52 protein-coding genes are annotated in these 56,149 nt (G+C 66.5%); 21 read left to right on the top strand and 31 right to left on the bottom strand.

Features of this window, described 5'->3' with window-relative positions; all coding sequences use genetic code 11:
* Positions 1-75 precede the first annotated feature (75 nt).
* The 6 genes from tsaD (at position 76) to Q0Q02_RS05670 (ending at position 6,166) form a co-directional block, all read left to right on the top strand.
* Positions 76-1,131: a tRNA (adenosine(37)-N6)-threonylcarbamoyltransferase complex transferase subunit TsaD gene (gene tsaD / locus Q0Q02_RS05695; RefSeq protein WP_293807621.1), complete on the top strand. Its 1,056-nt coding sequence runs from the start codon at positions 76-78 to the stop codon at positions 1,129-1,131.
* Positions 1,128-2,123 carry an NAD(P)H-dependent glycerol-3-phosphate dehydrogenase gene (locus tag Q0Q02_RS05690; RefSeq protein ID WP_293807619.1) on the top strand — a complete coding sequence of 332 codons (996 nt, stop codon included), beginning with the start codon at positions 1,128-1,130 and terminating at the stop codon, positions 2,121-2,123. The genes tsaD and Q0Q02_RS05690 overlap by 4 nt, the downstream gene beginning before the upstream one ends.
* An 11-nt stretch (positions 2,124-2,134) precedes the next feature.
* Positions 2,135-2,461 (top strand): hypothetical protein, encoded by a 327-nt coding sequence (locus Q0Q02_RS05685; protein ID WP_293807618.1) that lies wholly within the window; start codon positions 2,135-2,137, stop codon positions 2,459-2,461.
* Positions 2,461-2,868 (top strand): EVE domain-containing protein, encoded by a 408-nt coding sequence (locus Q0Q02_RS05680; protein ID WP_293807616.1) that lies wholly within the window; start codon positions 2,461-2,463, stop codon positions 2,866-2,868. The genes Q0Q02_RS05685 and Q0Q02_RS05680 overlap by 1 nt, the downstream gene beginning before the upstream one ends.
* Positions 2,869-3,274: 406 nt before the next feature.
* Complete coding sequence (gene acs / locus Q0Q02_RS05675; protein ID WP_293807615.1) at positions 3,275-5,227, top strand: acetate--CoA ligase; 1,953 nt, start codon at positions 3,275-3,277, stop codon at positions 5,225-5,227.
* A 210-nt stretch (positions 5,228-5,437) separates the two neighbouring features.
* Entirely contained in the window at positions 5,438-6,166 is a 729-nt protein-coding gene (locus tag Q0Q02_RS05670) for an AprI/Inh family metalloprotease inhibitor (RefSeq protein WP_293807613.1), read from the top strand.
* A 145-nt stretch (positions 6,167-6,311) separates the two neighbouring features.
* Here Q0Q02_RS05670 and Q0Q02_RS05665 read toward each other — a convergent pair whose 3' ends face one another.
* Complete coding sequence (locus tag Q0Q02_RS05665) at positions 6,312-6,884, bottom strand: GNAT family N-acetyltransferase (protein ID WP_293807611.1); 573 nt, start codon at positions 6,882-6,884, stop codon at positions 6,312-6,314.
* A 409-nt stretch (positions 6,885-7,293) separates the two neighbouring features.
* Here Q0Q02_RS05665 and Q0Q02_RS05660 point away from each other — a divergent pair, with 409 nt between their 5' ends.
* Positions 7,294-7,932: a cold-shock protein gene (locus tag Q0Q02_RS05660; protein WP_293807609.1), complete on the top strand. Its 639-nt coding sequence runs from the start codon at positions 7,294-7,296 to the stop codon at positions 7,930-7,932.
* Positions 7,933-8,114: 182 nt separating this feature from the next.
* On the opposite strand, the gene bfr is transcribed toward Q0Q02_RS05660, so the two are convergent.
* The 5 genes from bfr to Q0Q02_RS05635 all read right to left on the bottom strand — a co-directional run bounded on the left by bfr (position 8,115) and on the right by Q0Q02_RS05635 (position 12,766).
* Positions 8,115-8,609: a bacterioferritin gene (gene bfr, locus Q0Q02_RS05655; protein ID WP_293807608.1), complete on the bottom strand. Its 495-nt coding sequence runs from the start codon at positions 8,607-8,609 to the stop codon at positions 8,115-8,117.
* 119 nt (positions 8,610-8,728) lie between these two features.
* Entirely contained in the window at positions 8,729-9,016 is a 288-nt protein-coding gene (locus Q0Q02_RS05650) for a (2Fe-2S)-binding protein (RefSeq protein ID WP_293807606.1), read from the bottom strand.
* Complete coding sequence (gene irrA, locus Q0Q02_RS05645) at positions 9,013-9,546, bottom strand: iron response transcriptional regulator IrrA (RefSeq protein WP_293807604.1); 534 nt, start codon at positions 9,544-9,546, stop codon at positions 9,013-9,015. Before irrA ends, Q0Q02_RS05650 begins: the two co-directional genes overlap by 4 nt.
* Before the next feature lie 242 nt (positions 9,547-9,788).
* Positions 9,789-11,378: a DHA2 family efflux MFS transporter permease subunit gene (locus Q0Q02_RS05640; protein ID WP_293807602.1), complete on the bottom strand. Its 1,590-nt coding sequence runs from the start codon at positions 11,376-11,378 to the stop codon at positions 9,789-9,791.
* A 188-nt stretch (positions 11,379-11,566) separates the two neighbouring features.
* The gene (locus tag Q0Q02_RS05635) at positions 11,567-12,766 is read right to left on the bottom strand and encodes an HlyD family secretion protein (protein WP_293807601.1); all 1,200 of its coding nucleotides are present in this window, start codon (positions 12,764-12,766) and stop codon (positions 11,567-11,569) included.
* Between the two features lie 148 nt (positions 12,767-12,914).
* Between Q0Q02_RS05635 and Q0Q02_RS05630 the strand changes: the two genes are divergently transcribed.
* Positions 12,915-13,598 carry a TetR/AcrR family transcriptional regulator gene (locus tag Q0Q02_RS05630; RefSeq protein ID WP_293807600.1) on the top strand — a complete coding sequence of 228 codons (684 nt, stop codon included), beginning with the start codon at positions 12,915-12,917 and terminating at the stop codon, positions 13,596-13,598.
* A 10-nt stretch (positions 13,599-13,608) separates the two neighbouring features.
* Here the strand turns inward: Q0Q02_RS05630 and Q0Q02_RS05625 are convergent, their stop codons facing one another.
* From Q0Q02_RS05625 to Q0Q02_RS05615, 3 genes are all read right to left on the bottom strand, one after another.
* A complete protein-coding gene (locus Q0Q02_RS05625; RefSeq protein WP_293807599.1) occupies positions 13,609-14,109 on the bottom strand; it encodes a histidine kinase in 501 nt (166 codons plus the stop codon).
* A 121-nt stretch (positions 14,110-14,230) separates the two neighbouring features.
* Complete coding sequence (locus tag Q0Q02_RS05620; RefSeq protein ID WP_293807598.1) at positions 14,231-15,163, bottom strand: DMT family transporter; 933 nt, start codon at positions 15,161-15,163, stop codon at positions 14,231-14,233.
* Positions 15,164-15,309: 146 nt separating this feature from the next.
* Entirely contained in the window at positions 15,310-16,344 is a 1,035-nt protein-coding gene (locus tag Q0Q02_RS05615) for an aspartate-semialdehyde dehydrogenase (protein WP_293807597.1), read from the bottom strand.
* A 455-nt stretch (positions 16,345-16,799) separates the two neighbouring features.
* Here Q0Q02_RS05615 and Q0Q02_RS05610 point away from each other — a divergent pair, with 455 nt between their 5' ends.
* Together Q0Q02_RS05610 and Q0Q02_RS05605 are read left to right on the top strand one after the other, a co-directional pair.
* On the top strand, positions 16,800-17,909 hold the full coding sequence (locus Q0Q02_RS05610; protein WP_293807596.1) for a hypothetical protein: 1,110 nt from the start codon (positions 16,800-16,802) through the stop codon (positions 17,907-17,909).
* Between the two features lie 102 nt (positions 17,910-18,011).
* Positions 18,012-18,317, top strand: a complete 306-nt coding sequence (locus tag Q0Q02_RS05605; protein WP_293807595.1) for a hypothetical protein — start codon at positions 18,012-18,014, stop codon at positions 18,315-18,317.
* A gap of 207 nt (positions 18,318-18,524) precedes the next feature.
* Here Q0Q02_RS05605 and Q0Q02_RS05600 read toward each other — a convergent pair whose 3' ends face one another.
* Complete coding sequence (locus tag Q0Q02_RS05600; protein ID WP_293807594.1) at positions 18,525-20,924, bottom strand: transketolase; 2,400 nt, start codon at positions 20,922-20,924, stop codon at positions 18,525-18,527.
* Between the two features lie 417 nt (positions 20,925-21,341).
* Here Q0Q02_RS05600 and Q0Q02_RS05595 point away from each other — a divergent pair, with 417 nt between their 5' ends.
* Positions 21,342-22,763 (top strand): amidohydrolase, encoded by a 1,422-nt coding sequence (locus Q0Q02_RS05595; protein WP_293807592.1) that lies wholly within the window; start codon positions 21,342-21,344, stop codon positions 22,761-22,763.
* Between the two features lie 128 nt (positions 22,764-22,891).
* Here the strand turns inward: Q0Q02_RS05595 and Q0Q02_RS05590 are convergent, their stop codons facing one another.
* Entirely contained in the window at positions 22,892-23,170 is a 279-nt protein-coding gene (locus Q0Q02_RS05590) for a hypothetical protein (RefSeq protein WP_293807591.1), read from the bottom strand.
* 233 nt (positions 23,171-23,403) lie between these two features.
* Between Q0Q02_RS05590 and Q0Q02_RS05585 the strand changes: the two genes are divergently transcribed.
* The gene (locus Q0Q02_RS05585) at positions 23,404-24,513 is read left to right on the top strand and encodes an aminotransferase class I/II-fold pyridoxal phosphate-dependent enzyme (protein WP_293807589.1); all 1,110 of its coding nucleotides are present in this window, start codon (positions 23,404-23,406) and stop codon (positions 24,511-24,513) included.
* A 122-nt stretch (positions 24,514-24,635) separates the two neighbouring features.
* On the opposite strand, the gene Q0Q02_RS05580 is transcribed toward Q0Q02_RS05585, so the two are convergent.
* Genes Q0Q02_RS05580 through Q0Q02_RS05570 form a run of 3 tightly spaced genes read right to left on the bottom strand, consistent with a single transcriptional unit; the run spans position 24,636 to position 27,325 of the window.
* Positions 24,636-25,589 (bottom strand): ornithine cyclodeaminase family protein, encoded by a 954-nt coding sequence (locus Q0Q02_RS05580; RefSeq protein ID WP_293807587.1) that lies wholly within the window; start codon positions 25,587-25,589, stop codon positions 24,636-24,638.
* The gene (locus Q0Q02_RS05575; protein WP_293807586.1) at positions 25,582-26,199 is read right to left on the bottom strand and encodes a PAS domain-containing protein; all 618 of its coding nucleotides are present in this window, start codon (positions 26,197-26,199) and stop codon (positions 25,582-25,584) included. Before Q0Q02_RS05575 ends, Q0Q02_RS05580 begins: the two co-directional genes overlap by 8 nt.
* A gap of 10 nt (positions 26,200-26,209) precedes the next feature.
* Entirely contained in the window at positions 26,210-27,325 is a 1,116-nt protein-coding gene (locus Q0Q02_RS05570) for an aminotransferase class I/II-fold pyridoxal phosphate-dependent enzyme (RefSeq protein WP_293807585.1), read from the bottom strand.
* A gap of 150 nt (positions 27,326-27,475) precedes the next feature.
* Between Q0Q02_RS05570 and argH the strand changes: the two genes are divergently transcribed.
* The 3 genes from argH (at position 27,476) to Q0Q02_RS05555 (ending at position 33,454) form a co-directional block, all read left to right on the top strand.
* The gene (gene argH, locus Q0Q02_RS05565) at positions 27,476-28,882 is read left to right on the top strand and encodes an argininosuccinate lyase (protein WP_293807584.1); all 1,407 of its coding nucleotides are present in this window, start codon (positions 27,476-27,478) and stop codon (positions 28,880-28,882) included.
* Positions 28,883-29,202: 320 nt separating this feature from the next.
* The gene (locus tag Q0Q02_RS05560) at positions 29,203-32,211 is read left to right on the top strand and encodes an aminotransferase class III-fold pyridoxal phosphate-dependent enzyme (protein WP_293807583.1); all 3,009 of its coding nucleotides are present in this window, start codon (positions 29,203-29,205) and stop codon (positions 32,209-32,211) included.
* Between the two features lie 232 nt (positions 32,212-32,443).
* Complete coding sequence (locus Q0Q02_RS05555) at positions 32,444-33,454, top strand: LysR family transcriptional regulator (protein ID WP_293807582.1); 1,011 nt, start codon at positions 32,444-32,446, stop codon at positions 33,452-33,454.
* A gap of 7 nt (positions 33,455-33,461) precedes the next feature.
* Here the strand turns inward: Q0Q02_RS05555 and Q0Q02_RS05550 are convergent, their stop codons facing one another.
* The 9 genes from Q0Q02_RS05550 to pip form a co-directional block, all read right to left on the bottom strand.
* Entirely contained in the window at positions 33,462-34,472 is a 1,011-nt protein-coding gene (locus Q0Q02_RS05550) for a serine hydrolase (RefSeq protein WP_293807581.1), read from the bottom strand.
* Positions 34,473-34,515: 43 nt separating this feature from the next.
* On the bottom strand, positions 34,516-35,310 hold the full coding sequence (locus tag Q0Q02_RS05545; RefSeq protein ID WP_293807580.1) for an ABC transporter ATP-binding protein: 795 nt from the start codon (positions 35,308-35,310) through the stop codon (positions 34,516-34,518).
* Entirely contained in the window at positions 35,307-36,173 is an 867-nt protein-coding gene (locus Q0Q02_RS05540) for an ABC transporter ATP-binding protein (protein ID WP_293807579.1), read from the bottom strand. The genes Q0Q02_RS05545 and Q0Q02_RS05540 overlap by 4 nt, the downstream gene beginning before the upstream one ends.
* Complete coding sequence (locus tag Q0Q02_RS05535) at positions 36,166-37,092, bottom strand: ABC transporter permease (RefSeq protein WP_293807578.1); 927 nt, start codon at positions 37,090-37,092, stop codon at positions 36,166-36,168. Before Q0Q02_RS05535 ends, Q0Q02_RS05540 begins: the two co-directional genes overlap by 8 nt.
* A 9-nt stretch (positions 37,093-37,101) precedes the next feature.
* Entirely contained in the window at positions 37,102-38,169 is a 1,068-nt protein-coding gene (locus Q0Q02_RS05530; RefSeq protein ID WP_293807577.1) for an ABC transporter permease, read from the bottom strand.
* 10 nt (positions 38,170-38,179) lie between these two features.
* Complete coding sequence (locus Q0Q02_RS05525; protein ID WP_293807576.1) at positions 38,180-39,817, bottom strand: ABC transporter substrate-binding protein; 1,638 nt, start codon at positions 39,815-39,817, stop codon at positions 38,180-38,182.
* A gap of 65 nt (positions 39,818-39,882) precedes the next feature.
* Positions 39,883-41,310, bottom strand: coding sequence for a M20 family metallopeptidase (locus tag Q0Q02_RS05520; RefSeq protein ID WP_293807575.1), 1,428 nt, complete (start codon positions 41,308-41,310; stop codon positions 39,883-39,885).
* A 15-nt stretch (positions 41,311-41,325) separates the two neighbouring features.
* A complete protein-coding gene (locus Q0Q02_RS05515; protein WP_293807574.1) occupies positions 41,326-43,140 on the bottom strand; it encodes a S9 family peptidase in 1,815 nt (604 codons plus the stop codon).
* 10 nt (positions 43,141-43,150) lie between these two features.
* Entirely contained in the window at positions 43,151-44,128 is a 978-nt protein-coding gene (pip, locus tag Q0Q02_RS05510) for a prolyl aminopeptidase (protein ID WP_293807573.1), read from the bottom strand.
* Positions 44,129-44,369: 241 nt separating this feature from the next.
* Between pip and Q0Q02_RS05505 the strand changes: the two genes are divergently transcribed.
* A complete protein-coding gene (locus Q0Q02_RS05505) occupies positions 44,370-45,413 on the top strand; it encodes a transporter substrate-binding domain-containing protein (protein WP_293807572.1) in 1,044 nt (347 codons plus the stop codon).
* 310 nt (positions 45,414-45,723) lie between these two features.
* Positions 45,724-46,242, top strand: coding sequence for a hypothetical protein (locus Q0Q02_RS05500; RefSeq protein WP_293807571.1), 519 nt, complete (start codon positions 45,724-45,726; stop codon positions 46,240-46,242).
* Here the strand turns inward: Q0Q02_RS05500 and Q0Q02_RS05495 are convergent.
* From Q0Q02_RS05495 to Q0Q02_RS05485, 3 genes are all read right to left on the bottom strand, one after another.
* Positions 46,218-46,904: a GntR family transcriptional regulator gene (locus Q0Q02_RS05495; protein ID WP_293807570.1), complete on the bottom strand. Its 687-nt coding sequence runs from the start codon at positions 46,902-46,904 to the stop codon at positions 46,218-46,220. The two genes, Q0Q02_RS05500 and Q0Q02_RS05495, sit on opposite strands and share 25 nt — an antisense overlap.
* A 75-nt stretch (positions 46,905-46,979) precedes the next feature.
* A complete protein-coding gene (locus Q0Q02_RS05490; RefSeq protein WP_293807569.1) occupies positions 46,980-48,077 on the bottom strand; it encodes an amino acid ABC transporter permease in 1,098 nt (365 codons plus the stop codon).
* Between the two features lies 1 nt (position 48,078).
* Entirely contained in the window at positions 48,079-49,341 is a 1,263-nt protein-coding gene (locus Q0Q02_RS05485) for an ABC transporter permease subunit (RefSeq protein WP_293807568.1), read from the bottom strand.
* Positions 49,342-49,483: 142 nt separating this feature from the next.
* On the opposite strand from Q0Q02_RS05485, the gene Q0Q02_RS05480 reads away from it, so the two are divergent.
* The gene (locus tag Q0Q02_RS05480; RefSeq protein WP_293807567.1) at positions 49,484-50,023 is read left to right on the top strand and encodes a protein-tyrosine phosphatase family protein; all 540 of its coding nucleotides are present in this window, start codon (positions 49,484-49,486) and stop codon (positions 50,021-50,023) included.
* A gap of 13 nt (positions 50,024-50,036) precedes the next feature.
* Here Q0Q02_RS05480 and Q0Q02_RS05475 read toward each other — a convergent pair whose 3' ends face one another.
* From Q0Q02_RS05475 to Q0Q02_RS05465, 3 genes are all read right to left on the bottom strand, one after another.
* Entirely contained in the window at positions 50,037-50,357 is a 321-nt protein-coding gene (locus Q0Q02_RS05475) for a cupredoxin domain-containing protein (RefSeq protein WP_293807566.1), read from the bottom strand.
* Positions 50,358-50,367: 10 nt separating this feature from the next.
* Positions 50,368-50,892 carry a DUF4142 domain-containing protein gene (locus Q0Q02_RS05470; protein ID WP_293807565.1) on the bottom strand — a complete coding sequence of 175 codons (525 nt, stop codon included), beginning with the start codon at positions 50,890-50,892 and terminating at the stop codon, positions 50,368-50,370.
* 94 nt (positions 50,893-50,986) lie between these two features.
* Positions 50,987-51,685 (bottom strand): RNA polymerase sigma factor, encoded by a 699-nt coding sequence (locus Q0Q02_RS05465; protein WP_293807564.1) that lies wholly within the window; start codon positions 51,683-51,685, stop codon positions 50,987-50,989.
* A 209-nt stretch (positions 51,686-51,894) separates the two neighbouring features.
* Here Q0Q02_RS05465 and Q0Q02_RS05460 point away from each other — a divergent pair, with 209 nt between their 5' ends.
* Entirely contained in the window at positions 51,895-53,070 is a 1,176-nt protein-coding gene (locus Q0Q02_RS05460; RefSeq protein ID WP_293807563.1) for an amidase, read from the top strand.
* Positions 53,067-53,471 (top strand): oxalurate catabolism protein HpxZ, encoded by a 405-nt coding sequence (gene hpxZ, locus Q0Q02_RS05455; RefSeq protein WP_293807562.1) that lies wholly within the window; start codon positions 53,067-53,069, stop codon positions 53,469-53,471. Before Q0Q02_RS05460 ends, hpxZ begins: the two co-directional genes overlap by 4 nt.
* A gap of 15 nt (positions 53,472-53,486) precedes the next feature.
* On the opposite strand, the gene Q0Q02_RS05450 is transcribed toward hpxZ, so the two are convergent.
* Together Q0Q02_RS05450 and Q0Q02_RS05445 are read right to left on the bottom strand one after the other, a co-directional pair.
* Positions 53,487-53,786, bottom strand: coding sequence for an alkylphosphonate utilization protein (locus Q0Q02_RS05450; protein ID WP_265056346.1), 300 nt, complete (start codon positions 53,784-53,786; stop codon positions 53,487-53,489).
* 269 nt (positions 53,787-54,055) lie between these two features.
* On the bottom strand, positions 54,056-55,405 hold the full coding sequence (locus Q0Q02_RS05445; protein WP_293807561.1) for an aspartate aminotransferase family protein: 1,350 nt from the start codon (positions 55,403-55,405) through the stop codon (positions 54,056-54,058).
* A 140-nt stretch (positions 55,406-55,545) separates the two neighbouring features.
* Here Q0Q02_RS05445 and Q0Q02_RS05440 point away from each other — a divergent pair, with 140 nt between their 5' ends.
* Entirely contained in the window at positions 55,546-56,094 is a 549-nt protein-coding gene (locus tag Q0Q02_RS05440; protein WP_293807560.1) for a cupin domain-containing protein, read from the top strand.
* Positions 56,095-56,149 lie beyond the last annotated feature (55 nt).

The following is a 56,149-nucleotide window of genomic DNA, read 5'->3' as shown; positions in this document are numbered from 1 at the left end:
GGAATTGCCGGCGAGGAACTGCCGGACACAGGCCTTCATCCCGTTCTTCCGTTCCACGAGGTTAATCGAGCGATCATGCGTGTCCTTGGGATCGAGACGACCTGCGACGAAACGGCGGCCTCGATCGTCTCCGTCGAGCGCTCCGGCGAGAGCAAGATCCTGTCGAACGAGGTGCTGAGCCAGATCGCCGCACATGCCGCCTATGGCGGCGTCGTGCCAGAGATCGCGGCGCGTGCCCATGTCGAGGCGATCGACCGCATCATCGCCCGCGCCTTCGCCAATGCCGATCTGAAGCCCGGCGATATCGATGCCGTCGCGGCGGCAGCCGGCCCCGGCCTCGTCGGCGGCGTCATGGTCGGCCTCACCGCCGGCAAGGCGATCGCGCTCGCCACCGGCAAGCCCTTCATCGCGATCAACCACCTCGAGGCGCATGCGCTGACCGCCCGCCTGACCGACGACCTCGCCTTCCCCTATCTTCTGCTGCTCGTCTCCGGCGGGCATACGCAATTGCTCGCCGTGCGCGGCGTCGGCGACTATCTCAAGCTCGGCAGCACGATCGACGATGCGGTCGGCGAGGCCTTCGACAAGATCGCCAAGATGCTGGCCCTGCCCTATCCCGGCGGCCCCTCGGTCGAGCGCGAGGCCGCGAAAGGCGATCCCGAGCGCTTCGATTTTCCGCGCCCACTGCAGGGAAGGCCAAGCCCGGATTTTTCGCTCTCCGGCCTCAAGACCGCCGTGCGCCTCGTTGCCGAGCGGATCGCGCCGCTTTCGGACAATGACGTCGCCGATCTCTGCGCCTCCTTCCAGGCCGCGATCGTCGACGTGATGGTCGACCGCACCCGTGCGGGCTTACGCGCCTGCCGTGAGGCCGGCATCACGCCCACGACCCTGGTCGTTGCCGGCGGCGTCGCCGCCAACCAGGCGATCCGCAGCGGGCTCAACCGCCTCGCGACCGAAGCCGGCCTGCCGATGGTCGCGCCGCCGCTGGCGCTCTGTGGCGACAATGGCGCGATGATCGCCTGGGCCGGGCTGGAGCGGCTCAGGCTCGGCCTCGTCGACGACATGAGCGCCGTTGCTCGCCCGCGCTGGCCGCTGGACACGCTCTCGGTCACGCCCTCGACTGCCGCATGAGCCGGCCCGCCGCCTATCGCAGCGTAGGCGTCGTCGGCGCCGGCGCCTACGGAACCGCGCTGGCGCTGGCCGCCGCTCGCGCCGGACGCGATGTGCAGCTCTGGGCGCGCGATGCCCAGACCATCGCGGCCATCGAACAGACGCGACGGGCGCCGCGCCTCCCCGGCATCCACCTGCCCGAAAGCATCCGCGCGACAAGCTCGCTTGGCGCCCTCGCCGATTGCGATACCCTGATCATCGCCGTGCCGACGCAGGCGTTGCGGTCAGCCTGCCGAAATCTGGCCGAAGCCCTGCCGCCGCGCGTGCCGGTCATCTCGGCCGCCAAGGGCATCGAGCAGGCAAGCGGCCGCTTCGTGACCGAGATCATCGAGCAGGCCTGGCCGGGCGCCACCGCCGCGATCCTCTCCGGCCCGAGCTTCGCCGACGATATCGGGCGCGGGCTGCCGACGGCGGTGACACTCGCAGCCGGCGATCCCGACCTGGCGCAGGCACTGGCCGAAGCCCTGAGCTCGCCCGCCTTCCGCATCTATCACTCCGCCGATACGCGCGGCGTCGAGATCGGCGGCGCCGCCAAGAACGTGCTCGCCATCGCGGCCGGCATCACGGTCGGGCTCGGGCTTGGCGAGAGCGCCCGCGCTGCGCTGGTGGCGCGCGGCTTCGCCGAATTGCGCCGCTTCGGCGAGGCCTATGGCGCCGATCCGGAAACGCTGATGGGTCTTTCGGGCCTCGGAGACGTGGTGCTGAGTTGCGCCTCGCCGCAATCGCGCAATTTCGCCTATGGACTGGCGTTGGGCGAGGGCAAGAGCCCGGCCGAGGCGGCCGGCGGCAAACTGGCCGAGGGAGCCTTCACCGCCCCGGTCCTCGCAGAAATGGCGCGGGCGAAGGCGGTCGAGACCCCGATCGCTGCGGCCGTGGCCGCGATCATCGCAGGTCATATCGGCGTGCGCGATGCGGTCGCGGCCCTGCTGGCGCGGCCGATCCGGGCGGAGTGAGGGAGGAGAGCATGGCGGGAGACTGGTCCGACCTGACGAAACGCGTCGCGCGCGGCCTTGCCGAGGTCAAGAAGACGACGGGCTCCGAGCTCGTCGCCGAGAGCGGCCCGGTGCCGCTGGCCGGCCGCATCGCGAGCCCGGTGATCCAGCATCGCAAGCGCCGGGCCGAGGGCACGCACCGCTTCGTGCTGATCCTGCCCTTCGGCGAGGGCGAGGTCCGCGTCGAGCTCGATCCCAAGGATTACGCCGCGCTGACCCGCGAGATGGTGCGGTTCTGGAACGAACAGGGCGAGGCGGCCTCGCAGCCGCCGGTGCCGCTCAAGGAGGACGAGGCCTGATGGCTCACTGGCTGATCAAATCCGAACCCTCGGTCTGGTCCTGGGACGACCAGGTCAAGGCCGGCGCGAAGGGCACGCATTGGGACGGGGTGAAGAACCACACCGCCAAGCTCAACCTGATGGCGATGAAGCAGGGCGACCAGGTCTTCTTCTACCATTCGAACGAGGGGCTGGAGGTCGTCGGCATCGTCGAGGTCATCAAGGAAGCCTATAACTGGATTCCGGGCGAGCCCTGGGTCCTCGTCGATTTCAAGGCGGTGAAGCCCCTGCCGAAGCCGGTCACGCTCGTCGCCGTCAAGGCCGAACCGAAGCTTGCCAAGATGTCGCTGGTCACCTCCTTCCGCCTCTCGGTCCAGCCGGTGAGCGACGAGGAATGGAACATCGTCTGCAAGATGGGCGGGCTTTAGAGCCTGCTGATGTCCAGCGGAGCGAAAACAAGGTGTCATCCCGGACAGGCTGCACAGCAGCGCCGATCCGGGATCCATCGTAGAGTTCCTGAGCCTTTCGATGGATCCCGGGTCAAGCCCGGGATGGCGCTGCGGTTCCGAGAATAATCAGCACGGTCTAGCCTCCGATCGGCAAAAAGCCGGTCCAAAAGTCGATTCGACCATCGGATGAGACGGTTCGAAGGCATTTCGGCCCGCTTTCATGCGTTTACGGCCTGCGCCTGCCACGAAAGTGCGATGCACAATGGCTTGCCGCGCGGCGCGCGCATCCTATGATGCGTCGAAATCGAAGAAGCGACGTCCGCCGTGCCTACCCACGAGGCGGACCAGCGCAACACAGACGGTCCAAGTCTGGGGAGACGCCCGAATGTCCGAGATCATCTACGACGTCCCGACCTCCTGGTCGAAGAAGGCCTGGGCGACCGACGCCAAGTACAAGAAGATGTACGCGGCCTCGATCAAGGATCCCGACAAGTTCTGGGGCGAGCAGGGCCAGCGCATCGACTGGTTCAAGCCCTACACCAAGGTCAGGAACGTCAGCTACAAGCCGGGCAAGGTCTCGATCAAATGGTTCGAGGACGGCACCACCAACGTCGCCCATAACTGCATCGACCGGCATCTCGCCACCCGTGCCAAACAGACGGCGATCATCTGGGAAGGCGACGACCCGTCGGAATCGAAGAAGATCACCTACGGCCAACTCTATACCGAGGTCTGCAAGTTCGCGAACGTCCTCAAGGCCAATGGCGTCAAGAAGGGTGACCGCGTCACCATCTACCTCCCGATGATTCCGGAAGCGGCCTATGCGATGCTCGCCTGCGCCCGCATCGGCGCGATCCATTCCGTGGTCTTCGGCGGCTTCTCGCCGGATTCGCTGGCGAGCCGCATCGAGGATTCCGATTCGAAGATCGTGATTACCGCCGATGAAGGCCTGCGCGGCGGCCGCGCCGTCCCGCTGAAGAAGAATGTCGATACCGCCGACGACAAGGTGAAGGGCGGCATCGCGACCGTCATTGTCGTCAAGCGCACCGGCGGCAATATCACGATGAAGGAAGGCCGCGACCGCTGGTACCATGACGAGGCGGCCAAGGTCTCCGGCCACTGCCCGCCGGCCGAGATGAAGGCGGAGGATCCGCTCTTCCTGCTCTACACCTCGGGCTCGACCGGCAAGCCGAAGGGCGTGCTGCACACCTCCGCCGGCTATCTCGTCTATGCCGCGATCACCCATCAATATGTCTTCGACTACCATGACGGCGACATCTACTGGTGCACGGCCGATGTCGGCTGGGTGACCGGCCACAGCTACATCCTCTACGGGCCGCTCGCCAACGGCGCGACCACGCTGATGTTCGAGGGCATCCCGACCTACCCGACGATCTCGCGCTTCTGGGAGGTCATCGACAAGCACAAGGTCAACACCTTCTACACCGCGCCGACCGCGATCCGCTCGCTGATGGGCGCCGGCGAGGAGCCGGTGAAGAAGACCAAGCGCAAGTCGCTGCGCCTGCTCGGCTCGGTCGGCGAGCCGATCAATCCGGAAGCCTGGGAGTGGTATCACCGCGTCGTCGGCGAGCGCCGCTGCCCGATCGTCGATACCTGGTGGCAGACCGAGACCGGCGGCATCCTGATCACGCCGCTGCCCGGCGCGACCCAGCTCAAGCCGGGTTCGGCGACGCGCCCCTTCTTCGGCGTCAAGCCGGAGATCGTCGATGCCGAGGGCAAGGTCCTGGAAGGCGCCTGCGAAGGCAATCTCGTCATCGCCGAGAGCTGGCCCGGCCAGATGCGCACGGTCTATGGCGACCACAAGCGCTTCGAGGAAACCTATTTCGCGACCTATCCGAACAAGTATTTCACCGGCGACGGCTGTCGCCGCGACGCCGACGGCTATTACTGGATCACCGGCCGCGTCGATGACGTCATCAACGTCTCCGGCCACCGCATGGGCACGGCCGAGGTCGAATCGGCGCTGGTCGCGCACCCCTCGGTCTCGGAAGCCGCGGTCGTCGGCTACCCCCACGACATCAAGGGCCAGGGCATCTATGCCTATGTCACGCTGATGTCCGGCGAAGAGCCCAGCGACACGCTGCGCAAGGAACTCGTCACTTATGTCCGCAACGAGATCGGCCCGATCGCCTCGCCGGACCTGATCCAGTTTGCGCCCGGCCTGCCCAAGACCCGCTCCGGCAAGATCATGCGCCGCATCCTGCGCAAGATCGCCGAGGACGAGTACGGCGCGCTCGGCGATACCTCGACGCTGGCCGATCCCGCCGTCGTGGACGACCTCGTCGCCAACCGCCAGAACAAGCGCAAGGCGGGCTGACACGCTCCCTTCGGGATGAAACCGAAAATGGCCTGCTCGCATCAGCGCGCGGGCCATTTTCATGGGATTGAGCGCCAGAGGTGGGAACCGAAGCCGATATCGAGGGTTCGCAACGCCGCAGGCCTGCGCTAGACCATGCTCATGCCGCGTTCATCGCGTTTCCTGATAATGACGCAACGTTCGGCTGACCGAGATCGGAACCCGCGCCTGATGACGACGACGATCAAGACCGCATCGACCGCCGCTTTCACCCGCGCGGCCGCCCTGCTTCCTTTGCTGGCGTTGACGGCTTGCGCCGGCTCGCAGCGGTTCAGCGGGCCGACGATGAACCAGCCCTCCTACAGCCAGCCCCTGCCCTCCGCGCCGCCGATCAGCTCCGCCCCGATCACTTCGGAGCCCCTGCCCCCGCCCGGCGGCTATCCCGCTGCTCCCCCCCAAGCCGGCGGTTATCCCGTCGCGGGCGGCCCGCAGACCGGCGGCGCCTTGCCCCCGCCCCAGGACCCGTTCTTCGACCCGAATGCCGGCGCCGCGCCGCAAGGCCAGCCGCAAGCCCTACCTCCAACCGGCCAGCCGGCACAGGACCCCGGCCTGCGCGGCAGCAGCAATCAGGTCGCCGGCCTCGGCTCAGCCCCCACGGCGGCCCCGCGCCCTTCCGCCAGCCGCGACGGTATGGTCGGTGGCTGGACCGCGCGTGAAGCGACCGGCGGCTCATGCCGCGTGCAACTCTCGAGCACGCCGACGCTCGATCTCTACCGCGCCTCCTCGTCCGGTTGCACGAACAAGGAATTGCAGAAGATCTCGGCCTGGGATTTCCGCGATGGCGAGGTCTATCTCTACCAGCAGGGCGGCACGGTCGCGGCCCGGCTGCGCAGCTCCGGCTCGGGCGCGCTCGACGGCGCCGTCACGAAGTCCGGCGCCTCGCTCTCGCTGAATCGATAGACACGCAACTGGCTGCGTCATGGTCGGGCTTGCCCCGACCACCCATGCCTTCTTGATCGAAGGCGGGGTTCAAGACGTGGATGCTCGCCACAAGGGCGAGCATGACGGTTGTTGGGTCAGCGCCGCGGTCGTGAATTCGCGGGCCTCACCCCCCGAGGCTCCGGGCGAGCAACGTGCTCGGCCAGAAGCTTTTCTGGATAGCCAGCGCCATCGTCGCGAAGCCCCTGGCGTTGTCGAGCGCCTCGTCGAGGATCGTGAAGGGCGTCGGCGCGCCGGTCGCGATCACGCCCTCGACATCCGCATAGCCGCTGACGAGATCGGCCTCGAACTTGGCCGCGAGCCGGCGCATCGCCGCATTCTCCGGCAGGCAGGTCAGATAGAGCGTGCGGACCCCGCGATTGCGCGCCGCCGTGATCAGGCGGCTGAACAATTGCGAGCCGACGCCACGGCGCCGCCATGGCGCCTCGACGCTGAAAGCCGCCTCGCCGGTCAGCGCGATGATGTCGTCGAGGCCGCGCAACTCGGCCGCACCGCGCACCACGCCATCGACCACGAAGGCATAGACCAACCCGCCGACGCCGAAGGTCGTCCTGGCATAGTTCTCCAGAAACGCGTCATTCACCGCCGTGCCGAAGCGCTGGTGGCGGGTGACCGAGTCGAGCCTGAGCAGATGCTCTCTGAAAAGATCGCGCTCCGTCGGCCACAGCCGCCGGATCACGCCATCGCCGGCCCTTTTGCCGGATTGTCGCGAACGCACCAAATCATCATCTCCTGAACTGCGCATGTGAGGCGCTAACCGACCAGGAGGCGTTGTCTTCCCTAACTCGGAACTCACATCATACCGATAACCGCCGATTGCAAGAGCGCGACCTGCGGCATTTTCGCCGATCATGCGGAGAATTTAGGCAGAAAATAGCCGAACACATGCGTATGACGCATAACGAAGGCCAAGAATGACCTTGGGGACGGCAGCGAAAAACCACTATTGCACCGTAAATTAGCATGCAATAATTTCGCATTGACCCCGATGACGGCGCGCCCGGCATGAGCTAAGTTGCGTGCTCCCGGTCACTCATATTTGAAGATCCATGTTCGATCGACGCAAGCCTCCCGCTGCCCAGCCTTTCGTGACGCACGAAAACATCGAAGCCAAGGTCAAGTGGTTCGACCCCGAGAAGGGGTTCGGTTTCGCATCGCCCTCCGACGGTTCGGGCGATGTCTTCCTGCATGTCTCGGCCATCGGGCCGCTCGACCAGCAGGACTTGCTGCCCGGCGCCACGATCGTCGCCGATCTCGGCGAAGGCCGCCGCGGCCTCCAGGTCGTCGCGGTCCATGAGATCGACGCCTCCACGGCGACGCAGACCGCGCCGGCTCCCCGCGCCTTCTCGCCCCGCCCTCCGCGCGATGATTTCGGCGGCGGCGGCTATGGCGATCGGGATCGCGGCGGCTACGGTGGCGATCGCGGTGGCTATGGCGGTGGTGATCGCGGCGGCTTCGGCGGCGGTGATCGCGGCCCGCGTGGCGGCGGCTTCCAGGATCGCAACAGCGGCCCGGTGGAAGGTCCCTATGATGGCGCCGTGAAGTTCTTCAACTCGGATCGCGGCTTCGGCTTCATCGCGCCGGACAAGGGTGGCCCGGACGTGTTCCTGCACGTCTCGTCGCTCGGCCGCAGCGGCCTGCAGCCGCCGATGGACGGGCAGCGCGTGCGCTTCTCGATCCGCACCGGCCGCAAGGGCCCGGAAGCCGCTGACGTCAGCTTCATCTGATCTGGTTCTGCTTCGCCGAAAATAGCAAAGGCCCGCCAACTGGCGGGCCTTTTCTTTTGGAGACATGTCCCAGTCGTCATTGCGAGGAGCGAAGCGAAGCAATCCAGGGGGCCATAGAGCTCTGCCGCCCCTGGATTGCTTCGCTACGCTCGCAATGACGATTCAGGTTGAAGTGCCTCGGCTCAATGCTCGTGGTCGTCGCCTTCCAGGCCGCCGATATGCTTCTGGGTGTAAAGCTCAATGCCGATGCGGCTGATGAGGTCGAGCTGGGTCTCCAGGAAGTCGATATGGCCTTCCTCATCCTTCATCAGGGCTTTGAACAGGTCTTCCGAGGGGTAGTCGCCGACCTCGCGGCAATACTTCGCCGCTTCCTGATAGAGAGAGCGGGCTTCGATCTCGGCCTTGAGATCGCACTCGATCACTTCCTTGACGGTCTCGCCGATGCGCAGCTGGTCGAGGGTCTGCAGGTTCGGAAAGCCCTCGAGGAAGAGGATGCGGTCGACGAAGCGGTCGGCATGGACCATCTCCTCGATCGATTCCTTCTTCCAGGTCTTGGCCATCTCCTTCAGGCCCCAGTTGTCCAGCATGCGGTAATGCAGCCAGTACTGGTTGATGGCGGTGAGCTCCGAGCGCAGCCCCTTGTTGAGATACTCGATGACCTTCTTATCGCCCTTCATCGGGTTCACTCCGCAATCCACATTAGAATGATACTAATGTAGTCGGGCGCTTTCCGGAAGTGAAGAGGTAAACCGCGGTCTCGGCGCTTTTGCCCGAACCGCGCGCGAGGCGCCTGACCTCAAGCCGCGACGCTCTCCTCGGCGAGCTCGATCCCGTCGAGCATGCGGCCAACCGAGACATGCACCGCGCATTCGATCTCGCGGCTGGCGCAGCTGCCGCATTGCGTCGCACAGACCGCGCGGGCTTCGGCCAGGAGCGCCCGGACCTCGCGCGCGCAACGGCCGCAATCCGGGCTGCAGCCCAGGCAGTCATAGACCTCGCCGGCCGTCCGGGGCCCGCTGCCATCGGCAGCGACAGTTCCCTTGATCTGGCCGCAAGACAGAACGTTACAGGAGCAGACGATCACGCGTGGTGGCCCACCACCCGCTTCGTCTCGATCTCCTCGCCATCGGCGCTGCGCAGGCGGACGATGACCTCGACCGAGGCGATCATCATGCCTTCCGGCGCATCCGGCAGGCCGGCAACCTGGATCATCGAGCCCGGGATGTCGGTGACGGTCTCATCGTCCTCGTTGTAGAAATGATGATGCTCCGACACGTTGGTATCGAAGAAGGTCTTCGGACCCGAGACGGAAACCTGGCGCAGCAGGCCGGCCTCGGAGAACTGGCGCAGCGTGTTGTAGACGGTCGCGAGCGAAAGCGGCTCGCGCGCCCGCAGCGCTTCCTCGTAGAGCATCTCGGCGCTGACATGGCGATCGCCCTTGGCGAAGAGCAGCCAGCCCAGCGCCATGCGCTGGCGCGTCGGGCGCAAGCCCGCCGTCCGCAGCCGCGCCTTCACGGCACTGATCGGGCAGCTGGACGGGTTTTTCTGCGGCCACGGGATATGATCGCCCGCCACTGGCTTGTGATCCTGATCCTTGCTCGCCAGAACGCTCATCGTAACGCCTTCCACACGCCGAACCTCGGCAGCGTAGTTTAGAAAACATCTAAACTACTGATATTGTTACCATATTTGGCCAACCGACGCTCGAATGTCAATCTTCGTGCCTGCGACATCGGGCAGCGCCCACAGCACATCGGCATGACAGCCGCGCCGATACCCTGCGACGAGCGCATGGCCGCGCGCGGCTGCTTGAGCCGGCCAGCGTCCGTGAGAACTGCAGTTCCGTGATGTGTCGCCTAGTGGCCACCGCCTCCGCCGCCCGCGACCGGCTTCGGCGGTTTGCTCAGGAACAGCGAGAGCACGACCAGGCTCCCGAAGATCACGGTCAGGCCGATGAAGACGTCACCGAAGGCCATGACCAGCGCCTGCTTGTGGACACGCTGGTTGACGAGGGCCAGAGCCATGGTCTGCGCCGCATCGCCGTGGTCGATGAAGCGCTGCGCCGTATTGGCGATCGCCTCCTCCGCCACGCCGCGCCCGGCGACGACCATCTCGTGCAGCCGGGTGATGTGCAGGTCGGTGCGCGTGTTGAGCATGGTGTTGATGATCGCGAGCCCGACCGCGCCACCGAGATTGCGTGTGAGATTGTAGAGACCCGACGCGTTCTTGAGCTGCTGCGGCGGCAGCGAGCCCAGCGCGATATTGTTGATCGGCACCATGCACAGCATCAGCGAGCAGCCGCGCAGGATCTGCGGCCAGAGCAGCTCGTAGAAATCCCAGTCCGAGGTGATGCCCGAGGCGATCCAGGTGCCCAGCGCGAAACCGCTGAAACCGATCATCATCATGACGCGCGGGTCGAGCTTGGCCGAAAGCCGCCCGGCGAAGGGCGCCGTGAAGAACATGCACAGGCCGGTGACGAACATCGTCTCGCCGATCATCAGCGCGTCATAGCCGCGGATGCGCCCGAGATAGACCGGGTAGAGATAAGTCAGTCCATAAAGGCCGATACCCATGCAGAACGAGAACAGCGAGCCGAAGGCGAAGTTGCGGTTCCTGAACGCATAGAGATCGACCAGCGGATCGTCGCGCGTCAGCGCCCGCCAGAAGAACAGGACGGCACCTGCGACCATGACGACCGTGAAGAACAGGATCTCGTGACTCTGGAACCATTCGAGCCGCGTCCCCTCCTCCAGCACATATTCGAGGCTGCCGAGGAAGGCCGCCATGGCGGCAAGCCCCAGCCAGTCGAAACGCTTGATCAGGCTGTGGTCCGGCTTGTCGAAATCGATCAGCGTCCAGGCTGCGAGCGTCACGCCGATGCCGGGCACGACATTGACGAGGAAGAGCCAGTGCCAGGAGAAGGCATGGCTGAGATAGCCGCCGACGGTCGGGCCGATCGTCGGCGCCAGCGTCGCGACGAGGCCGATCAGCGGCGAGACGATCGGCCGCTTCGACGGCGGGAAGATCGTGAAGGCGGCCGCAAAGACGCCGGGAATCATGCCGCCGCCGATGAAGCCCTGCACCGCCCGCCACAGGATCATCTCGTTGATCGAGGAGGCCTGGGCGCAGAGCACGCTGGAGATCGTGAAGCCCGCCGCCGCGATCGAGAAGAATACGCGCGTCGACAGCGCCCGGCTGAGATAGCCCGAGAGCGGGATCATGATCACTTCGGCGATCAGATAGGCCGTCTGGACCCAGGCGATCTCGTCCGAGGAGGCCGACAGGCCGGCCTGAATCTCGGCGAGCGAGGCCGAGACGATCTGGATGTCGAGGATCGCCATGAACATGCCGAAGACCATCGCCATGAAGGCGAAGATCCGGCGAAGCGGGATGGCGTCCGATGACGGCGGCGCTCCCGCCGGCGCATTCAGGGTCGCGGTGGCCATGGCGGCCTACCTTTCCTCGGGGTGTCATCCCGTGCGCGCTGCGGCATGGAATGCCGCCGCGCAGACACGGGACCGTCATCAGAAAGAGGCGCCCTTACAGAGCCGGGAGCCGGGAATAACTCGTCATGCGATCCCGCATCTGCGCAGCAACACTTCGTGCCGCAGCGCGTGCGGGATGACCCGCTTCATCAGCGCTGGCTGGCCGGCCTCGGATCGATCGAGACCACGACCGACATGCCCGGCCGCAGCACATGCTTCGCCGTCGATTCGCGGTCGAGCGTGATGCGCACGGGAACGCGCTGCACGATCTTGGTGAAGTTGCCGGTCGCGTTGTCGGGCGGCAGCAGCGTGAAGACCGAGCCCGTGCCGCCGGCAATGCCGCTGACCGTGCCGTGGAAGACCTGGCCCGGCAGCGCATCGACGGTGATGCTTGCCTTGTCGCCGGTCTTCAGCGGCCCGACCTGCGTCTCCTTGAAATTGGCGTCGACATAGACCTGGTCGAGCGGGACGATCGACATCAGGCGCTTGCCGGCACCGACAAGGTCGCCGATCTGCATATTGGTGTTGGCGACGACGCCATCGATCGGCGCCGCGATCTTCATGAAGGAGAGATCGCGCTCGGCCTTTAGCTCGGCGACCTTCAGCTCGTCGATCTGGCGGGCGGCCTCGATGCGCTGCGCCTCCAGCACCTTGATATTGGCCTGCGCCTGCACGACGCCGGCCTTGGCGCTCGCCACTGCGGCTATAGCCTGGTCGCGAGCCGCGGTCGCGGCGTCGAGCGTCGCCTGCGAGCCGTATGACTTGGCGGCGAGGCTGTTGGCGCGGTCGAAATCGGCGGTCGTGCGGGTCACCGCGGCTTCAGCCGAATTCTGCTGCGCCTGCGCTTGCAACTGGGCCGCGCGCGCCGCCTCGACCTGGCTGTCGATACGGGCCAGCGTCGCCTGCCCCGTCGCGGTCTTGGCGCGGGCGCTGTCGAGCGCGATCCGCCAGTCGCCATCGTCGAGCGCGACGAGCGGCTGGCCGGCCTTGACCTCCTGGTTCTGGCGGACCGAGACGGCGGCGATATTCGCCGAGAGCTTGGCCGAGACGGTCGCCATCTCGGCACCGACATAGGCATCGTCGGTCGAGACGATGAAGCGGCCATTGCGCCACCAGTCGATGCCGTACCAGAGCCCCGCGCCCACGGCAGCTGCGACCATGACGATGAACGCACCGCGCTTCAGCGGGCTCTTGCCGGATTTGGCTCTGGCTTCGGCGGCTTCCGGGGGGGCGCTCTTCGCTTGTACGTCGCGAGCGGTAGCGGGCTCGGCCGGCTGGGCGGTCTCGGCCTTGGCGTCGACCAGCTTCAGCCGGTCCCGTCGGTGTTCGGTTGCACTGTCAGCAGACATTGGTCGTCCTGCATGTCAATTCGAACCGTTCGGTTCGATTGCGCTTGAAATAGCGCGAGCAATAATGCATATCAAGTCAAATCGAACTGATTGGTTCGATTCTTTTTCGCAGTCGCCATGCAGGGCCCATAGACCGGGCCGGAACAAAATGTCGGAAATTTCTGAAATCCCGGTAAAGACGGGGCCACGCAACCGCCGCATCGCCGGCGCAGATCCCGACAAGCGCCGCCAGATTCTCGACGGTGCGTTGCAGGTGTTCACCTCGCGCGGATTCGACGCCGCCAGCATGAGCGACATCGCTGCGGCCGCGAATGTCTCGAAGGGCACGCTCTACGTCTACTTCGAGGACAAGGAGCACCTGTTCGTCGACCTGATCCAGCGCGAGCGCGAAACCCAGAAGCGCGGCGCGATAGAGGCCCTGAACGAGGATTCCGATCCCGTGCGGGCTCTGAGCAAATTCGGCTTCTGCATCGTGCGGGTGATCAATGACGAGCTGGCGGTCAGCGCCCACCGTGTCGTCATCGGCGTGGCCGAGCGCATGCCCGATCTCGGCCGGGAATTCTACGAGAACGGCCCGATGCTCGGCTCGCGGTTGATCGCGCGCTATCTCGACCGCATGGTGGCCGAGGGCAAGCTCGCGATCGACGACACCTATCTCGCGGCCGTCCAGTTCCTCGATCTCTGCCAGTCGACACTGACACGCCCGCGCCTGTTCAACGCCGTCCGCACCCCGCCGAGCGAGGACGAGATCCGCCGCGTCGTCGGCGAGGCGGTCGCGATGTTCATGGCGCGCTATGGGCGCGGGGCCGGCTCCCAGCCGGCCTCACGCTGACCGAGACGCCCTATTTCAGCGCCTTCAGGCTGTTGATGATCGAGGCCAGGTCCTTGAGATTCTCCTTCTCGCCCTCGGGCGAGGCCCAATAGGTCAGAACGAGGCCTTTGGTCTCGGTGACCTGCAGCAAGGTCAGGCTGACATGGGTCGGGCCGTCCTCGTCCTTGCCGGTCCACTGCACCTGGACGCCTTCCATGCCATTGTTGGAGAACGGCTTCTTCTCCTGCGTCGCGGTATCGACGACGACGCCCTTACTCTTCAGCCAGGTGACCGCTTCGGCGATGGCTTGTGCGGCGTCCTTCAGTTCCGTCACCTCGACCGAGATGTAGACGGCCTCGTCGTCGGACGTCGATTCGACGCCTTTGGCGATCTCGGTGGATTCCCAATCGTCCGGCATCGTGATCACAGCGACGGGGTTGGGGTCGGGAATCGAATAGGTCTTGGCGCTTGCGAGCCCGGGCAGCAGGAAAAGGCTGGCGGCAAGAACCGCGCGTGCGAGATGGATCGGCATAGGGAAGGGTCCTGGGAAGAAGGCGCCGGATGGCGCAACGTCACCCTACAGCAACGCCGCCGCGGCGCCACGCATCCGAATGGAAAGCAGCATCCGTATCGCGATCCTTGGTTACCAGCCCTCAGCCAGCGACCTGCCTGGCGCGGATGCGCTCGCGATGGGCGATGTAGAGCCCGGAGGCGGCGATGATGCTGGCGCCGACATAGGTCCAGACATCCGGGATCGCTGCGAAAACCAGATAGCCGAAGATCGAGGACCAAAGCAGCTGCGAATAGGAAAAAGGCGCCAGCAGCGAAGCATCGGCGTAGCGGAAGGCCTGGATCAGGAAGATGTGCCCGATCGTTGAAATGCTGCCGATGAAGAGGCCGATCAGGACCGCCTTGAGATCAAGCGCCTGCCAGCTGAACGGCACCACCAACGAGAGCAGGACGAAGCCGATCGTGGCGGAATAGGCCAATGTCACCACCGGGATCTCGGTGCGGCTCATCATCCGGGTGACGATCAGCGAAAACGCCCAGAAAAAAGACGAGCCCAGAACGAAGAACGACGCGCCATGAAAGCCGGCGCCACCGGGACGCACCACGACCAGCACGCCGACCAACCCGACGATCGTGGCGAGCCAGCGCCGCCAGCCGACGATCTCGCCCAGAATGGGAATCGAGAGCGCCGTCACGAAGAGCGGCGAGACGAAGGAGGTGGCGGTCGCATCCGCCATCGGCAGGTCGTGCAGCCCCGCCACGAACAGGATCGAGGAGATGGTCACGCCCAAGGCCCGCAGCACCTGCAGGCCGGGCCGGCGTGTGCTCATCCTGCGGAAACCACCGGTGAAGCTGATGGTGACGAGCATGATCGCGGCAAAGGTGCCGTAGCGCATCCAGGTGATCTGAAGCGCGGGCAAGGTGGTCGCCAGATATTTGGAGGCGATGTCGCCGCTGCACATGAAGATGGACGAGAGCAGCAGAAGCGCGATGCCGCGCGCGGAATTGTCGATGCGCAGCGGTCTGCCTTCCTGCGAAGGGACGACCGGTGTTTGATCGAGGGGAGCGTTGGGCAAGGGCTCGGCTCGCGCGCAAGGACTGCCCAAGCCTTAGCCCGTTTGCCCGGCATATCCACACGCAAAGACGGTCTCCCGCCTATGCGCGTGGGCATTGCCGGTGACCCTGCCCGATTTTCGGACAGGGGCGCGCAGCGCGGCTTGCCTCAGGCGGCCTGCTGGCGCGGCTGGATCAGCTTGCGGTTGACCAGAACCTCGGCGATCTGCACCGCGTTCAGCGCCGCGCCCTTGCGCAGGTTGTCCGAGACGCACCAGAAGGCGAGGCCGTTCTCGACGGTCGCGTCCTCGCGGATGCGCGAGATATAGGTCGCGTCCTCGCCGGCCGCCTCATGCGGGGTGATGTAGCCGCCGGGCTCGTGCTTATCGATCACGAGGATACCCGGCGCGGTACGCAACACCTCGCGCGCCTCCTCGGCGGTGATCGGCTTCTCGCACTCGATGTTCACGCTCTCGGAATGGCCGATGAAGACCGGCACGCGCACGCAGGTCGCGGTCAGCTTGATCTTCTTGTCGAGGATCTTCTTGGTCTCGACCACCATCTTCCACTCTTCCTTGGTGAAGCCGTCCTCCATGAAGACGTCGATCTGCGGAATGAGGTTGAAGGAGATGCGCTTCGGGAACTTCTTGGTGGTGACCTCGCCGGCCGAGAACACGGCGCGGGTCTGGTTGAACAGCTCGTCCATGCCTTCCTTGCCGGCGCCGGAGACCGACTGATAGGTCGAGACGACGACGCGCTTGATGCCGAACTTGTCGTGCAGCGGCTTCAACGCCACGACGAGCTGCGCAGTCGAGCAGTTCGGGTTGGCGATGATGTTCATCTTGGTGAAGCCGGCAGCGGCGGCGGCATTCACCTCCGGCACGATCAGCGGCACGTCGGGGTGCATGCGGAAGGCCGAGGAGTTGTCGATGACGACGCAGCCCTGAGCGCCGATCTTCGGCGACCAGGCCTTCGAGACATCGCCACCCGCCGACATCAGGCAGATATCGGTGTCGGAGAAGTCGTAATGCTCCAACGCCCGGCACTTCAGCGTCTTGTCGCCGAAGGAAACCTCGGTGCCGACCGAGCGGGAGGAGGCGAGCGCCACGACCTCGCCGACGGGGAAGGCACGCTCGGCGAGAATGTCCAGCATCTCGCGGCCTACATTGCCGGTTGCTCCGACGACTGCGACCTTGAAGCTCATGATGTGATCCTTTGCGGATAAGGCGGTTCGGGTCTCCCTTTGGGGGCCGCCCCGCACCGGTCTCGGGCGGGTTCGGCGATCTCTCCCCGCCGGGGGGAGATGGACCCGGAACCGAGGCGAAGCGTCAGCGCGACGTACCGGCTTTCCCGGTCGTCGTTTTGGTCGTGAGTTTCGTCGTCGTCAGACGGACAGTCACAGAGCCAATCCCGAAGGGCTGAAAACTTCGCTAGGCGGCACAACCTTGCGCCACGCCCTGTCAGAACACCGAGAGCGACGAAAAGTCAATCTCCTCCTCATAGTTGCGCTCCACGCCGCCCATTAACCGTGATCGTTGACCTCCTGTTCACGCTGCCGGCCGATCGCCCTCTCTCGGTAACCCGACGGCGACTCCCGAGGTTCAGCCTGCCCGCTCCACCGAGGATTGCGGGGCCATCGCGCCGTGCGGGAGTAACGGGTTGCGTTTGCGTTCGGACGAGTCGATGTCGCGGCTCCAGCCCCTGCTGCGGCAGTTGCGACGCGTGTGGCTTCGCGCCGGCACGCTGTCCCGCAACGCATGGGCGCGGGTAGCGGCCATCGACTTCGTCCCGCTTCTCATTTCTGGCGCCGACCGGATCGAGGCGTCATTCCGGACCGCGTGCCGCATCGGCCGCCGCCTCACGCCACGCGGCGGCTTCGGGTTGCCGGGCGCGCTCGCCTGGCGCATCGCGGCCGCGCTCGGTGGCATCAGCCTGACAGCCGCACTCGTCACCGGCCTTTCCACGAATGGCGAGGGCCAGTCCCAGCTCGCCAGCCTGGCATCGCCGGTCGCGGCTGCCACCACCCGAAGCGCGGCTCTCGGCCGCAAGCCCCTCGCGGTGAGCGAGGCGGACTGGATGACAATCAGCCGCCCGATCGCGATCTTCAATCTCGAAGCGCCCGAACTTGGCCGCGAGGCTCCCGCGCTCGAAGCGCGCCGCAGCCAGGACGGCAGCCGGCGCGAGGACCTGCTGAGCTTCGGCGCCTTCGCCGGGTCCGGCCCGCATCTTGCCTTGCGCCTGAGGACGGGTGACGGCCCTGCCGCCGGCCCCTCTTCTTTCACCGTAGCGCTCGTTCACGCCGCCGCATTGCGCAGCCTTGCCGTCGAGCGCGGCAGCACGCCCGCGCTGATCGAGACCCGCTTCGGCGCGCTCGAAACCGCCGATATCGTCCTCGGCGACGGCAGCGAGAGTCGCGCCTGCCTCGCCTTCCGCACGGTTAGTCCCGACGCTCCCTTCGCGATGAGCGGTTGGTGGTGCGCCGGCGCCAAGCCCAGCGATCGCAAGCAACTGACTTGCCTGATCGACCGGCTCGATCTCGCCAATGCCGGGGCCGAGCCCGAATTGCGGGCCGCCTTCGCTCGCAGCGAACTCCAGCGCCAGCCGGGCTGCGCCACGCCGCGCCTCTCGGCGACCGGCCGCAAGGTCTCCTGGCTCGACGCGGACGGCACGATGCCGGCCCTGCGCATGAAGACCGCGGCCGCCGAACCGGGGAAGTCCGCAGCCGAGCCGCGTGCACACCGGGCGAAGAAGCCGCGCAATCAACGCTGAGCAAGCGCGCTAACAAAGTTGTTAACGACGCGGTGCTAACCTTTGCGTCGGTTTTGGGATGCTTACATCGAGTGGGTCAGTCCGCTCCCGGAGATTGCCGTCATGATGTCGTTCAAGCGCGTTGCCGCCCTCCTCGCCGTCACGATTACGGCCTCGACCGTCGTGGCAAGCATGGCCGAAGCACAGAACCGCCGCGGCCCGCTGCGCGTCACCGTGCAGAAGCGCAGCTATTTCGATGCCGGCAATGTCGTGCCCGTCGGCTCGCTGAACCGTTACGCCAGCCAGCACATGTCGGCTTCGCCGGTCTATGCCAGCACGGGCGAGCTCTATGGCGAAGGCACCCTGCCCGGCCGCATCGGCGCGGGCGCGAACCCGTTCGCGAACACCTTCGCGACGCCGCGCTTCTGACGAGCGTTATTTAAGAGGCACCTGCCTTTAAGGGCGATTGTCATCCCGTGCGCGCCGCAGCGTGAAACGCTGCTGCGCAGACACGGGACCGTATGACGAGAAGGCACCTCTTTCCGAGGGCGATCCCGCATCTGCGCAGCAGCACTACGTGCCGCAGCGCGTGCGGGAAGACACGCTTCATTAAAAAGCGCTCTTCATTGACGCTCCTTACTCCGGCAACGCCCTGAGATAACGCACCGGCCGCCCCGGCGCCGCGGCGTTGGCCGCATGCACGATCGCATTCGCGTCGATGCCGAAATGCCGGTAGAGGTCCGCCACCGTGCCGGTCTGGCCGAAATGCTCGACGCCAAGCGCCTTCTGCTTGTGACCGTGGACGCTGCCGAGCCAGGCCAGCGTCGCCGGATGCCCGTCCAGCACCGAGACGATGCCGCAATCGCGCGAGAGTTCGCCGAGCAGCCGCTCGACATGGCTCGTCGCCGAATGGTTGCCGCGCTGGCGCGCCCGCTCGGCCGCCTGCCAGCCGGCATTGAGCCGGTCGGCCGAGGTGATCGCGAGCAGGCCGACATCGCGCCGGTCTTCGGACAATAGCCCGACCGCCTCGATCGCCTCCGGCGCCACCGCGCCGGTATAGGCGATCACGACAGACGCGTTCGGCCCCGGCTTCCTCAGCCAATAGGCGCCGTCGATGATGGCGCGCTCCAGCTCGGATGTCATCGCCCGGCTCGGCTGCTCGACCTGACGGGTCGAGAGGCGCAGATAGACCGAGCCGCCGGTCTCGTCGCGCAGCCAGGTGCGCTCGTCGGGGTCGCCCTCGCCGTCGCGCTGCATGTAGTCGAAGGACCAGCGCATCATCACCGCAAGCTCGTCGACGAAAGCCGGTTCGAAGGAGCAGAGCCCGTCCTGGCTCATCCCAATCAGCGGCGTCGCGATCGACTGATGCGCGCCGCCCTCCGGCGCCAGCGTCACGCCGGACGGCGTCGCCACCACCATGAAGCGCGCATCCTGGTAGCAGGCATAGTTCAGCGCATCGAGCCCGCGCGAGATGAAGGGGTCGTAGAGCGTACCGATCGGGATCAGCCGCTCGCCGAAGATCGAATGCGACAGGCCGAGCGCCGAGAGGTTGATGAACAGGTTCATCTCGGCGATGCCAAGCTCGACATGCTGCCCCTTCGGCGAGAATTCCCATTTCTGCATCGAGGGAATGCGCTCGTCCTTGAAGGTGTCGGCCATCGACGCCTTGGCGAAAAGCCCGCGCCGGTTCACCCAGGGCCCGAGATTGGTCGAGACCGTGACGTCCGGCGCCGTCGTCACGATGCGATCGGCCAGCGGCCCGCCGGTCTTGGCCAGATCGTCCAGCACCTTGCCGAAGCCCATCTGGGTGGACATCGAGGACTGGATGCCGGCTTCCAGCTTGTCCGGAACCGGCAGCTTGGGGGCCGAGAAGCGCCGCCGTCCCTGCGAGAAGAACGGCACTTTGTCGAGGAAGCCGCGGACCTCGCCCTCGGGCAGATCGAGCCCCTCGAACAGGTCCCATTCATGGCCGGGGCGGATATTGTTCGCCTTGCGGAAGCCGTCGAGCTGCTCCTTGGTCATCAGCCCGGCATGGTTGTCCTTGTGCCCGGCGATCGGCAGCCCGAAACCCTTCACCGTATAGGCGAGGAAGCAGACCGGCCGGTCATGGTCGATGCTCTCGAAGGCTTCGAGGATCGACGGCAGGTCGTGGCCGCCGAGATTGCACATCAGCTTCGAGAGTTCGGCGTCGGAGCGCTTCTCGATCAGCGTGGTGACCGGTCCCTGGTCGCCGAGATCGTCCATCAGGCGCTTGCGCCAGGCAGCGCCGCCCTGGAAGGTCAGCGCCGAGTAGAGCTGGTTCGGGCAGGAATCGATCCAGGCCTTCAGCCGCTCGCCGCCCTTCTCCTTGAAGGCGGCCTGCTGAAGCGAGCCGTATTTCAGCGTGACCACGTCCCAGCCGAAATTGCGGAACATCGTCTCGAACCGATCGTAGAGTCCCTCGCGGATCACCGCGTCGAGCGACTGGCGATTATAGTCGATGATCCACCAGGTGTTGCGCAGGCCGTGCTTCCAGCCCTCCATCAGGGCCTCGAAGATATTGCCCTCGTCCAACTCGGCATCGCCGATCAGCGAGACCATCCGGCCCTCCGGCCGGTCCTTCGCCCAGCCATGCGCCTTCACGTAATCCTGCGTCAGCGAGGAGAACAAGGTCTGCGCCACGCCGAGGCCGACCGAGCCGGTCGAGAAATCGACATCGTCGATATCCTTGGTGCGCGAGGGATAGCTTTGCGCGCCCTTGTAGCCGCGGAAATTCTCGAGCTTCTCGCGCGTCTGCAGCCCCATCAGGTAGTTGATGGCGTGGAAGATCGGCGAGGCATGCGGCTTCACCGCGACGCGATCCTGCGGCTTCAGCGCCGCCATGTAGAGCGCGGTCATGATGGTCGCGAGCGAGGCCGAGGAGGCCTGGTGCCCGCCCACCTTCATCCCGTCTTCGTTCTGGCGAATATGGTTGGCGTTGTGGATCGTCCACGAAGCCAGCCAGAGGATCTTCTTCTCCAGCTCGGCGAGAAACGGCAGGCGCGGATCTGTTGTCATGAATGTGGCCCGAACTCCCAGTGCTGCCGATCATGCACGGAAGCACTGGCAGAACGAGCCAAATTTCCGTGTGAGCGCGCCCGACTTTGGCGGTTTCCGCTACAGCGGCGCGGCCGGGCGCGGGAAACCACCAATTGCCTCATGGGTTCCGTTGCCGGAATTGATGGCGCATCGATGCGGGGTGTCATCCCGTGCGCGCTGCAGCGTGCAACGCTGCGGCGCAGACACGGGACCGTCCTCAGTAAAGGGCGCCTTCTCGTCGCGCGGTCCCGTGTCTGCGCAGCGGCACTGCGCGCCGCAGCGCGCACGGGATGACAGGTGCTCCACGACCAGCGGCCGCTTGTGAGCCACCACCGCCCCATGCCAGAAACCCGGCACGGAATCGGGCCGCTCGGCCCGCTGCGGAGGAGCCTTCCCATGAGCAACAGCAAGGATGTCTGGCGTCGGGTCGACGACAAGGCCCCGGCCTATTTCGGGCTGTCCGACCGCATCTGGCACATGCCCGAGCTGAACTACCAGGAGGTCCGCTCGGCCGCCGAGCACGGCGCCATGCTGGAAACCGAGGGCTTCCGTGTCACCACCGGCGTCGCAGGTCTCCCGACCGCGGTCGTCGGCGAAGCCGGCGAAGGCGGCCCGGTCATCGCGATCATGGGCGAGTTCGATGCCTTGCCGGGCCTGAGTCAGGAGGCCGGCAATGCGACCGAGACCCCGGTCGAGCAGGGCGGCAACGGCCACGGCTGCGGCCACAACATGCTGGGCTCTGCCTCGCTGCTCGCCGCCGCGGCGGTGAAGGATTATCTCGCCGCCAACGGGCTCAAGGGCCGCGTGCGCTACTATGGCTGCCCGGCGGAGGAAGGCGGTTCGGCCAAGGGCTTCATGGTGCGTGCCGGCGCCTTCGACGATGTCGATATCGCCTTGTGCTGGCACCCGGCCTCGTTCAACGGCGTCAACCGCGCCTTCTCGCTAGCCTGCGTCGAGATCGAGTTCACCTTCTCGGGCCGCGCCTCGCATGCTGCCGCTGCGCCGCATCTTGGTCGCTCGGCGCTCGATGCCGTCGAATTGATGCATATCGGCGTCAACTACATGCGCGAGCACATGCCCTCGACGGCCCGCGTCCATTACGCAGTCATCAATGCCGGCGGCATCGCCCCGAACGTCGTCCAGGCCACCGCGACAACGCGCCAGCTCATCCGCGCTGCCACGCTCGCCGAGATGTGGGAGCTCGTCGCCCGCGTGAAGAAGATCGCCGAGGGCGCAGCCCTGATGAGCGAGACCACGGTCGCGATCAAGCAGCTCTCGGGCGACGCCAATCTCGTCGGCAACCGCCCGCTGGAAGAGGCGATGCAGGCCAACCTGCTGGCGCTGGGCGGCCCCGGCTTCGACGCCGCCGACCATGCCTTCGCCGCCAAGTTCCAGAAGACGCTGAGCCCGCAGGACATCGCCGCCGCCTATGGCCGCTTCGACCTGAAGCCGAAGGAGGGCGAGGCCCTGAGCGACGAGATTTATCCGCTCGGCGCCGGCAACGACACCTCCGTCGGCTCGACCGATGTCGGCACGGTGAGCTGGGTCGTTCCGACCGCGCAGTGCCGCACCGCCTGCTACGCGATCGGCACGCCCGGCCATTCCTGGCAGCTCGTCGCGCAGGGGTTGGCCCCGGCCGCTCATAAGGGTCTCGCGCTCGCGGCCAAGGCGATGGCCGGCGTCGCCTCGGACGTGCTGAACGACCCCACCCTGCTCAAAGCGGCGAAGGACGAGTTCGTCGCCTTCCGCGCCAGGAACCCTTTCGCCAACCCGATCACTGACGATGTCGAGCCGCCGCTCGACATGGCCGCGCACTAACTCAAACGCGGGTCATCCCGGACGCAGCGAAGCGGAGATCCGGGATCCATCGTAGAGTGTGACGCCCTACGATGGATCCCGGGTCAAGCCCGGGATGACGGCGTGTTTCCGTGGAAAATCGTCTGGCGCTAGCCGCCCCGCGGCCCGGACAGCTCGACACGGATCGTCGGCCGGGTCGCCTTGAACTCGGCGACAGCGGTCGAAGTCAGGTCCGAAACCGAGTCGGATGCGTTCGACATCAGGCGCAGGATGATCCGCCCCAGCCGGTCGCGGGCCTCAGATTCCAGCTCGGTATCGAGCCTGTCGTCATGCCCGATCGCGGCCCAGGCCCTGGCCTGGACGGCTTCTGCGACGAGCAATTCCTGGGAGTTCAGGACACCGGGAAAGCGGAAATTCGAGGTCGGCATCGGCGATTCAAACATGGCTGGCCAACGGATATAGGGCTGCCGCGGTTCCCGGCAAGGCAGAGAGGAAGATTGGAGCGCCGCACCGGCGAGGCCGCCCCCAAGATAAACAATCAGTCCAAATTGGACGAATTGTCCAAATTTACCTTGACCCGCCCTCCCCCTCGTTTCAGACATGGTCTCGACAATCCGGCCGCCACCGCGGTCGGTCAGAGACCGCTAGGCGGGAGGCTCGCGTGAAATTCGACATTTTCCAGATGGAGCGGAACCAGACGCTCTTCGAGAACGACGTCGAGATCAACCTGACCGAGAGCGGCGTCCATCCCTGGTCGATCGAGGACATCCTGGGCGAAGAGGCCGCGCGCGACCTGCTGAAGCAGCCGCTCGGCTATGGCTGGACCGACGGCCGGCCGGACCTGCGTGCCAACATCGCCTCCTGGTATCCCGGCGCGACCGCCGCGAACGTGCTCGTCACCAACGGTTCCTCCGAGGCGACGATGATCGCGCTGATGGCCCTGTTCGAGCCCGGCGACGCACTGGTCTTCGCCGTGCCGAACTTCATGCAGATCGATGGCCTCGGCCGCGCGCTCGGCTTCGACATCCGCCGGCTCGAACTCTCCGGCGATACCGACTGGCAGATCGATCCTGCCCAGCTAGCCAAGGTCGCGGCCGGAGCCAGGGCGATCGCCGTGACAAACCCCGCCAATCCCACCGGCAGCGTGCTCTCGGCCGCAAGCCGCGCCGCCCTCGTCGAGACCGCAAAGCGCAACAATGCCTGGCTGATGGTCGACGAGATCTATCGCGGCGGCGAGATCGACGGTGCCGAGACGCAGACGCTCTGGGGCAGCTATCCCAAGGTCGTGGTCACCTCGAGCCTGTCGAAATCCTTCGCCTGCCCCGGCCTGCGCCTCGGCTGGATCGTCGCTCCCGCCGAGGTCGTGGCCGCTGCGGCCGAGCGGCAGGACTACACCACGATCGGCAGCGGCATCCTCAGTCAGATCCTCGCCGAGGAGGTGATGCGGCCGGAAACGCGCGGCCGCCTGCTCGCGCGCGGCCGCGATTTGCTGCGCAGCAATGCCGATCTCGTGGCGCAATGGATGGCGCAGCATAACGACTGGTCCTGGCGACGGCCGCAGGCCGGCGGCATGGCCTTCCTGCGCTACCCGCTCGACATGCCCTCCGAGGTCTTCTCGCAGAAGCTGCGCGAGGAGGAGAGCGTCTTCGTCGTCGCCGGCAGCTGGTTCGGCATCGAGAACCACATCCGCATCGGCATCGGCGTCCCGACCGAGGTGCTGCGAGACGGACTGGCGCGAATGGACCGGTTTCTGGCGCGGCGCAAGGGCTGACGAGCCCTAACGCCTCGCCGTCATGCTCGGGCTTGACCCGAGCATCTCTCGCCGAAGGAGGCTCCTGTGCCTCGCTTTCCTGAGATTCTCGGGTCAAGCCCGAGAATGACGTCCAGCCCCGTTCAGCGCCCGATCCCGTCCAGCACCACCCGCGCGATCGCGATGTCCTGCACCGCAATCCCCGTGAGGTCGGCGATGGTGATGTCGTCGTTCGAGCGCCGCGCCGGCACGTCGCCGGCCAGCACAGCCCCCAGCTCGACGCAATCACCCGCATCGATCAGCCCGACCTTGGCAGCGGCGGCGAATTCGCCATGGTCGAGGCTCTGCTCCAGCGAATCCGCAATCCGCGTATCGGCAAGTGCGACCAGTGCGGAATCCAGTTCCTGCTTGCCCGGCGCATCGGCTCCGAGCGCGGTGATATGCATGCCCGGCCTGATCCAGTCGTCGCGGATGATCGGCGCGGCAGCCGGCGTCACGGTGATCAGCGCGTCGGATTGCGCACAGAGCGCCTCCAATTCCGTGACCGGCTCGACCGCGATCCCCTCCCCTTCGAGATCGCGCCGCAGCGCCTCCAGCTTCTCCGGCGAGCGTGCCCAGACCGCAAAAGTCGGCTCGCGCTCGCGCAGCAGATGTGCGGCGGCACGGATCTGGAAACGCGCCTGCGTGCCGGCGCCCACGATCCCGATCCGGCGCGCATCGGCCCGCATCCCGGCGCGCGTCGCGATGGCGCCGGCCAGAGCGGTTCTGAGGTCGGTGAGCCAGCCCTCGTCGCGCAGGATCGCGACGACCGCGCCTGTCCCGGCCGAGAGCGCGATCATCATGCCGCTCGTCGTCGGCAGGCCCTTGGCCGGATTATCGTAGAACCCCGTCGCGATCTTCACGACGAAAACGGAATCGCCCGCGATATGGCCGAACTTGATATGGCAATCGCCATTATACGCGGGAAAGCCGAGATAGCCGACCGGCGGCATCTGCACCTGCCCGGCCGCAGCGGCCTTGAACCCCTCTTCCAGCGCGATGAAAGCCCGGTCGAGATCGACGGCGGCCTCGATCTCCGCACGCGACAGGTCAAGCATCCGGGGTCTCGTTGGCCTGATTGAGGTAGTTGTAGACGGTCGCGCGGGCGAGCCCGAGGATGCGCGAGATATAGGCGGCGGCATTGCGGCCACCGAACGCACCGTTCGCGGCGAGGTCCGCAACCAGCTCCCGCTTCTCGGCGCGGCTCAGGCTGGTCACGGCAAGCCCGCGGCTTTGCGTCCATTGCTGCACGAACTCGTTGATCCGCTCGTGCCAGTCTTCCTTGAACAGGGCCTGCGGCTTCTCGACGCCGGCCGGCACCGTCGCCAGTGCGGAGAGCGTCTGCATCAGCGCATGAAACTGCGAGACATCGACATTGATGCAGAGCACGCCGATCGCCTTGCCTCCGACTGAGAGCACGATGCTGATCGACTTCAGCCGCCGCCCGTCCCAGTTCACCTTCTCATAGGGGCCGATGATCGTCTCGCTGGGATCGAAGCCGATCTCGTCGAGCAGGGACGGCTCGCCCAGCACACGCTGCGAGAAATTGCCGGCGATATGCACGACGCTCTGCGATCCCAAATCGTGCAGCACGACCTCGGCATGCGGCCGGAACAGCAGCGCCACCGCATCGCAGACCGGCAGGTAGGGAGCGAGTTCCGGCGTCATGCGCAAGCCTCTAGCGCGGCTGCGACTTGAGGTAGTCGCTCAAGCGTTCCAACCCAGCAGAGAGGTGGTCGCCGGGCGCGCCGATGCCGATGCGGATATAGCCGTCCATCCCGTAGACGTCACCCGGCAGCAGCATGATCCCGCGCTCCTCACGCAGACGATGCACGAGCGCGGTCGAGTTCATCGAGTGGCTGTACTTGATGAAGGCCATGCCGCCGGCCTTGGGCGGCACGAAGGAGAAGAACTCGTCATTCGCCTTCACCCAGTTGGCGAGCAGGGCGAGGTTCTCCCGCAGGATGGTCTTGCTCCGCTGCAGGATCTCGGCGCGCTTCGCCGGCTGGATGACGATGCGGGCGATATGCTCGCTCAGCGCGCTCGTCGTGATCGAGGTGTAGTCCTTGTTCTGCCAGGCGGTGTAGATGTCCTTGGTCGGCCCGACCAGCCAGCCGATGCGCAGGCCGGGCAGCGCCATCGCCTTGGAGAGCCCGCTGGTGATGATCGCCTTCTCGTAGAGATCGGCGAAGCTGGGCGGCTCGTCGGTTTCGAGCTCGGCGCCCTTGTAGACTTCGTCGGCATGGAGATAGCAGCCCTGCGCGCGGGCGATCTCGACCAGCGCGTCCATCGTCTCGCGCGAGAGCAGGCTGCCCGTCGGGTTGTTCGGGTTACAGATCGTCATCAGCTTGGTGCGCGGCGTGATCGCCCGGCGGACCTCGTCGAGATCGGGCGTCCAGCCCAGCTCCTCGCGCAGCTTCACTTCCTTGACGGTGGCACCGATCGCCCGCGCCCAGCCCCAGATCTGCAGGTAGTTCGGCACGAACACGACGATCTCGTCGCCCGGCTCGATCAGCGACATCACCATCAGGAAATTAGCTTCCGCCGAACCGTTCGTGACGATCACCTCGTCCGAGGTCCGGTTGCGATAGAGCTTGGCGATGTCCTCGCGCAATTCGACCGCGCCGTTGGTCCAGCCATAGCCGAGCTCGACCTCCATCAGCTTCGTGCGTTGCTCCGCGCTGAGCAATTCGTTCAGCGAATAGGGATGGACGCCGCTATCGGAGAGATTGAACTCGACGGTGTTCTCGTAGAGCGACTGGATGCGCTCCAGGCTGAATTCTTCGATCTTCATGCTGCCCATCCCGCGACGGCCGATCCGCCGCATCTCCCGCGAGTATGATGGGCATCATTTGGACGTCAAGGTCGATTTTGGAATTTACAGTCCAAATCTCGATTGCTATCCCTTGGTGATCCCGTCGCAGCCGCTCCCGGAGAGCCCATCATGTCCGACCAGAACCCCGGTGCCAACAAGATGTGGGGCGGCCGCTTCACGACGGCTCCGGCCGATGTGATGCGCAAGATCAATCCCTCGATCGGCTTCGACTACCGGCTCTACCGGCAGGACATCGCCGCGTCCAAGACCCATGCCGCGATGCTCGCCCGTCAAGGCATCATCGCCGGCGCCGACAACGAGCGCATCCAGGCCGGGCTCGACCAGATCCGCGGCGAGATCGACCGTGGCGAACTCCAGTTCAGCATCGACCTCGAGGACATCCACATGAATGTGGAAGCACGCCTCAAGGAGATCATCGGCGAGCCGGCCGGGCGCCTGCACACCGCCCGCAGCCGCAACGACCAGGCCGTCACCGATGTCCGCCTCTGGATGCGCGACGCCATCGATGCTCTCGACGGCACCATCCGCGACTTGCAGCAGGCGCTGATCGAGCGCGCCAGCGAGCATGCCGAGACGATCATGCCGGGCTTCACCCATATGCAGGTCGCCCAGCCCGTGACCTTCGGCCACCATTTGATGGCCTATGTCGAGATGTTCGGCCGCGACCGCGAGCGTCTGGCCGGCGCCCGCCAGCGCACCAATGTCTCGCCGCTCGGCGCCGCCGCGCTCGCCGGCACCGCCTTCCCGATCGACCGGCAGTTCACGGCGGCCGAACTCGGCTTCGCCCGGCCCACCGAAAACTCGATGGATTCGGTCGGCGCACGCGACCATATCTGTGAATTGCTGTTCTGCTGCTCGATGCTGGCCGTGCATCTCTCGCGCTTGAACGAGGAGATCACGCTCTGGTGCAGCGACGGCTTCCGTTTCATCGCGCTGTCGGACGCCTTCACCACCGGCTCCTCGATCATGCCGCAGAAGCGCAACCCGGACGCCGCCGAGCTGGTGCGCGGCAAGACCGGCCGCGTCGTCGGCTCGCTCACCGCCATGCTGGTGATGGTCAAGGGTCTACCCATGACCTTCATGAAGGACATGCAGGAGGACAAGGAGCCGATGTTCGACGCGCTGGAGACGGTCGAACTCTGCGTCGCGGCCACCACCGGCATGGTCCGCGACCTCACCGTGCGCCCCGAAGGCATGCGCGCCTTCCTCGATCGCGGTTTCCCGACCGCGACCGACCTCGCCGACTGGCTGGTGCGCGAGGCCGGCATCCCCTTCCGCGACGCCCATCACATCACAGCCCGCGTCGTCGCGCTGGCCGAGGCCAAGGGCTGCACCTTGCAGGCGCTCGATCTCGACGCCATGCGCTCGGTCGATCCGCGCATCAGTGCCGCCGTCTTCGAGGTGCTGGCGCCGGAGCATTCGGTGCGCAGCCGCCGCAGCTATGGCGGCACGGCACCCGACACCGTCCGCGAGGCGATCGAGCGGGCGAAGCAGCGCTGGCTGGCGTGGGCCTGAAGCGTTCTATTCCCCTGCACCGTAACCACGCCGTCATCCCGGGCTTGCCCCGGGATCCATCGGAGGGCACCAGAGCCTTACGATGGATCCCGGATCGGCGCCGCTTCGCGGCTTGTCCGGGATGACGGCACATTTTCCTGAGCCGGGGCCAGGAACCGGAAGCCTACCCTCGCCCAACGCAACCCGGCGGCCGCCGCCCCGCAAACTTTGCGGGAGCAAATCGGCCGTCTTTCTGGCTATGGATGACGGCGCTGGTCGATTCGACTTGGCCTGAGGAAGCGAACGCGGAGCCACAGCCGCTCCGCGGCGGGGGAGAGATGATGGAACACGTCTGGTTGCTTGGGGTGGCCGAACAGTTCGGCATCGATGGCGGGCTGCGGCAGCTCGGCGGCGAATACGACCTCAACTTCCGCGGCCGGACCAGCGAGGGCGATGTCATCGTCAAGGCGATGCGCCCGCAAGGCGAGCCCGCCCTGGTCGACCAGCAATGCGCCGCGATCAGTCATGCCCTCGCGGCCGATCCGACGCTGCCATTGCCGCGCCTCCTCCCCGCCGAAGGCAAGCGGTTCTGGCAGAACGTTGCCGATTCCAATGGCCAGCAGCGCATGGTCTGGGTCCAGCGCGCCTTCGAGGGCATCCCGATGGGTGAAGCCGGGCCGCAGCCGCCCACCGTCCTCGCTGAGCTTGGCGCGCTGACTGCGCGTCTCGATCTCGCACTCCGCGACTTCAAGGTCACCGCAGCGCCTGATGCCGCGAAATGGGACCTGACCGAGGCCGGCTGGATCAAGCCGCATCTCGATGTGCTCGAAGGTTCACGCCGCACGCTCGTGGCCGAGATCGTCGCCGGCTTCGAGGCCCTCAAGCCCACGCTCGACAAGCTGCCGCGCCAGACCGTCCATAACGACCTCAACGACTTCAACATCCTCGTCCAGCCGCGCCTCGGCGAACCCGCCCGCATCAGCGGCCTGATCGATTTCGGCGACATGACCAATGGCCCGCGCGTCTGCGAGATCGCGATCGCCGCGGCTTACGCCATCCTCGACCACGAGACGCCGGAAGCAGCCCTCGCCGCCTTCGTCGCCGGCTATCATGGTGTCTCAGCCCTGAGCGCCGAGGAGATCGGCCTGATCTGGCCGCTCGTCCGGATGCGCCTCGCCGTCAGCGTGGTGAACTCGACGATCGAGGCCAAGGGCCGTCCGAACGACCCCTATGTCACGATCTCGCAGGCTCCGGCCTGGCGCCTTCTCGAAAACCCCGCCATCGACGGCGAGCTGATGGGCGCGCGCCTGCGCAATGCCTGCGGCCTGCCTGTCACCGATGCCGCCGGCCGCATCGCGAGCTGGATCGCCGCACAGCGCGGCAGCTTCGCGCCCGTGCTCGGCCGCGCGCTCGACGGCCTGCCGGTTGGCTCGCTCGGCATCGCCGAGGCGACGATCCCCGCGAACCCGTTCGAATTGCGCGCCGACGAGGCCCGCAATCTCGGAACCGGGCTCGGCATCCCCCAGGAATGGTGGCTCGGCCAATATGGCGAGCCCCGGCTGGTCTATACCGACAAGGCCTTCCGCAAGGGCCGCTGGCTCGCCTCGAACCGCCGCACCATCCATATGGCGGTCGATGTCTTCGCGCCCGCCGGCGAACCGGTCCGCGCGCCTCTCGCCGGCAAGGTCGCACTGGCGGAAAACCGCGAAGGCCATCTCGACTATGGCGGCGTCGTCATCCTCGAGCATCGCACGCCTGCGGGCGATGTCTTCCACACGCTCTATGGCCATCTCGCCACCGATGGCGCAGCAAAGCTAAAGCAGGGCCAGGAAATCGCCGCGGGCGAGGCCTTCGCCAAGCTCGGCCCAGCCGAGGAGAATGGCGGCTGGGAGCCGCATCTGCATTTCCAGCTCGCGCTGACGCTCGACGGCATGGGCCATGACTGGCCGGGCGTCGCCGATCCCGACGACTGGGCGCTCTGGCAGGCGATCTGCCCGAACCCTGCCGCCCTGCTCAACCTGCCCGACGAGACCGTCGCCTATCAGGCGATCGACGAGGCCGCGCTGCTGGCCGAGCGCAAGGCCCGCTTCGGCGCCAACCTGAAGCTCAGCTACAAGAAGCCGGTCACCTTCCTGCGCGGCTGGCGCCACCATCTCTTCGACGCGATGGGCCGTCCCTATCTCGACGCCTATAACAACGTGCCGCATGTCGGCCATGCCCATCCGCGCATCCGCAAGGTGGCGATGGACCAGCTCGCGCGGATGAACTCCAACACGCGCTACCTCCACCCGGCGCCGATGGCTCTGGCCGAGCGGCTGACGGCCAAGCTCCCCAAGGAGCTGGAGGTCTGCTTCTTCGTCAATTCCGGCTCGGAAGCGAACGAGCTGGCGCTGCGCCTCGCCCGTGCGGCGAGCGGCGGCTACGACATCGTCACGCCCGATCACGGCTATCACGGCAACACCACCGGCGCGATCGACATCTCCGCCTACAAGTTCAACAAGCCGAACATGGGCGGCCGCAAGCCCTGGGTGCAGCTTATCGACGTTGCCGACGACTATCGCGGCCGCTTCCGCCGCGACGATCCCGACCGGGCGCTGCATTACGCCGAGCAGGTCGACGGCGCGCTCGCTGCCATCGCGGAACGCGGCGGCAAGGTCGCAGGCTTCATCGCCGAGACCTTCCCGAGCGTCGGCGGGCAGATCATCCCGCCGCCGGGCTATCTCGCAGCCGTCTACGAGCGCATCCGCGCCGCCGGCGGCATCTGCATCGCCGACGAGGTGCAGACCGGACTCGGCCGGCTCGGCGATTATTATTTCGGCTTCGAGCAGCAAGGCGTGCAGCCGGATATCGTCGTGCTCGGCAAGCCGCTCGGCAACGGCCACCCGATCGGCGCACTCATCACCACCCGCGCCATCGCCGAGCGCTTCGCGGAAGGCCCGGAGTATTTCTCGACCTTCGGCGGCTCGAACCTGTCCTGCCGCATCGCGTCCGAGGTGCTCGACATCGTCGAGGAGGAAGGGCTCTCGGCCAATGCCAAGACGATGGGTGACAGGCTGCTCGCCGGCATGCGCGAACTCGCCGAGCATTATCCTTGCGTCGGCGACGTACGCGGCATCGGACTCTTCCTCGGGCTGGAGCTGGTCACGGATCGCGAGACGCTGGAGCCCGCGACCGATGCGGCGGCCCATGTCATGAACCGCCTGCGCGACATGCGCATCCTCGTCGGGCGCGAGGGACCGGCCGACAACATCCTCAAGATCCGCCCGCCACTGACGGTCGGCGCCGACGATGTCGAGATGATCCTCGACCGGCTGAGGATCTGCCTGCGCGAGGTCGAGGCGGCGCGATAGCGGCATCGGATAGTTTTGGGGCCCGACTGAATCGTCATTGCGAGCGAAGCGAAGCAATCCAGGGGCGGCAGAGCTCCACGTCCCCCTGGATTGCTTCGTCGCTGACGCTCTTCGCAATGACGAGGGGGCAGCTCCGGGAGCCGCGACAGCTCCAGCCTCCCCCTATCCCGGCCCGCTTCTGGCGTGGCCGGGGCTGCCATGGCATCCTGCGCGGGTGCGCGGAGGGCTGGCGATGGAGCTGAAATGGCTGGAAGACGTGCTGAGCCTGTCGACCACGCTCAGCTTCTCGCGCGCCGCCCGTGAACGGAACATCACGCAATCGGCCTTGAGCCGCCGGATCAAGCAGCTCGAGGACTGGCTCGGCTCTCCGCTCTTCGACCGCAGCAGCTACCCGATCCGCTTGACCGAAGCCGGCCGGACCTTCCTGCCCCGCGCGCAGGAGATTCTGAGGCAGGTTCAGGGCGCACGGCAGGAGCTGCGGCAGCTCCATGAAGACGCCGCGGAAACGCTCATCTTCTCCACGCTCAACACTCTGTCGCTGACCTATTTCCCCGGCCTCATCCGCCGCATGGAAGAGAGCCTCGGCCCGCTGAAGACGCGGTTCTGCGACCAGCGCTCATCCTTCGACGGCAATGTCGCGCTGCTCGACCGGGGCGAATGCGATTTCCTGCTGACCTATGCCCACGAGGCCGTGTCGCCGGAACTCGACCCCGAGCGCTTCGTCCATCGTCGCCTCGGCAGCGAGCGGGCGATCCCCGTCTCGATCCCCGACGGCAATGGCGAGCCGCTCCATGCCTTCCGCTGTGGCGATACACCGGTGCGCCTCTTGAGCTATGGCAGCTCGACCTTTTTCGCGCGCCGGCTCGCCCTGCTCTTCGCCGAGCGGCCGACACCTCTCGTCACCGTCTACGAGAACCCGATGTCGGTCGGCCTCAAGGCCATGGTCCTGGCCGGTCGCGGCGTCGCCTGGGTGCCGGAGAGCCTGGTCGTGGAGGAATTGCGCAGCGGCCAGCTCGTGCCGGCGGCCGATACGTCCTGGTACATCTCGGCCGAAATCCGGCTTTACCGGGCCAGGCAGCAGGGCCGCCTCCCGGTCGAGCAGTTCTGGGCTGCGATTGCTGAAACCAGCCAGCCGGCGCGTCCGGAGGATTCGACGCGCCCTGCTCTTGTTCAGTACGCTTCCACACACCCGGCCCCGTTGGGCTCGGACGGCAGGAAGCCCCGTCTCACGGCGATAGCGTGATCCACTCTCAGCCGGGCTGACGCGCTTCGAGGATCAGGCGCAGCAGGCGGCCGAAGGCGAAGCGGTTCACCTCCGTGCCCTTGATGTCGGTGTTGACGCGGTGGACGATCACGAGGTCGAGCGACGGGATGACGAGGCAATACTGTCCGCCGACGCCCTGCGCGGTGTAACTCCCCGCCGGCAGCACAACGCCCGGGAAGCCCGCGCCGGAGCGCTCGGTCCACCACATATAGCCGTAGCCGCCGCGCGGCCCGGCATCGGAGAGCGGCAGCACGCTGGTCGCGACCCAGTTGGCCGGGATGACTCGCTCATTCTGCCAGCGGCCCTGGCGCAGGAACATCAGGCCGAAGCGGGCAAGATCGCGCGTCGACATCCGGAATGGATAGGCGGGGTGGACGGAGCAATCGTCCGGCTCAAGCCAGCCGTCGCGCCGCTCGCCGTCGAGGCGGAAATCCTCCATGCCAACAGGCCGGGCGATCCGCGTCAGGAAGTCGTCATGAATGCCGGCGCCGGTCAGCGCGGTGAAGATCGTACCGAGCGCGTTGAAATCCCAGTTATTGTACAGCCAGAAGGCGCCCGGCGGCTGCGAATGGCGCTGCGGCTTGATCGACTTCATCCAGGGCGATTCATAGCCGGCCGGGTGGAAGATGCCGGAGCGCGCCGTCAGCAGGTCGTAGATCGTCGCCGCCTTCTCGCGCTCGCTGAGACCTTCCTTGTCGTCGATCCCGAGATCGGCGAGCGTGCGCGACAGGTCGATCCGGCCCTCCTCCTCATGGATGCCGATCAGCGCGCTGAGAAAGCTCTTGCGGACGGAGTGGCACTGATAGCGATGGGCGAGATCGCCGCGGCTCGCCACCACGCGCCCGCCCTGCACGATCATCACTGTCGCCGTCGATATGGTATCGGCATAGCGCCAGGCCCGGTCGAGCCCCTCGCGCGACCAGCCCGCCGCCTCCGGCGCGACGCTCTCCCAACCATTCACCGGCCAATGTTCCATGTTCAAGGCTTCGTTCGTCATGCCTGTCTCGTCCATCTGCTGATCTTCTGAAGGCCCCAATCGCTCACGCGATCGGGCGATAGCCCACGCTCGCCTCGAGGAATTCGCGCGTATAGGGCTGATGCGCCCGGCCGGCGCGAACATCGGCAGCGCTCATCTCCTCGAGGATGCGCCCCTCGCTCATCATCGCGACGCGCTCGCACAGATGTGTCACGACAGCCAGATCGTGGCTGACCATCAGATAGGTCAGGTCACGGTCGCGGCGCAGCTGCTTCAGCAGGTTGAGAATCTCGGCCTGCACCGAGACGTCCAGCGCCGAGGTCGGCTCGTCCAGCAGCAGCAACTCCGGCTCGATGATCAGCGCGCGGGCGATCGCGACACGCTGGCGCTGCCCGCCCGAGAGCTCGTGCGGGAAACGGTAGCGGAAGGACGGTCCGAGGCCGACGGCGATGAGGATCTCGTCGATGCGCTCCTGCGGCCGGTCGAAGCCGTGGATCTTCAGCGGCTCGGCCAGCACGTTCTGCACCATCTTGCGCGGGTGCAGCGAGGCGTACGGGTCCTGGAACACCATCTGGACACGGCGGAAGAAAGCCTTGTCGCGCTTGTGCGGCACCTCGCGGTCATGGAAGGCGATCGTGCCGCCATACTCGCTGTTCAAGCCCGCGAGCGCGCGCAGCACGGTCGACTTGCCACAGCCGGATTCACCGATCAGGCCGAAGGCCTCGCCATGTCCAAGCGTGAAGGAGACATCGTCCACCGCCTTCAGCGCCGAGGCCCCGCGGCCGAAGACGACGGAGAGATGGCTGACCGTGAGGGTTGCCGGGCGGCTCGCCGCCATGACCGGATCGCTCGCGTTCATGCCCGGCTCCCGCTCTGCAAGGTCGGTCCATCGAGCCAGGCCGGGTCGCGGCTCGGCACCTGCAGCATGTCGGTCTGCCGATCGAGCCGCGGCAGGCTGTCGAGCAGCGCGCGCGTGTACGGATGGCGCGCATTGCGCAACTCACGCGCCGGGATGTCCTCCATGATACGGCCGGCATACATCACCAGCACGCGGTCGCAGAAATCCGCCACGAGATTGAGGTCGTGGCTGATGAAGATCAGCCCGGCGCCGCGCCGCGTCACCAGTTCGTCGAGAATGCTCAGCACCTGCCGCCGGATGGTGACGTCGAGCGCCGATGTCGGCTCGTCGGCGATGATCAGGTCCGGCTCCGGGATCAGCATCATCGCGATCATGATGCGCTGGCCCATGCCGCCCGAGACCTCGTGCGGATAGAGCCTGAAGACGCGCGCGGGGTCGCGGATTTTCACCGCCTCCAGCATGGCAAGCGCCCTGGCCTCGGCCTCCCGCCCGCCGACCTTGTGGTGCAGGCGATAGGCCTCGGTGATCTGCTCGCCCACTCGCATCAGCGGGTTGAGCGAGAATTTCGGATCCTGCAGGATCATCGAGATGCGGTTGCCGCGGATGCCGCGCATCTGGCGCTCGCTGGCGGCGATGAGGTCGATCCCGTCGAAGGAGAGTTTCCTGGCGGAGATCGTCGCCGCCTTCGGCGTCAGCTTCAGGATCGTGCGCCCGGTCAGCGACTTGCCGGAGCCCGATTCGCCGACGATGCCGACCTTCTCGCGGCCGACGCTGAAGGAGATGCCGCGCACCGCCTGCACGGAACGATGCGCCCCCTTGAAGGTGACGGAGAGGTCCTCGACCTCGAGCAACGGCTTATCCATGGCGGGGGTCCAGGATGTCGCGCAGGCCGTCGCCGAACAGGTTGAAGGCCAGGCTGGTGACGAGGATGGCGAGGCCGGGAATGCCGGCGATCCAGCCATTGGTCAGGATGAACTCGCGGCCCGACGCCAGCATCGCACCCCATTCCGGGCTCGGCGGCTGCGCACCCAGGCCGAGGAAGCCAAGCCCCGCCGCGGTCAGGATGATCGACGCCATGTTGAGGGTGATGCGCACCACGACGGAAGGAATGCACATCGGCACGACATGGCCGAGGATGATCCGGAGCGGCGACGCACCCTGCAGGCGCACCGCCGCGATATAGTCGGACTTGCGGATCGACAGCGTCTCGGCCCGCGCCAGCCGCGCGATCGGCGGCCAGGCGGCGAGCGCGATCGCGATGATCGCGTGGTCGATGCCCGGCCCGAGCGCCGCGACGAAGGCGAGCGCCAGAACGAGGCTCGGGAAGGCCAGGAAGATGTCGACGATGCGCATCAGCACGATATCGACCCAGCCACCGAGATAGCCCGAGGTCGTACCGACGATCAGCCCGAGCGGCGCCGCGATCACCGCGGTCAGCAGGGCGATGTAGAGCGTGATCCGCGCGCCGAAGACCAAACGGCTGAAGATGTCGCGGCCAAGCTCGTCGGTGCCGAACCAATGCGCGGCAGACGGGCGCTGCAGGCGCATCGTCAGGTCCTGCGCGTAGATGTCATGCGTTGCGACCAATGGCGCGAACAGGGCTACCAGCGCTATCAGCACGATGACGGCGAGGCCGAACATGGCGGCGGGGTTTGCCCGCAGCCGCCACCATTTCAGCGAGAGTTGCTGCATCCGCGCCTGGAAGGGCGAGGATGGGACGGGCGCCGCGAGCCAGGCCTTGAGGCCTCGCCCGTTGGCCTGGTCGATGGGTTGAGGTGCCATGGCCATGCCTCAGCGGGTCCGCGGGTCGAAGACCCGGTAGAGCAGGTCGCACAACAGGTTGAGCGTGACGAAGATGACGCCGACCAGGAGCGTGCAGCCGACGACTGCGTTCATGTCGCCGGCGAGCAACGCGTTGGTGAGATAGCGGCCGAAGCCCGGCCAGGCGAAGACGGTCTCGGTCAGCACTGCGCCTTCGAGCAGGAAGGCGTAGGACAGCGCGACCACCGTCACCACCTGCACGGCGATATTGCGGAAGGCATGGCCCCAGACGGTGCGCGCCCAGGACAGGCCCTTGACCCGCGCCGTCACCACATATTCTTGGCTCAGCTGCTCCATCATGAAGCTGCGGGTCATGCGGCTGATATAGGCGAGCGAGCTGAAGGCCAGGATCGAGGCCGGCAGGATAATGTGGGAGACGGCATTGCCGAACATCTCCCAGTTGCCGGCGAGCAGGCTGTCGATCAGCAGGAAGCCGGTGACCGGTTCGAGGTCGAATTCATAGGTGAAATCGATGCGCCCGGGGCCGCCGACCCAACCCAGCGTCGCGTAGAACAGCACCAGCCCCATCAGGCCGAGCCAGAAATTCGGCGCGGAGTAGCCGATCAGCCCGACGACGCGGACGATCTGGTCGAGCCAGGAGCCGCGATACATCGCCGAGAGCACGCCGAGCGGAATGCCGAGGCTCGTACCGATCACGATCGCGACGCTGGCGAGCTCGATCGTCGCCGGGAAGACGCGTGCGATATCCGCCATCACCGGCTTGCCGGTGGTCAGCGCCATCCCGAAATCGAGATGCAGCACGCCCCAGATGTAGCGGCCGAACTGGATGTAGAGCGGCTGGTCGAGACCAAGCTGCTTGTACATCGCCTGGTAGGCTTCCTGGGTCACGTTGTCGCCAAGCACCGCGACGACGGGATCAAGCGGCAGCAGGCGGCCGATGAAGAAGGTCAGCGCCGCCAGCCCCAGCAGGGTGACGGCGAAGGAGGCGAGCGTTCGACCCGACGCGCTGAGCCAGGACGGAAGAATCCGCCCTGGCTCGGAGCCCGGGCCGGACGCCGCGATGGCGGTCCGGGACATCGCGGCGACCTTACTTGGCCGCCAGCTCGTAATAGGTTCGGAAGCCGTTCCAGGTCCACGACTTCAGGTCCTTGCGAACGCCGGCGACGCTGTTCATCTGGAACATGAAGGCCATCGGCCCTTTGGCCATGACGTCCTTCTGGATCGTGGCGTAGAGCGCGTCGCGCTTGGCCGGATCGGGCTCCAGCAAGGCTTCGTCGACCTTCTTGTTGAGGTCGAGATCCTGGTAGGCCGCGCGCCAGCTCGGATACTGGGTCTGCTTGGCCTCCAGCCGGTTGTCGGGGTTGAAGACCAGGCGCGAAGCGTTGCCATGCGCATCCGGCACGCCGGTCTGCCAGGCCAGCATCGCCGACTGGTATTCGCGCCCGCGCACCTTGCTGAAGAGCTGGGCATTGGCCATGCGTTCGAGCGAGAGCTTGACGCCGACCTTGGCCGCGTTCTGCTGGACGCTCTGGGCGATCGGATTGGCATGAGGCAGCGTGCCGAAGATCATGGTCGCCTCGAAGCCGTTGGGATAGCCGGCTTCGGTCAGGAGCTGCTTGGCCTTGTCGAGATCGAGCTTGAAGGGCTGCCCCTCCTTCGCGTCCAGCGCGCCGACGGCGCCGAGCTGGGCGAAGCTGGCGCGGGGCACGCCGAGATGGGTCATCACGGTCTTGCCGAGGCCCTCATAGTCGATCAGGTAGCGCATCGCGAGACGCACCTTCTCCTTGGAGAAGGGACCGTCCGCGACGTTGAAGCCCCAGTAGAACAGCTGCGGCCGCAGGACCTTGGCGATCGTGATGTCCTTGGAGCTTTCGAGGTCCCTGAGGTCCTCCGGGGTCAGGTCGCGCGCCACGTCGACATCGCCCTGGCTGAGCAGCAGGCGCTGGGTGCCGGGTTCGGCGACATGGCGGATCAGCACGCGCTTGAGCGCCGGCGCCTTGCCCCAATAACCCTCGTTCGCCTCGAGCACGATCGACTCGCCGGCATTCCAACGCGTCAGCTTGTAGGGGCCGACGCAGGCCGTGCGCGTCGCCAGATATTTGTTGCCGAGATCGCCACCCTGCTCGTTCGCCAGCAGGGTCTTCTTGTCCATCACCATGGAGACCCGGTTGGCGGCGATCGACTGCAGCACCAGCGTCGTCGGATAGGCCTTGTCGAGCTTGAAGACGAGCGTGTCGTTCGGGCCGGCGACGATGCTCTGCTCGACATTGTCCTTGGTGAAGCCGAACTCTGTCAGCGTCGCCGCATTGCCGAAGTTCAGCTTGACGACACGATGCAGCGACCAGGCGACATCCTCGGCCGTGACGGGGTTGCCGGAGGGGAATTTCGCGCCCTTGTGCAGGTGGAAGGTGATCTCCTTGCGATCCGGCGAGACGTCCCAGCGCTCGGCGAAGCTCGGGATGACCTTGCGCTCGTCGGCCGGATCGAAATCGACCAGCATGTCGCAGGTGTTCTGCAGGATCTCGTTGGTGACGACCTCGCCGACCTGGGCCGGGTCGAAGGTGCTGATGGCATCGACGTTCCAGGCCATCACCAGCGCGTTCTTCGGGGTCGCGGCCACGGCCGCGCCCGCACTGGCACAAAGCGCGGCGACCGCCGCGGCGGAGAGTAGGCCGCGCCCGGACAGGCGTCGCTTGATCCCGGTCTCGTCGTTTCGGTTGGTCATGATCTCGATCCCGCTCTTTGATTGTTATCTGTTGGAATAGGCGTCGGCATTCCGGCCGCAGCCTTTTAGGCAGCCTCCGGCCGCGGCTTGATCGGCGGCTTCACATCGGCCGGGATCGGGCAGACATAGGGCGTCCGCGTCACCCGCTCCTGATGGTCCTTCTTGGCCCGCGCCAGCAGCGTCTCGTCGCTGATCACGTCGACCGCCGTCGCCGCCATGATCTTGGCGGCATAGACCATGCCCTTATGCGCGGCCGGGGCCTTGCCCTGCGCCGTGATCTGCCAGGAATGGCCGGGCGTACCGATGGCATGGGTCGCGACCCTGGCCTGGATGGTCGGCACCTTCCAGCTGACATCGGCGACATCGGTCGAGCCAATCATCGGCACGCCGCGCGTGCCCTGCGGCACGACGAAATCGCAGAGCGGCGTGTCCTCGCGCGGCGCGATGCCTGTCTTGCGATAGTCGTTGAGGATGTCAGCCGGACCGAGCGTCGCCTGGATCTTCGCCGCATAGGCCTTGTCGGCCGCATCGAACGGCACGGGGCCGAGCCGGTCGATATTCCTGAACATCGCGTCTTCCAGCGGCGTGTTGCCGAGCATGTTGGAGACCGCGCTCATGATCGAGATCGAGACCGTGGTCTCGGTCATCAAAGCCGCGCCCTCGGCGATCTTCTTCACGCGCTCGTTGAGCTCCAGCATCCCGGCGAGGTCGCGCGCCCGAATGGCGTAGCGCACCTTGGCCGAGGCCTGCACGACGTTCGGCGCGATGCCGCCGGCATCGAGATAGGCATAGTGGATGCGCGCGTCGGACGGCGCATGCTCGCGCATGTAGTTGACGCCGACATTCATCAACTCGACCGCATCCAGCGCCGAGCGGCCGAGATGCGGCGCAGCCGCGGCGTGCGAGGCGCGGCCGGTGAACTGGAAATCCATCCGGGTATTGGCCAGCGACATGGCGTCGTCGACCTTGGTCATCGAGGACGGGTGCCAGGAGATCGCGACATCGACATCGTCGAAGGCGCCGGCGCGCACCATGAAGGCCTTGGCCGCACCGCCCTCTTCCGCCGGGCAGCCGAAATAACGCACGCGTCCCGGCCGACCGGTCCTGGCGAGCCAGTCCTTCACCGCGGTCGCTGCCAACAAAGCGGCCGAGCCCAGCATGTTGTGGCCGCAGCCATGGCCGTGGCCACCGGCCTCGACCGGCTTCGGCTCGGCGATATTGGCCTCCTGGCTCAAGCCCGGCAGCGCGTCGTACTCGCCGAGGATGGCGATGACCGGGCCGCCCTCGCCGGCCTCGCCCATCACCGCGGTCGGGATGCCCGCGACGTTCTCGGTGATGCGGAAGCCCTGCTCCTTAAGCATCGCGATATGCTCGGCGACCGAGCGGTACTCGGTATAGGCGATCTCGGGCATGCCCCAGACGCGGTCGCTCAGCACCTCGAAGGGTTGCCGCTTCGCATCGACCAGCTCCCAGATGATCTCGGAATTCTGCATGGCTGGTTTTTCCTTCTACAGATGCTCACGCAGGAAACGGGCCACGCCGCCGAAGACGGTGCGGCGGTTCTCGATTCGGGCGAAGCCGTGACCCTCATGCGGAATGCGCACATACTCGACCGGGCGGCCAAGGCCGCGCAGCACCGAATGGATCATCTCGCTCTCGCCCGGCGGTACGCGCGGATCGTCGAGCCCCTGCGCGATGAAGAGCGGCACGCGGATCTGGTCGAGCTTGTGGATCGGCGAGAAGCGGATCAGGTTCTCGCGATCGGCGACCGGATCGCCATATTCCACCGCGCGCAGATAGCGCCGCCACGGCCCCGTCGTCTGCAGCAGCGTCAGGAAATTGGCGATGCCGTAGAACTCGATCCCGACCTTCCACAGCTCGGGCTGCTCGGTCAGCGCCGCCAGCACCATGAAGCCGCCATAGGAGCGACCATAGACGGCGACGCGCTCATCGTTCACATCGCTCTGCTCGCGCAGCCAGAGCCGGACAGCCTTGAGGTCGGCGACGCTGTCCATGCGCAGATGCTTGTCGTCGAGATGGTGATAGCTGCGGCCATAGCCGGTCGAGCCGCGGACATTCGGCGCGATCACCATGATGCCCTGGCTCAGGAAGAACTGCAGGTCGGCCCGGAAGATCGGGGTCCACTGCGCCTCCGGCCCGCCATGCACCACGACCACCGCCGGATAGCCGCCCTCCGGCGCCTTGCCGCGCGGCCGGTAGACGAAGAACGGGACCTCCAGCCCGTCGAAGCTTTTCGTGCTCGCGACCGTCGGCTCGACGAATGTGGCCTGATCGAGCCCGGCCTTCGAGGCATCCGTCAGACGCTTGACCTGCTTCGAGGCGATATCGAAGCGCCAGATATCCGGCGAGGAGGTCGAGCCGTCGAGCGGGAAGACGAGTCCCGAGCCATCCGGCAGCCAGGCGACGGAGCCGATCGAGCCGGCCGGAAAACCCTCGACCTCGAACTCCGCTCCCTCGGCGATCTCGCGCACGAAGATGCGGTTCCAGCCGCGATCATTCGCGACATAGGCGAGGCGGTTCTGATCCGGCGCCAGCGCCACCGCCTCGATATCCTGCCCATCGCGCGCGACGATCCAGTTCAGCGTGCCGTCAGTCGCCGACCGGAAGGCAACGCTGAGAAACTCACGCCCCTGGTCAGTGATCGTGAAGAAGCCGCTGCCGTCCTTCTTCATCCGGCTCGCGGCATAGCGGGCGCGGCCCTCATGCGGCAGCAAGGCCTCGCGTGCCCCGCTCTCGAGATCGAGCCGGAAGAGGTCCTGGTCGTTCATCGCATGGGTGGCGTCAGCCACCAGCAGCGAACGGCCATCCGGGAAGAAGGCCACCGCCTCGCGATAACCACTGCCCTCGAAGACACGGCGCGCCGCCCGCGTCGCCATGTCCATCACGTAGATGTCCATATGCTCGCGGTCGCGCGCGTTCGAGGCGAAGGCGATGCGCTGACCGTCCGCCGCCCAGCAGCCCCAGACATGGACGACGGTCGGATCATCCGTCAGCGGCTGCGGCACGCCGGAGGCGCCGGGCACCAGCCAGAGCTGATGCCGCTCGTCGCCACCGCAATCCATGGTGAACAGCAGGTCGCGGTTCTTCGGGTTGAAGGCGATCGCGCCGATCGGCTCCGGCATGTCGGTCAGGCGCCAGGGGGCGCCGCCGGCAAGGGGCCTCAGCCAGATCTGATGCGTGCCGCTCTCGTCGCTGAGATAGGCGAGCAGTTCGCCGTCCGGCGCGACCGCCGGGCTCTTGGCGCTGCGGATTTCGAGATAGGGCTCGATGCCCAGACGGATCTGGCTGGCGGCTTCGTACATCGTCGTTCCTTCAGGCCGCGAGGGCCGGCATGGCATCGCGCAGGCGATCGGTCGCATCGCGCAGCGCCAGCGAGAGGGCCGGCGCGCTCGGCGTCGCCGCGTGGTTGGCTTCGGTCACGATGGTGAAGCGAGCCTCGGGCCAGGCGGTCTTCAGGCGCCAGGCCGTGCACATCGGCGTCACGATGTCGTAGCGCCCCTGCACGATCTCGGCCGGCAGATGCCGGATGCGCGAGACGTCGCGCAGCAGCTGGCCGGGCTGGAGGAAGGCGCCGTTGACGCAGTAATGCGTGAAGATGCGGGCGAGCGCGAGCGCCGCCTCCGGCTCGGTCAATGCCGCGACATGCTCGGCATCGGGCAGGAAGGTCTGCGTCTTCCCCGAGAAGGTACGCAAGGCGACCGCCGCCGCCAGCTGCTGCTCGCGATCCGGCCCGGTGAGGCGACGGTAATAGGCGCCGAGCAGGTCGCCGCGCTCCGCTTCCGGCACGAAATGGGCGAAGGTCTCCCAGTGGTCCGGGAAGATCGTGCGCGAACCGTGGAACCACCAGTCGATCTCGGCCCGCTCCGCCATGAAGATGCCGTGCAGGCGGAAGCCGAGGCAGCGTTCGGGATGGGCCTGCCCATAGGCGAGCCCGAGGCAGCTGCCCCAGGAGCCGCCCGTGACCAGCCAACGGTCGATACCGAGATGCTCCCGGATGCGTTCGAGATCGGCGATCAGCGCCTGCGTGGTATTGCCCGCAAGTTCCGCCAGTGGGCTGGAGCGCCCCGCCCCGCGCTGGTCGAAGGTCACAATCCGGAAGGCCGTGGGATCGAAGGTTCTGCGCTGCGCCGGCTTGGTGCCGCCGCCCGGCCCGCCATGCAGGAAGACCACGGGAATGCCGTCGGGATTGCCGCTCTCATCGACATGAAGCTCATGCCCATCGCCGACCGGGAGGCGCAGGGACCGATAAGGCTCAACCGCCTCGTAGAGGGCGTTCTGATCGTCTGGCACGCCGGGCTCCGCCGAACCGGAGCATCGCGACGCTCCTCGATAGGGGGAGGATGGCACGCCCGAAGCGCCGCTGGCTAATGCATTCGCGGCGCATTGTTATGACGTTCCGGAATAGATTGTCGCCTCTGCGGCAACGACACCCGACCTTCCCCAAACCCGGCGGCTGACGCAAGAGCAGCGTTTGACGTATGTCTGAGTTGCTGTATACAGCTCTATAGCTCGATAACGGGAGAAGATCGGGATGACATACAGCATCATTCGTGCGGCGCTCGCCGCGGCAACGCTCACCCTGGTCGCGCCGGCAGCACAGGCCGGCCCGGTGCTCGACAAGGTCAAGGAAGACGGCAAGATCATCTGCCTGGTGAACCCGAATTCGCCGGGTTTCTCGGTCCCCGACAGCGCCGGCCGCTTCCAGGGCTTCAATGTCGAGTTCTGCCGCATGGCCGCCGTCGCGATCTTTGGCGACGCCAACAAAGCGGAGCTGCGCGGCATTGGCTTCTCCGACAGCCTGAAGGCGATCATCAGCGGCAGCGCCCATATCGCCTCGCGCGGCATCACCGCGACCGGCACGCGCGACGCCGATCCCGGCGTCTCCTTCGTCACCACCACCTTCTATGACGGCCAGGGCTTCATGGTGCCCAAGAGCCTCGGCATGACCAAGCTCGCCGATCTCTCGGGCGCGACGATCTGCGCCGAGGAGGGCTCGACCACCCTGCTCTATCTCGCCGACTGGTTCGGTGAGGCGAAGCTGCCCTACAAGGTCGAGAACATCGCCGACAAGACCGCCCGCCTCCAGGCCTTCTTCTCCGGCAAATGCGACGCCGTCGCGAGCTCGGTCTCGGCGCTCGCCGCCGACCGCCTGCTGGCGCCGAAGCCGGACGATTACGTGCTGGTCCCCCAGCGCTCCGCGACCGAGCCGCTGGCGCTCGTCTCCCGCCCCGATACCGAGTTGGAAAAGACCCTGTTCTGGGGTGTGCAGGTCATGGTCGCGGCCGAGGAATTCGGCCTGACCTCCAAGAACGTCGAAGCCAAGCTCGCCGCGCTCAAGGACATGCCCGTCGACGCCCAGCGCCTGGTCGCGCCGAACGGCCCGACCGCGGACATGGCCAAGAAGCTCGGCCTGCGCCCGGACTGGGCCTTCCAGATCATCAAGCAGGTCGGCAATTACGGCGAGGTCTTCGAGAAGCATATCGGCAAGGCCTCGCCGCTGGCGATGGACCGCGCCCAGTCGCCGAACCGCCTCGCCCGCGACGGCGGCCTGATCTTCTCCTATCCGGTCCGGTAAAACCCTCGACCGGGATAGCCGAACCGAGCCCTTCCGGAGCGATCCGGGAGGGCTTTTTGTTTTGCAGGCCCCTGCCATTCCCCGTCATTGCGAGCGCAGCGAAGCAATCCAGGGGGACTGTGCTGAAGCGTTCGACCCAGTCCCCCTGGATTGCTTCGTCGCTTCGCTCCTCGCAATGACGGCCGAGTCGGAGCGAACCGGCCCAACCGGTCGCCTGCCTTCGACAGTGGACAACCCCCGCCTCGATCCGCTTCATGAGCGCGACGAGCACCGCATCTCCCGATGGCGGGAGAGCTGGGCGGAGGGGCGCATGGCTGAGGGGATTGCCTGGGTCGAGCCGCCGGGCCTTGCCGGGGCGATCGGCATGCTGCCGCTACCCGGCCTCGTGATCGCCAAGCGTGGCGAGCGTTTCGTCGACGGAGCCTTGCAGGATGAGGTTCTGGACACGCTCGCCGCATGGCAGACGGTCTTGCTGGTAATCCTGCTCGACGACGACGAATACGATCCTGACGAACTCGACGATCTGGCCAGCGCCGCCGAAGCGCGGTCGATCACCCTGCTCCGCACCCCGATCGCCGATTTCTCCGCGCCCGACCAGCGGCTCGACTGGCCGCCCCTGATCGAGCGCCTCGCTGGAGAGCTGCGCCAAGGGCGCCGCATCGCCTTCTGCTGCCTCGCCGGCTACGGCCGCTCGGGCATGATGGCGGCGCGGCTGCTGATCGCGACAGGCTCGACGCCGCAAGCCGCGATCACGGCCGTGCGGGCGGCAAGGCCCGGCGCCATCGAAAGCGAGGAACAGATCGCCTATTTGCTGTCCTGCACGCCGTAGCGCGCCAGCATCCGTTCGAGATGGGCGGCATGCAAACGGAACAGCTCCGGCGCCGACAGAGCCGTCGCTTTCCCGGCAACCGCCGCGATCTCCTCGACCAGCAGCGCATGCATCGCGGCAGGCTCCTGCTTCAGCCAGCCGATCCAGCCGCGGGCGGTACGGAAAAAGATGGTGTCGTCCATCTGCCTGAGCGCTTCGTCGCCGATCAGGGCGTTGCGGACCTCGTGATGTGTCCGCCAGACGTCCCAGGCCTCCTTCAACGAGGACTCCGGCTTGAGCAGTCCGGCCAGGGCCTGCAAACGGGCATAGTCGGATCCCAGGGTCAAAGGCAGCTGGAGCGGGATCAGGTCGGCGATCAATCGTGTCAGCCCGATGCGGAAGCGCAGCATGTCGGCCGATTGCGGCCCGACATAGGAGACGATCGTGCCGACGCCGTTGCGGGTCTCGGCGAGTTGCTCGTAGACCAGCCGCTGCAGGACCTGCCGGATCGGCGTGCGGCTGACGCGGAATTCCGTCGCCAGCGCCGTCTCGTGGATGACATGGCCCTCGTCATATTCGCGCAGGCAGATGCGGTCGCGCACGATCTCGAAGATCACGTCATTGCGCGAACGGACCAGCTGGCGCAGCTGGCGCGTATCCGAACCGGCGATATCGAGCGTCATCGTCTCTTTTCCTGCCCGCCTTGTGCTTAGAGCATCGCTTGAGCGGCTGGCCACTTCTTTTGTCGCTCGCGGCTTCTAGCGCGCCTTGACGGCGCCATGGCCGAGCCGCCGAGCCCGTTCCGAGATCAGCCAGCAGCTGATGAAGTAGAACAGCCCGATCGCCAGGTTCGCCTCCAGCGAATAGGCCTGCCATTGCGGATCGGCATAGGCCATGCGCGCGGTCGAGAGCAGGTCGTGCATGCCGCCGATCGCGACGAGCGAGGTGTCCTTGAAACTGCCGATGATCGAATTGGTGATGCCGGGGATCGCCGTGCGCAGCGCCTGCGGCAACACGATGAGCCGGATGCGCTGCGCCGACGAAAGGCCGAGGCTCGCGGCGGCCTCCGTCTGGCCCTTCGGCAAGGCCTGCAAGCCGGCCCGCACGTCCTCGGCAAAATAGGCGGCGTAGAACAGGGTGAGCACGATCAGGATCGCCGCGACCGGCTCGATCGCGGCGCCGCGCGACAACAACAGCGGCAGGATGAAGATGCCGGCGAACAGCACCGCGACCATCGGGATCGCCCGGACGGCCTCGATATAGCCGACGGCGAACAACGACAGCCCGCGCTGGCCCGACCAGCGCGCCAAGGCGAGCACGACGCCGAGCGGAAAGGCCGCGGCCATGCTGAAGGCCGAGAGGAAGAGGATCAGCGGCAGGCCGTTCCAGCGATGCGATTCGACCACCGGAAGACCGGCGACGCCGCCACGCAGGAGCAGATAGGCGCAGACGCCGGAGACCACCACCAGCACGGCCCGGCCGGCAACGCCGATGGGTGCCTTCGCGAAGGCGAAGATGGCCGCGATCATCACCGCGCTCGCGAGATAGGCACGCCAGCGTTCGGGCTCGGGATAGGTCCCGGTCAGGACGAGATGGACCTTCTCGCGCAGGAAGGCCCAGCAGGCGCCGCTCGCCGCCGCGCATTCGGCCCGGCTGCCGGAGAAGGGCACGGCATCGACCACGCCCCAGTTCAGCGCCTTCGCGACGAAGGCCACGACCCCGTACAGGACGAGGCCGGTAAGCAGGGTGTTCCACCAGCTGGAGAACAGATTCGAGCGCAACCAGCGCCCGGCCGCAACGAGGCGGCGGCTCTGCGGCGGCCCTACGACGAGGGGCGTCTCGGCGAGCGAATTCATCTCAGCGCCCCCTGATGCGGAAGACATGGTTGCACCAGTTGACCCCGGCCGAGATCAGCAGGTTCGCGATCAGGAAGAACAGCGCGACCAGCGTCATCAGTTCGATCGGCCGAAAAGTCTGGTTCACCGAGGTGCTGACGACGCTGAGCAGGTCTGAGTAGCCGATCGCGAGCGCGATCGAGGTGTTCTTGAGCAGGTTGGAATACTGGTTGCCGAGCGGCGGCGTGATGACGCGCAGAGCCTGCGGCAGCACGATCAATCGCATCGTCCGGAGACGGCTCAGGCCCAGCGCCAGCGCCGCCTCGTGCTGGCCGCGCGAGGTCGCCAGGATGCCGCCCTCGACGATCGCGCCGATCTGCCCGCCATGATAGACCGAAAGCGCCAGGACGAGCGCGGCGAATTGCAAGGACAACCCGATGCCGCCGCTGACGTTGAAGCCGGTGAGCTTCGGCACCGACCAGCCAACTTCTGCAAGTCCCGACAGAATGAGCCCGGCATAAGCAGCAAGCCCCGCCAACAGCACCGGCAGGGCAATCGGCCAACGCTGCCCGGTCACATCCTGATGCCGCTTCACCGCCCGCGCCCAGAACACCCAGCCGGCGAGCCAGAGACAGGCCGCGAGCGCCAAGGCCAACCCGCCATGCCCGATCACCGGCGACGGCAGGGCGAGCCCGCGATTGCTCAGCATCGCCCCGAACGGGCCGGTCCAAGCCGCCTTGATATGCGGCAGGCCGCGGACCAGCGCGACATAGAGCGCGATCACGATCAGAAGCTTCGGCAGGTTGCGCAGCAACTCGACATAGAGCCGCGCCAGATTGCGCACGAGCCAGTTCGAGCTGGTCATGGCGATGCCGACGACGAGGCCGATCGCGCTCGCCAGCACCAGCGTCACCGCCGCGGCGACCAGAGTATTGAGGATGCCGACGAGCAGCACATGGGCATAGGTGTCGCGCGGGGAATAGGCGATCAGGCTCTCACTGACATCGAAGCCGGCCTGCTGCCAGAGGAAGGAGAAGTCGATCTCCATCCCGGCCGCCGCGAGATTGGCCGAGACGTTCCGCGCGCCCAACACGCCCATGCCGATGAGCCCGAGCAGGACGATCAGTGGCGAGGTGAGCCCTTGCAGACGGTCCCACCATGATGCGCCCGGCGGCGGCGGGCTCGGCGGCTTGAGCGGGCCCGCCGCGAAGGCCTCACCGCCCGGCACGGGTCCGATCTCGCTGGCAGGGTCGCGTGTGGACAGCATGATGATATAGCTGTACACAGCTATATCATCATGTCAATCAGCGAGCCCTGAAGCCTGTTCGAACGACGCGGATACCGTTTCGCGTGAAGACGATGCGGCAGGTAGAATGCTCCGCCCTTCCGCCATTCTGGAGGATTGTTTGCACAGCCCTGCGCCTTCCGTGTCCCATCTCGCCCTACCCGGCTTCGCCGGCGCGTTGCTGCTGGGGCCATGCCCCGGTCGGCGCAAGGAGTCGCTCGACGATGCCGCATCGCAGGCGGCTCTGACGGAGGACCTGTTACGGCTCGCAGGACAGGGCGCAACCGGCCTGCTCAGCCTCGTGGAATCCACGGAGTTACCGGGCGGCCTCTACGGCTTCGCCGACGCCGTCCGCGCGGCCGGGCTGGAATGGGTCCATCTCGCCATCCCCGATTATGGCGTGCCGGATGCGGATTTCATGGCCGGCTGGCGCAAGCTCGACCTGGCGCGCCACCTCCGCGAGGGCAAGAGCTGGGCGATCCATTGCCGGGCCGGCCTCGGCCGCACCGGCACCGTCGCCGCGCTGCTCTTGGTCGAGAATGGGGCGAGGGCCGCGGACGCCATCACGAAAATCCGCCGCGAACATGATGCCGCCGCGGTCGAGACCGAAGCCCAGGCCGATTTCCTGATATCGCAGGAACAGGGCGCGCTCCGGCCTCCCATCGCCCGAAGCGCGCCCTGAGTCCGCATTCCCGTCACGGGGCCGAGACGGTGATGCGACCTTTCATGTTCGGGTGGAAGCGACAGTAATAATCGATCGCCTCCGCTTTCTGGAGCACAAGCCGGGCCGCCTTCTTGACCGGGATCATCACCTCCATCCCGCCCTTCACCGTGGCGGTATGGGCGAGGATGTCCCGGTTGATCCATTCAATGGTATCTCCGACCTTCGCGTTGACCTCCGCCGGCGTGAAGACCAGCTTGTCGACCATCACCTGAATGGTCTCCGCCCGCGCCGGGGCAGAAGCCGCGGCCAGCATCACGATCGCGGCCGCCGGCAGATATCGCGCCACGCCCATGGCATCGCTCCTATCGCAGCTCTGCGGCGACATGCACCGCATGCTGCTCGTGGCCCTGGAAGATCTTCAGCCCTGTCTCCAGCAGCCCCTTGAGCTCGGAATTGCTCGCCGAGGGAATCAGCAAGGTCTGCAGCGCCCCGTTCACCTGCTGGTGGAAGGCGACCTCGTTGGCGACATAGGCCTTGTCGAAGGCCGCGCCGCGCAGCTTGGCAAGCGAGGCCTTGGTCTTGCCAGCAGCGTCTGACAGGGCGCGGCTCGTCGCGTTGTCCTCCGGCTTGACCTTGAGCTTGCCGACGAGGGCGAGCGCCTGCTTATTGACGGCCTGATGGTCGCGCAGCATGTCCTTGGCGAAGGACACGACCACCTTGTTCCGGGATTTCGCGATGGCCTGCTTCGCCGCCGCGACGTCGATCGCACCCGCCGTATAGGCGATATGGGCGATCTGCGGATCGGTCGGCTTGTCGGCGGCCTGCGCCGCGGTCGTCGCCCCCAGGAATGTGAGGACAAGCGCGAGACTATACTTGCGAGCGGACATGATTTCTCCTTTCCCGGGCCGCTGGAGCGGGCCGGAACGCTTTGTTTCATCGACGTTGATTGGATGCCGGCGCGACCGAAACGTTCCCGGGATTTCAGCCCGCAAGCCCAAGTCTTTGCATCACGGCGGCTGTCAGGCGTTCGCAACGCCGGCCGGCGAAGGGGAAGGCGTCGAGCAGCACCGGGCCGATCTGCTGCTCCAACTCCTTGCGCACCAGGAGCCGCGCCCGGTGCAGCCGGGTCTTGACCGTCTCCGGCCGAATGCCGAGGAGATCGGCGGTTTTCTCGACGCTGCGCCCCTCGATCACCCGCGCCATGAACACGCCGCGATAGATATCCGCGAGATTGTCGGTCGCGCGCTCGACCAGTTGCAGGATCTGCCGCTGTGCCATCGTCCGCTCCGGGTCGTCGCTGCTGGTGCTGCCGGGAAAGGTAATGATCTGCGCGGGAACGCCCGGGTCCTCCGCGCGCAGCGCCTTGTCCGCCCGCTTCTTCCGGCGCAGGCGGCCGAGCGCCTCGTTGAGGGTGATACGCGACAACCATGTCGCAAGCGTCGCCTCGCCCCGAAAGCTGTCGAGATGGCGGAAGGCCCGGACATAGGCCTCCTGCACGACGTCCTCGGCTTCGCTGTCGTTGCGGATCACCGCCCGCGCGATGCGGTAGAGCGCCTGGTTATGCGTGGTCATGATCGTGCGGAAGGCTTGCGGATCGCCAGCGCCGGCACGGCGAGCGAGATCGAGATCCCCCGCCGAAGCTGAACCGGCATCAAGCGCGACTGTGGGAACGGATGGCATGGTCTGTCCTCCTGTCTGCATCGGATGACTGAAGCCGCAAAAGGTTCCCGGCGGTCCGCTCGGAGCAAGTCGGTGCGCCGCCGTTTGCAGCGGCAACAAACCTGCTTAGGCTGCCCCTGAACGATAGGCCGAACACCACGAAGGATAGAAGCCGTGCCGATGCCGACCCGACCGACCTCCCTGGGCGAAGCACGATCGTCGAGGCCGTGATGGAGGATCGCGTCAACGCCTTCGTGCCCGGCCCGCGTATCCGCGTCCCCGGTCGACAAGGCGGGCCGCTCTCGGGCCTCACCTTCGCCGTCAAGGACCTGTTCGATGTCGCGGGCGCATCGACCGGCGGCGGCAACCACGACTGGGGACGGGCCAACCCCATCCCGGAGCGCCATGCCTGGGCGGTGCAGACCCTGCTCGATGCCGGCGCCGAACTCGTCGGCAAGACCATCACCGACGAGGTCTCGCTCGGCATCCTCGGCGAGAACGCCTTCGACGGCACGCCCTTGAATGCGGCGGCGCCCGACCGCGTGCCGGGCGGTTCCTCCTCCGGCTCGGCCGCGGCCGTCGCCGCCGGGCTCTGCGACACCGCACTGGGTACCGATACCGGCGGCTCGATGCGCGTGCCCGGCAGCTTCTGCGGGCTCTACAGCATCCGGCCGACCCATGGCCGGCTCGACCTGGCCGGGCTGATGCGGCAGGCGCCGAGTTCGGACACCGCCGGCTGGTTCACCCGCGACGCCTCGACCTTCGCCCGCGTCGGCACGGTGATGCTGGGCGAGGCGCCCGGCCCGCTGCCGACGAAACTGCTTGTGGCGGTCGATGCCTTCGGCTTCGCCGATCCCGAGGTCGCGGAAGCACTCCAGCCGATGGTCGAGCGGCTCGCCGGCGTGTTGGGCGCCACGCCGCGCGACGAGATCATGGCGCCGCAAGGCCTGTCGGTCTGGGCGCGGGCGCAGCGCAGCCTGCAGCCGGTCGAGGCCTGGCAGACCTTCCGCCCCTGGATCGAGCGGGACAATCCGCGCATGGCCTTCAGCGTCGCGGCCGGGCTGATCGCCGGCTCGCAGGTTCCGGCCAACGAGCAGAACTGGGCCGCGCTGATGCGCGAGGAGGCCCGCGCGCGCCTGCGCTACCTGCTGCCGGCGGGCACGATCCTATGCCTGCCGACGACGCCCTTCCCGGCGCCCTTGCGCGGGTTGCCGATGCCGCTGGTCAGGCCGATGCGCGACCGCATCACCTGCCTTTGCGCGCAAGGCGGACTTGCCGGCCATCCGCAGGTCAACCTGCCCGGCGCCCTCGTCGACGGCGCGCCCGTCGGTTTGTCCATCATCGGCGCGCGCGGCAGCGATGCCAGCCTCGTCGCCGTCGCACAGGCCATGGAGGCCGCATCATGACCGACCTGACCCCGAACATTCCCGACGTGGTGGCCGAGATCAACGCCCTGTTCGAGCGTTACGAGCAGGCGCTGATCGACAAGGATGTCGACGTGCTAGACGCTTCGTTCTGGAACAGCCCCCACACGATCCGCTACGCGCTGCATGAGAACGGCTACGGCTTCAAGGAGATCCACGGCCATCGCGTCGCCCGCCCGCCGGGGCCGGGCATCAAGGAGAAGCGGATCCGGCTGGAAATCCTGACGCTGGGGCGCGACATCGCCACGGTGAACCTGGAGTTCAAGGTGCGCGGGCGCGATGTCGTCGGCCGGCAGAGCCAGAGCTGGGTGCGCTTTCCCGATCTGGGCTGGAAGGTCGTCTCCGCCCATGTCTCGACGATGGAAGGGCCGCGCCTCTGGTAAGCACGGCCCAAAGCGTCAACGCTTGCGGACGAACTCCGTCCGCAGCACAAGACCCTTGATGGTGTCGTGGCGGCAGTCGATCTCCTCGACATTCTCCGTCAGGCGGATCGAGCGGATGACCGTCCCCTGCTTCAGGGTCTGGTTGGCGCCCTTCACCTTGAGATCCTTGACCAGAACGACGGAATCGCCATCGGCAAGCACGTTCCCGGCGGCATCGCGCACCACGGGAGCGGCAGCAGCCGCCGCCTGTTTCACTTCCGAGGCCGGGCGCCATTCGCCGGTCGCCTCGTCATAGATGTAATCGTCGTCGGACATGTCTTTCCCGTCTTGCGGCCGGGCGCTCGCCATCGGCCCGATCCACCGGGGTTACACGATGCCCAGCACCTTCGACAACTCCGTGCCTCAACAATGCCCAACGGCCGCTCGGCCATATCGGCCGTGACGCCAACATCGATCGGCGGGCGGGGAGACGGATGTCTCGCGAGGATCAGGACACGAGACATCCGGCGCGGAACAGGAGCGCCCGGCGGAGCTCGCTGAACACCGATGCGGCAGCAATTTCACGCCGCCGCATCCGAGCACCGTCAGGCCGCGCGCTTCAGCGCGCCGCGCAGCGTCTCGACCATCTCGCCGATCTGGTCTTCCTCGACGATCAATGGCGGCGACAGCGCGATGATGTCACCGGTCACGCGGATCAAGAGCCCCTTTTCGAAGCAGTCGACGAAGACCTCATAGGCCCGAGCGCCGGCAGCGCCGTCCCGCGAGGCGAGCTCGATGCCGGCGACGAGGCCGAGATTGCGGATGTCGACGACATGCGGGGCATCGCGCAGCGAATGCATTGCATTCTCCCAGGCCGGTGCCAGCTTCGCCGCCCGCGTCAGCAGCCCCTCGGCCGCATAGATGTCGAGCGTAGCGAGGCCCGCCGCGCAGGCGACCGGATGACCCGAGTAGGTATAGCCGTGGAACAGCTCGATCATCCCCTCAGGCCCGTGCATCAGGCCGTCATGCACCGTGCGGCTGGCGAAGACCGCTCCCATCGGCACCGCACCGTTGGTCAGGCCCTTCGCGGTGGTCATCAGGTCCGGCATCACGCCGAAATAATCGGCGGCGAAGGGCGTGCCGAGGCGGCCGAAGCCGGTGATGACCTCGTCGAAGATCAGCAGGATGCCGTGCCGTGTCGCGATTTCGCGCAGGCGCTGCAGATAGCCTTTGGGCGGCAGCAGCACGCCGGTGGAGCCCGCCATCGGCTCGACGATGACGGCCGCGATCGTCTCCGCGCCATGCAGCGCGACCAGCCGCTCGAGATCGTCGGCAAGCTCGGCGCCATGCTCGGGCAGGCCGCGAGTGAAGGCGTTGCGGGCGGGATCATGAGTGTGGCGCAGATGGTCGGCACCCGGCAACTGCGGGAAGACGCGGCGGTTGTTGACGAGGCCGCCGACCGAGATGCCGCCGAAGCCGACGCCGTGATAGCCGCGCTCGCGCCCGATCAGGCGGGTCCGCGTGCCCTGGCCGATGGCGCGCTGATAGGCGACCGCGATCTTGAGCGCGGTATCGACGGACTCGGAGCCCGAGCCGGTGAAGAAGACGCGATCGAGCTTGTTCGCGCCCTCGCCCGGCGCGATGGCGGCAAGCCGTTCGGCGAAATCGAACACGATGGGGTGGCCCATCTGGAAGGCCGGTGCGAAGTCGAGCTCGGCGATCTGGTGCGACACCGCTTCGCTGATCTGCCGGCGGCCATGGCCGGCATTGCAGCACCACAGGCCCGCCGTGCCATCCATGACCTTGCGGCCGTCCTCGGTGGCGTAATGCATGCCGCTGGCGCTGGCGAGCAGGCGCGGCGCCTTCTTGAACTGCCGGTTCGCGGTGAACGGCATCCAGAAGGCGTCGAGCGAACGGGCGTTCTGCAGCGCGGACGGCTTGGTGTTGACGGTCATGGCGGCCTCCCTGTGTGGCCTGTCAGTGCTCATGTTTTCGTCAAGGCAACAAGTCTGTTTCAATATCGACCTAATCTCTTGAAAAAGCTGAGTCGATCTGGATATCGTTCAAGATCGAGAACAGCAGAAACAGGCCGGCGATGAATGTCGATGTCGGAGCCCGGCTCAGATATGTCCGGATGCAGCGCGGCCTGTCGCAACGTGCGCTCGCCAAGCAGGCCGGCGTGACCAATTCCTCGATCTCGCTGATCGAGGCGAACGAGGTGAACCCCTCGGTCGGCGTGCTCAAGCGAATCCTCGACGGCATCCCGATCAGCCTGTCGGAATTTTTCGCCTTCGAGCCGGAGAAACCGCGGCAGGTCTTCTATCAGGCGCAGGAACTGGTCGAGATCGGCAAAGGCGGCATCTCCTTCCGCCAGGTCGGCGAGAACCTGTTCGGCCGAGCGCTCCAGATCATCAAGGAGCGCTACGAGCCCGGCGCCGATACCGGCCGCGTGCTGTTGACCCATGAGGGCGAGGAAGGCGGGGTCGTGCTCGCCGGCCGGATCGAGCTCACCGTCGGCGAGGAGCGCCGCATTCTCGGCCCCGGCGACGCCTATTATTTCGAGAGCACCCGCCCGCACCGCTTCCGCTGCGTCGGACCGGTCCCCTGCGAGATCGTCAGCGCCTGCACCCCGCCGACATTCTAAGCTCAGGACCTATTAAATAGGTTGCGTGGTTGGGCGCTGATTGATTCCATGGCGG

It is taken from the genome of uncultured Allobosea sp., assembly GCF_945956895.1.
GTDB lineage: Bacteria > Pseudomonadota > Alphaproteobacteria > Rhizobiales > Beijerinckiaceae > Allobosea.
The sequence above is the reverse complement of the archived record's forward strand: the minus strand, read 5'-3'. Positions and strand labels throughout refer to the sequence as shown.

What these genes read in the sequence shown, in the direction of transcription:
- Q0Q02_RS05495 (WP_293807570.1), bottom strand. Translation starts at nt 46,904, where the DNA reads ATGACGCTCGATATCGCCGGTTCGGATACGCGCCAGCTGCGCCAGCTG.
- Q0Q02_RS05625 (WP_293807599.1), bottom strand. Translation starts at nt 14,109, where the DNA reads ATGCCGATCCATCTCGCACGCGCGGTTCTTGCCGCCAGCCTTTTCCTG.
- Q0Q02_RS05470 (WP_293807565.1), bottom strand. Translation starts at nt 50,892, where the DNA reads ATGTCCGCTCGCAAGTATAGTCTCGCGCTTGTCCTCACATTCCTGGGG.
- Q0Q02_RS05500 (WP_293807571.1), top strand. Translation starts at nt 45,724, where the DNA reads ATGGCTGAGGGGATTGCCTGGGTCGAGCCGCCGGGCCTTGCCGGGGCG.
- Q0Q02_RS05545 (WP_293807580.1), bottom strand. Translation starts at nt 35,310, where the DNA reads ATGAACGCGAGCGATCCGGTCATGGCGGCGAGCCGCCCGGCAACCCTC.
- Q0Q02_RS05440 (WP_293807560.1), top strand. Translation starts at nt 55,546, where the DNA reads ATGAATGTCGATGTCGGAGCCCGGCTCAGATATGTCCGGATGCAGCGC.
- Q0Q02_RS05600 (WP_293807594.1), bottom strand. Translation starts at nt 20,924, where the DNA reads ATGACAACAGATCCGCGCCTGCCGTTTCTCGCCGAGCTGGAGAAGAAG.
- Q0Q02_RS05690 (WP_293807619.1), top strand. Translation starts at nt 1,128, where the DNA reads ATGAGCCGGCCCGCCGCCTATCGCAGCGTAGGCGTCGTCGGCGCCGGC.
- Q0Q02_RS05590 (WP_293807591.1), bottom strand. Translation starts at nt 23,170, where the DNA reads ATGCCGACCTCGAATTTCCGCTTTCCCGGTGTCCTGAACTCCCAGGAA.
- acs (WP_293807615.1), top strand. Translation starts at nt 3,275, where the DNA reads ATGTCCGAGATCATCTACGACGTCCCGACCTCCTGGTCGAAGAAGGCC.
- Q0Q02_RS05515 (WP_293807574.1), bottom strand. Translation starts at nt 43,140, where the DNA reads ATGTACGAAGCCGCCAGCCAGATCCGTCTGGGCATCGAGCCCTATCTC.
- Q0Q02_RS05490 (WP_293807569.1), bottom strand. Translation starts at nt 48,077, where the DNA reads ATGAATTCGCTCGCCGAGACGCCCCTCGTCGTAGGGCCGCCGCAGAGC.
- Q0Q02_RS05570 (WP_293807585.1), bottom strand. Translation starts at nt 27,325, where the DNA reads ATGAAGATCGAAGAATTCAGCCTGGAGCGCATCCAGTCGCTCTACGAG.
- Q0Q02_RS05465 (WP_293807564.1), bottom strand. Translation starts at nt 51,685, where the DNA reads ATGCCATCCGTTCCCACAGTCGCGCTTGATGCCGGTTCAGCTTCGGCG.
- Q0Q02_RS05670 (WP_293807613.1), top strand. Translation starts at nt 5,438, where the DNA reads ATGACGACGACGATCAAGACCGCATCGACCGCCGCTTTCACCCGCGCG.
- Q0Q02_RS05460 (WP_293807563.1), top strand. Translation starts at nt 51,895, where the DNA reads ATGGAGGATCGCGTCAACGCCTTCGTGCCCGGCCCGCGTATCCGCGTC.
- Q0Q02_RS05540 (WP_293807579.1), bottom strand. Translation starts at nt 36,173, where the DNA reads ATGGATAAGCCGTTGCTCGAGGTCGAGGACCTCTCCGTCACCTTCAAG.
- Q0Q02_RS05630 (WP_293807600.1), top strand. Translation starts at nt 12,915, where the DNA reads ATGTCGGAAATTTCTGAAATCCCGGTAAAGACGGGGCCACGCAACCGC.
- Q0Q02_RS05685 (WP_293807618.1), top strand. Translation starts at nt 2,135, where the DNA reads ATGGCGGGAGACTGGTCCGACCTGACGAAACGCGTCGCGCGCGGCCTT.
- bfr (WP_293807608.1), bottom strand. Translation starts at nt 8,609, where the DNA reads ATGAAGGGCGATAAGAAGGTCATCGAGTATCTCAACAAGGGGCTGCGC.
- hpxZ (WP_293807562.1), top strand. Translation starts at nt 53,067, where the DNA reads ATGACCGACCTGACCCCGAACATTCCCGACGTGGTGGCCGAGATCAAC.
- Q0Q02_RS05635 (WP_293807601.1), bottom strand. Translation starts at nt 12,766, where the DNA reads ATGTCTGCTGACAGTGCAACCGAACACCGACGGGACCGGCTGAAGCTG.
- Q0Q02_RS05640 (WP_293807602.1), bottom strand. Translation starts at nt 11,378, where the DNA reads ATGGCCACCGCGACCCTGAATGCGCCGGCGGGAGCGCCGCCGTCATCG.
- Q0Q02_RS05535 (WP_293807578.1), bottom strand. Translation starts at nt 37,092, where the DNA reads ATGGCACCTCAACCCATCGACCAGGCCAACGGGCGAGGCCTCAAGGCC.
- Q0Q02_RS05580 (WP_293807587.1), bottom strand. Translation starts at nt 25,589, where the DNA reads ATGCTTGACCTGTCGCGTGCGGAGATCGAGGCCGCCGTCGATCTCGAC.
- Q0Q02_RS05550 (WP_293807581.1), bottom strand. Translation starts at nt 34,472, where the DNA reads ATGACGAACGAAGCCTTGAACATGGAACATTGGCCGGTGAATGGTTGG.
- Q0Q02_RS05450 (WP_265056346.1), bottom strand. Translation starts at nt 53,786, where the DNA reads ATGTCCGACGACGATTACATCTATGACGAGGCGACCGGCGAATGGCGC.
- Q0Q02_RS05555 (WP_293807582.1), top strand. Translation starts at nt 32,444, where the DNA reads ATGGAGCTGAAATGGCTGGAAGACGTGCTGAGCCTGTCGACCACGCTC.
- Q0Q02_RS05530 (WP_293807577.1), bottom strand. Translation starts at nt 38,169, where the DNA reads ATGTCCCGGACCGCCATCGCGGCGTCCGGCCCGGGCTCCGAGCCAGGG.
- argH (WP_293807584.1), top strand. Translation starts at nt 27,476, where the DNA reads ATGTCCGACCAGAACCCCGGTGCCAACAAGATGTGGGGCGGCCGCTTC.
- Q0Q02_RS05525 (WP_293807576.1), bottom strand. Translation starts at nt 39,817, where the DNA reads ATGACCAACCGAAACGACGAGACCGGGATCAAGCGACGCCTGTCCGGG.
- Q0Q02_RS05475 (WP_293807566.1), bottom strand. Translation starts at nt 50,357, where the DNA reads ATGGGCGTGGCGCGATATCTGCCGGCGGCCGCGATCGTGATGCTGGCC.
- Q0Q02_RS05615 (WP_293807597.1), bottom strand. Translation starts at nt 16,344, where the DNA reads ATGAGCTTCAAGGTCGCAGTCGTCGGAGCAACCGGCAATGTAGGCCGC.
- Q0Q02_RS05575 (WP_293807586.1), bottom strand. Translation starts at nt 26,199, where the DNA reads ATGACGCCGGAACTCGCTCCCTACCTGCCGGTCTGCGATGCGGTGGCG.
- tsaD (WP_293807621.1), top strand. Translation starts at nt 76, where the DNA reads ATGCGTGTCCTTGGGATCGAGACGACCTGCGACGAAACGGCGGCCTCG.
- Q0Q02_RS05680 (WP_293807616.1), top strand. Translation starts at nt 2,461, where the DNA reads ATGGCTCACTGGCTGATCAAATCCGAACCCTCGGTCTGGTCCTGGGAC.
- Q0Q02_RS05595 (WP_293807592.1), top strand. Translation starts at nt 21,342, where the DNA reads ATGAGCAACAGCAAGGATGTCTGGCGTCGGGTCGACGACAAGGCCCCG.
- Q0Q02_RS05560 (WP_293807583.1), top strand. Translation starts at nt 29,203, where the DNA reads ATGGAACACGTCTGGTTGCTTGGGGTGGCCGAACAGTTCGGCATCGAT.
- Q0Q02_RS05520 (WP_293807575.1), bottom strand. Translation starts at nt 41,310, where the DNA reads ATGCAGAATTCCGAGATCATCTGGGAGCTGGTCGATGCGAAGCGGCAA.
- Q0Q02_RS05445 (WP_293807561.1), bottom strand. Translation starts at nt 55,405, where the DNA reads ATGACCGTCAACACCAAGCCGTCCGCGCTGCAGAACGCCCGTTCGCTC.
- Q0Q02_RS05605 (WP_293807595.1), top strand. Translation starts at nt 18,012, where the DNA reads ATGATGTCGTTCAAGCGCGTTGCCGCCCTCCTCGCCGTCACGATTACG.
- irrA (WP_293807604.1), bottom strand. Translation starts at nt 9,546, where the DNA reads ATGAGCGTTCTGGCGAGCAAGGATCAGGATCACAAGCCAGTGGCGGGC.
- Q0Q02_RS05505 (WP_293807572.1), top strand. Translation starts at nt 44,370, where the DNA reads ATGACATACAGCATCATTCGTGCGGCGCTCGCCGCGGCAACGCTCACC.